The sequence below is a fragment of the Paenibacillus sp. J22R232 genome, assembly GCF_056269165.1.
Genome location: NZ_JBWDNK010000001.1, coordinates 1 through 57,671 on the forward strand (window position 1 = coordinate 1; position 57,671 = coordinate 57,671).

The 57,671-nt window shown below is 48.6% G+C and carries 50 protein-coding genes, 1 pseudogene and 1 riboswitch (1 of these 52 running past the window's edge); of the genes and pseudogenes, 42 read left to right on the forward strand and 9 right to left on the reverse strand.

The features are described from left to right. Positions 1 to 445: 445 nt before the first annotated feature. Complete coding sequence (locus AC0YN3_RS00005; protein ID WP_475773133.1) at positions 446 to 1,024, reverse strand: TetR/AcrR family transcriptional regulator; 579 nt, start codon at positions 1,022 to 1,024, stop codon at positions 446 to 448. A 401-nt stretch (positions 1,025 to 1,425) separates the two neighbouring features. Here AC0YN3_RS00005 and AC0YN3_RS00010 point away from each other — a divergent pair, with 401 nt between their 5' ends. The 6 genes and pseudogenes from AC0YN3_RS00010 to AC0YN3_RS00035 all read left to right on the forward strand — a co-directional run. Beyond that, entirely contained in the window at positions 1,426 to 2,619 is a 1,194-nt protein-coding gene (locus AC0YN3_RS00010; RefSeq protein WP_475773134.1) for an MFS transporter, read from the forward strand. Between the two features lie 124 nt (positions 2,620 to 2,743). Next, the gene (locus tag AC0YN3_RS00015; protein WP_475773135.1) at positions 2,744 to 3,418 is read left to right on the forward strand and encodes a response regulator transcription factor; all 675 of its coding nucleotides are present in this window, start codon (positions 2,744 to 2,746) and stop codon (positions 3,416 to 3,418) included. Next, positions 3,415 to 4,797 (forward strand): sensor histidine kinase, encoded by a 1,383-nt coding sequence (locus AC0YN3_RS00020; protein WP_475773136.1) that lies wholly within the window; start codon positions 3,415 to 3,417, stop codon positions 4,795 to 4,797. The genes AC0YN3_RS00015 and AC0YN3_RS00020 overlap by 4 nt, the downstream gene beginning before the upstream one ends. 260 nt (positions 4,798 to 5,057) lie before the next feature. Further along, entirely contained in the window at positions 5,058 to 6,038 is a 981-nt protein-coding gene (locus AC0YN3_RS00025) for an alpha/beta hydrolase (RefSeq protein ID WP_475774242.1), read from the forward strand. A gap of 398 nt (positions 6,039 to 6,436) precedes the next feature. Then, complete coding sequence (locus tag AC0YN3_RS00030; RefSeq protein WP_441943375.1) at positions 6,437 to 6,727, forward strand: hypothetical protein; 291 nt, start codon at positions 6,437 to 6,439, stop codon at positions 6,725 to 6,727. Between the two features lie 134 nt (positions 6,728 to 6,861). Beyond that, positions 6,862 to 6,981, forward strand: a pseudogene (locus tag AC0YN3_RS00035) (VOC family protein); the annotation flags it as partial. 79 nt (positions 6,982 to 7,060) lie between these two features. On the opposite strand, the gene AC0YN3_RS00040 reads toward AC0YN3_RS00035, so the two are convergent. Next, positions 7,061 to 7,540, reverse strand: a complete 480-nt coding sequence (locus AC0YN3_RS00040) for a GAF domain-containing protein (RefSeq protein WP_475773137.1) — start codon at positions 7,538 to 7,540, stop codon at positions 7,061 to 7,063. Between the two features lie 107 nt (positions 7,541 to 7,647). Next, positions 7,648 to 8,130: a MarR family winged helix-turn-helix transcriptional regulator gene (locus tag AC0YN3_RS00045; RefSeq protein WP_475773138.1), complete on the reverse strand. Its 483-nt coding sequence runs from the start codon at positions 8,128 to 8,130 to the stop codon at positions 7,648 to 7,650. A 211-nt stretch (positions 8,131 to 8,341) separates the two neighbouring features. Here AC0YN3_RS00045 and uvrA point away from each other — a divergent pair, with 211 nt between their 5' ends. Together uvrA and AC0YN3_RS00055 are read left to right on the forward strand one after the other, a co-directional pair. Next, positions 8,342 to 10,846 carry an excinuclease ABC subunit UvrA gene (gene uvrA, locus AC0YN3_RS00050; protein ID WP_475773139.1) on the forward strand — a complete coding sequence of 835 codons (2,505 nt, stop codon included), beginning with the start codon at positions 8,342 to 8,344 and terminating at the stop codon, positions 10,844 to 10,846. A 116-nt stretch (positions 10,847 to 10,962) separates the two neighbouring features. Next, the gene (locus AC0YN3_RS00055; RefSeq protein WP_475773140.1) at positions 10,963 to 12,489 is read left to right on the forward strand and encodes an MDR family MFS transporter; all 1,527 of its coding nucleotides are present in this window, start codon (positions 10,963 to 10,965) and stop codon (positions 12,487 to 12,489) included. Between the two features lie 216 nt (positions 12,490 to 12,705). Here the strand turns inward: AC0YN3_RS00055 and AC0YN3_RS00060 are convergent, their stop codons facing one another. After that, positions 12,706 to 13,806, reverse strand: coding sequence for a GIY-YIG nuclease family protein (locus AC0YN3_RS00060; RefSeq protein ID WP_475773141.1), 1,101 nt, complete (start codon positions 13,804 to 13,806; stop codon positions 12,706 to 12,708). Between the two features lie 214 nt (positions 13,807 to 14,020). On the opposite strand from AC0YN3_RS00060, the gene AC0YN3_RS00065 reads away from it, so the two are divergent. Continuing rightward, a complete protein-coding gene (locus tag AC0YN3_RS00065; RefSeq protein ID WP_475773142.1) occupies positions 14,021 to 14,449 on the forward strand; it encodes a hypothetical protein in 429 nt (142 codons plus the stop codon). A gap of 294 nt (positions 14,450 to 14,743) precedes the next feature. Beyond that, a riboswitch (cyclic di-AMP (ydaO/yuaA leader) is annotated at positions 14,744 to 14,903 on the forward strand. Positions 14,904 to 15,031: 128 nt separating this feature from the next. Next, entirely contained in the window at positions 15,032 to 16,849 is a 1,818-nt protein-coding gene (locus AC0YN3_RS00070; protein ID WP_475773143.1) for an APC family permease, read from the forward strand. Positions 16,850 to 16,899: 50 nt separating this feature from the next. Here AC0YN3_RS00070 and AC0YN3_RS00075 read toward each other — a convergent pair whose 3' ends face one another. Next, the gene (locus tag AC0YN3_RS00075; RefSeq protein ID WP_475773144.1) at positions 16,900 to 17,115 is read right to left on the reverse strand and encodes a small, acid-soluble spore protein, alpha/beta type; all 216 of its coding nucleotides are present in this window, start codon (positions 17,113 to 17,115) and stop codon (positions 16,900 to 16,902) included. 112 nt (positions 17,116 to 17,227) lie between these two features. Between AC0YN3_RS00075 and AC0YN3_RS00080 the strand changes: the two genes are divergently transcribed. The 14 genes from AC0YN3_RS00080 (at position 17,228) to AC0YN3_RS00145 (ending at position 30,506) form a co-directional block, all read left to right on the forward strand. Continuing rightward, the gene (locus tag AC0YN3_RS00080; RefSeq protein WP_475773145.1) at positions 17,228 to 17,776 is read left to right on the forward strand and encodes a GNAT family N-acetyltransferase; all 549 of its coding nucleotides are present in this window, start codon (positions 17,228 to 17,230) and stop codon (positions 17,774 to 17,776) included. A gap of 114 nt (positions 17,777 to 17,890) precedes the next feature. After that, the gene (locus AC0YN3_RS00085; protein WP_475773146.1) at positions 17,891 to 18,613 is read left to right on the forward strand and encodes an MORN repeat-containing protein; all 723 of its coding nucleotides are present in this window, start codon (positions 17,891 to 17,893) and stop codon (positions 18,611 to 18,613) included. Between the two features lie 161 nt (positions 18,614 to 18,774). Beyond that, positions 18,775 to 19,026, forward strand: coding sequence for a hypothetical protein (locus tag AC0YN3_RS00090; protein ID WP_475773147.1), 252 nt, complete (start codon positions 18,775 to 18,777; stop codon positions 19,024 to 19,026). A gap of 206 nt (positions 19,027 to 19,232) precedes the next feature. Then, positions 19,233 to 19,850 (forward strand): cyclase family protein, encoded by a 618-nt coding sequence (locus AC0YN3_RS00095; RefSeq protein ID WP_475773148.1) that lies wholly within the window; start codon positions 19,233 to 19,235, stop codon positions 19,848 to 19,850. A 76-nt stretch (positions 19,851 to 19,926) separates the two neighbouring features. Beyond that, on the forward strand, positions 19,927 to 20,616 hold the full coding sequence (locus AC0YN3_RS00100; RefSeq protein WP_475773149.1) for a metal-dependent hydrolase: 690 nt from the start codon (positions 19,927 to 19,929) through the stop codon (positions 20,614 to 20,616). Positions 20,617 to 20,662: 46 nt separating this feature from the next. Then, complete coding sequence (locus AC0YN3_RS00105; protein ID WP_475773150.1) at positions 20,663 to 21,670, forward strand: TolB family protein; 1,008 nt, start codon at positions 20,663 to 20,665, stop codon at positions 21,668 to 21,670. 255 nt (positions 21,671 to 21,925) lie between these two features. After that, complete coding sequence (locus AC0YN3_RS00110; RefSeq protein WP_475773151.1) at positions 21,926 to 22,186, forward strand: hypothetical protein; 261 nt, start codon at positions 21,926 to 21,928, stop codon at positions 22,184 to 22,186. Positions 22,187 to 22,393: 207 nt separating this feature from the next. Then, positions 22,394 to 22,639 (forward strand): hypothetical protein, encoded by a 246-nt coding sequence (locus AC0YN3_RS00115; protein WP_475773152.1) that lies wholly within the window; start codon positions 22,394 to 22,396, stop codon positions 22,637 to 22,639. Positions 22,640 to 22,852: 213 nt separating this feature from the next. After that, entirely contained in the window at positions 22,853 to 24,631 is a 1,779-nt protein-coding gene (locus AC0YN3_RS00120; RefSeq protein ID WP_475773153.1) for a sensor histidine kinase, read from the forward strand. Next, complete coding sequence (locus tag AC0YN3_RS00125; RefSeq protein WP_475773154.1) at positions 24,624 to 25,706, forward strand: response regulator; 1,083 nt, start codon at positions 24,624 to 24,626, stop codon at positions 25,704 to 25,706. The genes AC0YN3_RS00120 and AC0YN3_RS00125 overlap by 8 nt, the downstream gene beginning before the upstream one ends. Before the next feature lie 111 nt (positions 25,707 to 25,817). Then, positions 25,818 to 27,089: an ABC transporter substrate-binding protein gene (locus AC0YN3_RS00130; protein WP_475773155.1), complete on the forward strand. Its 1,272-nt coding sequence runs from the start codon at positions 25,818 to 25,820 to the stop codon at positions 27,087 to 27,089. 31 nt (positions 27,090 to 27,120) lie between these two features. Then, entirely contained in the window at positions 27,121 to 28,008 is an 888-nt protein-coding gene (locus tag AC0YN3_RS00135) for a carbohydrate ABC transporter permease (RefSeq protein ID WP_475773156.1), read from the forward strand. Further along, the gene (locus AC0YN3_RS00140) at positions 28,005 to 28,862 is read left to right on the forward strand and encodes a carbohydrate ABC transporter permease (protein ID WP_475773157.1); all 858 of its coding nucleotides are present in this window, start codon (positions 28,005 to 28,007) and stop codon (positions 28,860 to 28,862) included. Before AC0YN3_RS00135 ends, AC0YN3_RS00140 begins: the two co-directional genes overlap by 4 nt. A 21-nt stretch (positions 28,863 to 28,883) precedes the next feature. After that, positions 28,884 to 30,506, forward strand: a complete 1,623-nt coding sequence (locus AC0YN3_RS00145; protein ID WP_475773158.1) for a glycoside hydrolase family 5 protein — start codon at positions 28,884 to 28,886, stop codon at positions 30,504 to 30,506. 1,001 nt (positions 30,507 to 31,507) lie between these two features. Here the strand turns inward: AC0YN3_RS00145 and arfA are convergent. Continuing rightward, entirely contained in the window at positions 31,508 to 33,022 is a 1,515-nt protein-coding gene (arfA, locus tag AC0YN3_RS00150; protein ID WP_475773159.1) for an arabinosylfuranosidase ArfA, read from the reverse strand. A 153-nt stretch (positions 33,023 to 33,175) separates the two neighbouring features. Between arfA and AC0YN3_RS00155 the strand changes: the two genes are divergently transcribed. From AC0YN3_RS00155 to lacZ, 7 genes are all read left to right on the forward strand, one after another. Beyond that, complete coding sequence (locus tag AC0YN3_RS00155) at positions 33,176 to 34,078, forward strand: ArsR/SmtB family transcription factor (RefSeq protein WP_475773160.1); 903 nt, start codon at positions 33,176 to 33,178, stop codon at positions 34,076 to 34,078. Between the two features lie 48 nt (positions 34,079 to 34,126). Next, positions 34,127 to 35,704, forward strand: coding sequence for a response regulator transcription factor (locus AC0YN3_RS00160; protein ID WP_475773161.1), 1,578 nt, complete (start codon positions 34,127 to 34,129; stop codon positions 35,702 to 35,704). Between the two features lie 3 nt (positions 35,705 to 35,707). Beyond that, entirely contained in the window at positions 35,708 to 37,483 is a 1,776-nt protein-coding gene (locus AC0YN3_RS00165; protein WP_475773162.1) for a sensor histidine kinase, read from the forward strand. 183 nt (positions 37,484 to 37,666) lie between these two features. Continuing rightward, positions 37,667 to 38,962, forward strand: a complete 1,296-nt coding sequence (locus AC0YN3_RS00170) for an ABC transporter substrate-binding protein (RefSeq protein WP_475773163.1) — start codon at positions 37,667 to 37,669, stop codon at positions 38,960 to 38,962. Positions 38,963 to 39,148: 186 nt separating this feature from the next. Next, a complete protein-coding gene (locus AC0YN3_RS00175; RefSeq protein WP_475774243.1) occupies positions 39,149 to 39,988 on the forward strand; it encodes a carbohydrate ABC transporter permease in 840 nt (279 codons plus the stop codon). Next, the gene (locus AC0YN3_RS00180) at positions 39,981 to 40,805 is read left to right on the forward strand and encodes a carbohydrate ABC transporter permease (protein ID WP_475773164.1); all 825 of its coding nucleotides are present in this window, start codon (positions 39,981 to 39,983) and stop codon (positions 40,803 to 40,805) included. Before AC0YN3_RS00175 ends, AC0YN3_RS00180 begins: the two co-directional genes overlap by 8 nt. Before the next feature lie 75 nt (positions 40,806 to 40,880). Then, positions 40,881 to 43,913 (forward strand): beta-galactosidase, LacZ type, encoded by a 3,033-nt coding sequence (gene lacZ / locus AC0YN3_RS00185; protein WP_475773165.1) that lies wholly within the window; start codon positions 40,881 to 40,883, stop codon positions 43,911 to 43,913. 88 nt (positions 43,914 to 44,001) lie between these two features. Here lacZ and AC0YN3_RS00190 read toward each other — a convergent pair whose 3' ends face one another. Beyond that, a complete protein-coding gene (locus tag AC0YN3_RS00190; RefSeq protein WP_475773166.1) occupies positions 44,002 to 44,136 on the reverse strand; it encodes a hypothetical protein in 135 nt (44 codons plus the stop codon). Positions 44,137 to 44,160: 24 nt separating this feature from the next. Continuing rightward, complete coding sequence (gene pdxR / locus AC0YN3_RS00195) at positions 44,161 to 45,591, reverse strand: MocR-like pyridoxine biosynthesis transcription factor PdxR (protein WP_475773167.1); 1,431 nt, start codon at positions 45,589 to 45,591, stop codon at positions 44,161 to 44,163. A gap of 192 nt (positions 45,592 to 45,783) precedes the next feature. Here pdxR and AC0YN3_RS00200 point away from each other — a divergent pair, with 192 nt between their 5' ends. From AC0YN3_RS00200 to AC0YN3_RS00230, 7 genes are all read left to right on the forward strand, one after another. Next, positions 45,784 to 46,086: a Dabb family protein gene (locus AC0YN3_RS00200; protein ID WP_475773168.1), complete on the forward strand. Its 303-nt coding sequence runs from the start codon at positions 45,784 to 45,786 to the stop codon at positions 46,084 to 46,086. 57 nt (positions 46,087 to 46,143) lie between these two features. Next, positions 46,144 to 46,593 carry a nickel-responsive transcriptional regulator NikR gene (gene nikR, locus AC0YN3_RS00205; protein WP_475773169.1) on the forward strand — a complete coding sequence of 150 codons (450 nt, stop codon included), beginning with the start codon at positions 46,144 to 46,146 and terminating at the stop codon, positions 46,591 to 46,593. Between the two features lie 236 nt (positions 46,594 to 46,829). Further along, positions 46,830 to 48,422 (forward strand): ABC transporter substrate-binding protein, encoded by a 1,593-nt coding sequence (locus AC0YN3_RS00210; RefSeq protein ID WP_475774244.1) that lies wholly within the window; start codon positions 46,830 to 46,832, stop codon positions 48,420 to 48,422. A gap of 23 nt (positions 48,423 to 48,445) precedes the next feature. Beyond that, positions 48,446 to 49,441, forward strand: coding sequence for an ABC transporter permease (locus tag AC0YN3_RS00215; RefSeq protein ID WP_475773170.1), 996 nt, complete (start codon positions 48,446 to 48,448; stop codon positions 49,439 to 49,441). Further along, entirely contained in the window at positions 49,438 to 50,298 is an 861-nt protein-coding gene (locus AC0YN3_RS00220) for an ABC transporter permease (protein WP_475773171.1), read from the forward strand. Before AC0YN3_RS00215 ends, AC0YN3_RS00220 begins: the two co-directional genes overlap by 4 nt. A 48-nt stretch (positions 50,299 to 50,346) precedes the next feature. Then, positions 50,347 to 51,270 (forward strand): oligopeptide/dipeptide ABC transporter ATP-binding protein, encoded by a 924-nt coding sequence (locus AC0YN3_RS00225; protein WP_475773172.1) that lies wholly within the window; start codon positions 50,347 to 50,349, stop codon positions 51,268 to 51,270. After that, positions 51,260 to 51,859: an ABC transporter ATP-binding protein gene (locus tag AC0YN3_RS00230; protein ID WP_475773173.1), complete on the forward strand. Its 600-nt coding sequence runs from the start codon at positions 51,260 to 51,262 to the stop codon at positions 51,857 to 51,859. Before AC0YN3_RS00225 ends, AC0YN3_RS00230 begins: the two co-directional genes overlap by 11 nt. A 34-nt stretch (positions 51,860 to 51,893) precedes the next feature. On the opposite strand, the gene AC0YN3_RS00235 is transcribed toward AC0YN3_RS00230, so the two are convergent. Then, positions 51,894 to 52,736, reverse strand: a complete 843-nt coding sequence (locus tag AC0YN3_RS00235) for a helix-turn-helix transcriptional regulator (protein WP_475774245.1) — start codon at positions 52,734 to 52,736, stop codon at positions 51,894 to 51,896. 126 nt (positions 52,737 to 52,862) lie between these two features. Between AC0YN3_RS00235 and fabF the strand changes: the two genes are divergently transcribed. From fabF to AC0YN3_RS00255, 4 genes are all read left to right on the forward strand, one after another. Next, positions 52,863 to 54,110, forward strand: a complete 1,248-nt coding sequence (gene fabF / locus AC0YN3_RS00240; RefSeq protein ID WP_475773174.1) for a beta-ketoacyl-ACP synthase II — start codon at positions 52,863 to 52,865, stop codon at positions 54,108 to 54,110. Positions 54,111 to 54,201: 91 nt separating this feature from the next. After that, positions 54,202 to 55,815: a helix-turn-helix domain-containing protein gene (locus tag AC0YN3_RS00245; RefSeq protein ID WP_475773175.1), complete on the forward strand. Its 1,614-nt coding sequence runs from the start codon at positions 54,202 to 54,204 to the stop codon at positions 55,813 to 55,815. 145 nt (positions 55,816 to 55,960) lie between these two features. After that, positions 55,961 to 56,965, forward strand: coding sequence for a FecCD family ABC transporter permease (locus tag AC0YN3_RS00250; protein ID WP_475773176.1), 1,005 nt, complete (start codon positions 55,961 to 55,963; stop codon positions 56,963 to 56,965). Position 56,966: 1 nt separating this feature from the next. Beyond that, positions 56,967 to 57,671, forward strand: partial view of a FecCD family ABC transporter permease gene (locus tag AC0YN3_RS00255; RefSeq protein ID WP_475773177.1) — the 5' portion only. The gene runs 333 nt beyond the window's last position; the window shows 705 of its 1,038 coding nt (coding positions 1-705); its start codon is at positions 56,967 to 56,969; the stop codon falls past the right edge of the window.

The following is a 57,671-nucleotide window of genomic DNA, read 5'->3' on the forward strand; positions in this document are numbered from 1 at the left end:
TGGAGGATCAAAGTAAGTTCCATAAAGCCATGTAAATAGACCAAATAACAAGCTTGGCTACGTAATTTGATTATTTGGTTGACAGCACTCCGGAATTAAGGGGTCTAACCGTAAAGTGCAGCAGAATCACGTATATGAGCGAATAACCACCGAACCAGAGGCATTCTGTTGCAGAAACTGCAGCGAAGCAAGAGAGAGGTTACATAAGCGACGAGTAGAGTGTACAAAGTGCAGCGTAGCTTGGTCTCGCGTATGGTGGATAGTCTTGTGGCAGCCGCCGATCGATTAGGGCGTGAAACGTAGCTTTGACCTGTTTGCTGAATGAGGATAATCCTATATGACTGATAGAAACAGCGGTAGGCTTGGACGAGAAATATGTCCCAAGCCGTCGCTGCTTCTCTTTAGTTTGTTAGGCTCGCATGAACTGTTGTCATTGTCCCTGGTTTTACTTTAGCTTGATTCCATCAAATGCATTCTCTACCAGATGCTGCACGTAGGAATCGTCCAATGCCCCGCCTGTCACGAGTAAACGATAGAAGATCGGACCATAAATGAGATCGACGCCTAATTCAAGATCGAGATCTTTTTTCAATTCTCCGCGCTGGACCCCTTGTTCTAGTAGGCTCTTAGCCTCAAGCCGGCGTGGCTGGAAATACCTTGTCCGATAGGCTTCCGCCAATCCGGAATCAAACTGCCCCTCACCTAATAGCTCCCTAATGATCGTACCCTCGCGACTGGTCAAAAACCGAACTAAATTCGTGGCATGATTAACGATATCATTTCCTGCCGAACCTGTGTTAGGCACGGGCAACCTTGCCGCTGCGGCAGCTAGAAAACCGTCCATCACTACGGCAGCCTTATTCGGCCACCATTTATAAATCGTGGCTTTGCTTACCTTTGCGCGATCAGCAATTTTTTCAACGGTGACCGATCCAAAGCCATCTTCCAGCAATAATTCATAAGAAGCGGAAAGGATCGCATGTTGTGTTTCAACATTACGAGGTCGCCCTCTTTTAACCTCCACTTAAATCGCTCCTTTCAAATTCCCTATACATAAACTGTACGTATAGTATATCAAATGTGAAGAAGAACCTAAACCTAAAAACTAAAGCTAAAAACTAAAGCTAAAAGCTAAAAGCTAAAGCTAAAGATAAAAACGCCTATTTACAAAACGATACGTTCAGTATATTATTTAGACATAATTAATAAACGATACGTTTAGTATTTGTGAACGAAGAATGGAATGGACTTTATAGTTTCGTTTTCTTGTTCCCATTTGCGGATACGCCTTTGCTACAGAGCGCCGTCGCCGTCCATTCATCAGATGATTTTAAAAATAAAAGTCGAGGGGATGTTATAAAACAATACGTGACGTACGGACAACCGATTAAGCGTTATGCACTTACAAAACAAGGAGTGATTGTTATGAATGCACCAAACAAACAAACAATCGAAAAGAATATTCCGACATGGTTAACCGTTCTGCTTGCGACTGCATGTGGAATTATCGTAGCTAATCTGTATTATGCACAGCCATTGGTAGGCTTAATTAGCTCTTCAATCGGACTGTCTGCTGGCAGTGCCGGCTTGATCGTGACCTTGACCCAAATTGGATATGTCATTGGCTTGCTCTTTATCGTACCTTTAGGCGATCTTGTTGAAAACCGAAGGCTAGTGGTATTATCCTTACTTCTCACATCAATCGCCTTGGTTGTGACGGCCATGACAAAAAGTCCTGTGCTTTTTTTGGTGGCTTCCCTGTTTATCGGATTGGGTTCGGTCGCGGCACAAGTGCTCGTACCTTTCGCATCATACCTTGCATCAGCTTCCACGCGCGGCCGCGTCGTTGGAAATGTCATGAGCGGCTTGCTGCTTGGCATCATGCTCGCGCGACCGTTGTCTAGTTTGGTGGCTGATTTCTTTAGCTGGCCTATCATATTCGCTATATCAGCTGCAGCTATCATTGTGCTGGCGATCGTCCTTTCAAAAGTGCTGCCAGAAAGAAGGCCAACGTCAAATACAAGCTACGGAGCGCTGCTTAGCTCAATGTGGCATCTTCTGCGAACAACGCCGATCTTGCGTCGTCGTGCCATCTATCATGCTTGCGTGTTTGGAACCTTCAGCTTATTCTGGACAACGGTTCCATTATTATTATCTGGTCCCGTTTTTCATTTTTCTCAAAAAGCGATTGCTTTGTATGCACTTGTTGGAGTCGCGGGCGCGATAGCGGCGCCAGTGGCTGGCCGATTAGCTGACCGCGGCTGGACTAGATCCGCTACGGGAATAGCGCTTGGCATTGTTATCGTTTCCGTTCTGCTCCTGCTGGTCATACAATCAAATTCTCCCGTTGGCATAATCGTTTTAGTGGTATCAGCCATCCTGTTGGACGCGGGTGTATCAGCCAATCTTGTACTCGGACAACGAGCGATTTTTGCTCTCAGTCCGGAGATTCGCAGCAGATTGAACGGGCTATTCATGGCTATTTTCTTTTTTGGCGGCGCATTGGGATCCGCGGTGGGCGGATGGGCTTTCGCATGGGGAGGCTGGAGTGCAGCTTTAGGGATCGGCATCGTATTCCCTGTTATCGCGCTGCTTTATTTCTTTACGGAGAAGAAATGAAGCATTAAATCGTCGTTCTTTTCAGCTTCGGATGAGCTGTGCGGACCTTCCGCAATCATGAATGGGCTTTGTATAGTATAATGGTTATTACGATTTGGGATGGAAACAAGGAGTGAGGGAACGAATGCCTACTGTAATGGTTACCGATGACGACGCGAACATTCGCGAACTTGTCTGTTTGTTTTTACGCAACGACGGATTCGAAACGGTGGAGGCCGCGGATGGAAAGGAAGCACTTGCCATCTATGCCTCGACGCATGTTGATCTTGTCGTTCTGGATATTATGATGCCGATTATGGACGGCTGGACCTTATGCAAGGAACTCAGAAGGAGCAATCCGGATCTTCCGCTGCTCATGCTTACCGCGAGAGGCGAAACATGGGAGAAAGTAAAGGGGTTCCAGCTGGGGACGGATGATTATTTGACAAAGCCATTCGATCCGTTGGAATTGACGGCACGCGTTAGAGCATTGCTAAAACGTTACCGGATTGGCTCCACGCAGACAATTCGGTTAGGCAGCGTCGTTCTTGATCGGCAGGTTTATAAAGTAATGAGAGGGACGGAGTCGCTCACGCTGCCGCTTAAGGAGTTTGAATTGCTTTATAAGCTGGCTGGAACGCCTGGGCAAATCTATACGCGCGAGCAGCTGATCGATCAAATATGGGGGATCGATTACGCAGGCGACGACCGAACGATAGACGTACATATTAAGCGATTGCGAGAGCGGTTTGCGACAACGCCTGATTTTCATATCGAAACGGTTCGTGGGCTAGGCTACCGTCTAGAGGTGCAAGCGTGATCAAATCATTATATACACGTGTAGTCTTTATCTTTCTAGTCTCCGTGATCGGGGGAACGGTTCTCGCGTTTTTTGTGGCTACTTGGATATTTGAAGAAAAATTGAGCGAAAACTCTCAAATAGTGCTGCGTAATTTTGGGCATGATATTGTTCAGATCTACGAGACTCTTCCGCTGCGTGAAGCGGATGCGTTCGTAAGCGAAATGAAGATGCTCAATTCCTATTACATTCGAATTTACGAAGCAGACGGCCAATTCAAGTCTTATGGAGAGGTTAACGGACAGAAAATTGCTGCTATAACGAAGGAACAGATTAGGAAAGTCCTCCAGGGAGAAGTTGTTCAATATAATACGAGCGGTTTTGCTACCGTCCTCGTAGGCCTGCCTTTGAAAACGGAGCTCGGAACTAAAGCGATGTTTCTCGAGCCGCTGGCTCCGCCTTCAGCCTCTTTTGTCATAAAATGGGCATTGTATTTTGTAGGCTTTTCTTTAATTATCGGAAGTATATTTGTTCTGATTGCCTCCGTTTTTCTCGTAAGGCCGATCAAAAAACTGACCATCGCGACAAGACGGATAGCTGCTGGAGATTTCGACGTTAAGCTGAATATTAAGCAATCAGGCGAGCTAGGTACTTTGGCTCGCAGCTTCGAAGAAATGATGCATGATCTTCAGCAGCTGGAGCAAATGCGCAGAGAATTCGTAACGAACGTGTCGCATGAAGTACAGTCGCCGCTCACGTCGATATCCGGATATGCTATCGCGCTTAAGCAAGAGGATATCGCAGCTCAAGTGCGAACCCGTTATCTGGATATCATTATTACGGAAGCAGGTCGGATGTCCAAAATGAGCGATAGCCTGTTAAAGCTAAGCTTGTTAGAATCGCAGTCGCAGCAGATACAGTTAGCATCGCTCAGACTTGACGAGCAGATAAGACGCGTTATTGTGGCAATCCAGCCGCAATGGTCGGCGCGCAGCATCCATTTCGATCTCAAATTGAAGGCAGTTATGTTAACGGCTGATCATGATCAGCTCAATCAGGTATGGACTAACATACTCGGCAACAGCATCAAATTTTCCAAGGATGGCAGCACCATAACTGTCGACATGAAATCGGATACGAAAAACGTGACTGTTCGAATATCCGATACGGGAATTGGTATTTCCTTAGAGGATCAGAAGCGGATATTCGAGCGGTTTTTTAAGGCGGATCGTTCCCACAGCCGCAAATATGAAGGCAGCGGCATGGGACTTGCCATCGTGAAGCAGATCGTATCGCTTCAACAAGGGGATATCCGTGTCGAAAGCGATCCAGGGGTAGGAACAACCTTCATCGTGACGTTGCCGATCAAAACTTCGACAGCGTCATTTATTCTCAATTAGGAATGATAATTAGCTGTTTCTCAATTCCATAAATTTTCTTGGTTCAGTTGTTTCCTATTCTCCATGCTGCGGCAGCATATGCAACTTTCTTGCATATGAAGTCGCAGCATTTTTTTTTTGCCCGTTCATATTCCGTTCATATTGGCGTCACGGAGAGTACATTTTCGTCATGTAAGCTTTTCCTAGCGGCTCATTTTGGGAGCTGAATACAGAGAAGATGACAGGAGAAGATGCGAGTGAAATTACGAGAGGCAATGAAAATGGGGTCGGATGCAGCAACGGCTAGAAAACCAGCTAGCAAAATGAAAAAAATAGGTAAGATTATATTGAAATCGTTAGCCGTACTCGTTATTGTGGTCGTGGTTTTTATAGCTATTGTCTTTATTGTCAATAAGGTCAGCAGCAAATCGGAAAAAGGGAAAATTCAAGCTTATGGTCAGCTCGTACCCGTAGATGGGAAACAGATGAATGTTCTCATTCAAGGAGATGGCGACGAAACAATCGTGCTCCTGCCAGGCTATGGAACGGCAGCGCCTGCACTTGATTTTAAGCCATTAATTGAAGAGCTGTCACCGTATTACAAAGTTGTTGCAATAGAACCGTTTGGATATGGATTAAGTGACGGAACCACGAAAGAACGAACGACTGAAAATATTGTAAGCGAAATTCATGAAGCGCTGCAAAGCCTTCAGATTGACCGTTACATTCTAATGGGTCACTCTATTACTGGCATTTACGGGCTCGATTATGTCAATAAGTATCCGAACGAAGTGAGTGCTTTTGCCGGAATCGACAGCAGCGTTCCAACCCAAGGCGGAATGGATGTTGAATTTCCAACCGGAACGTTTAAACTGCTTAAACAATCCGGCTTCGGCAGATTGATGCTGAAATTCGGAGATGATCCCTATACAGGCCTTCCTTTTGACGAGGAGACTAAAGAACAGATGAGACTGCTCACTCTCAAAAACATGTATGAATCCACCACTTTGAATGAGATGGAACATATTTATTCTAATTTTGTAGCAGCAAGAAGTTTAACATTCCCCAATGAACTTCCGCTTGTCTTCTTTATACAAGAGAACAATACAGGCGTAGAGGGCTGGATACCGCTGCACGAAGAGCAAGTCAAAGATTCTGTGCATGGCAAAGTGATGACCTTTGAAGGAGGGCATTATTTGCATCATACAAGGTCCAAAGAAATCGTTGAAAGCTTTAGAACATTTATGGATGATGTCCGATAGACAAGAAGATGTTCCCAATTATTTTTCTCTATCTTGCTGCGGTATTGGTTTTTCATTTGTGATCGACCATTTCATGACCTCCGTATAAACGGCACCTGTTAGCCTAGCGCTAGCAGGTGCTATTTTAATGCGAACAGCCATCGGCCAAGAGGAAGTGTCACCGGTTGCTGCAGGGATGAAAATGGATAGGGAGCAAGCTGTGCTGTTTACGGCATCTCATGGAGCTAAGATTGACTACTTATGGCCCAATGCGGTTAAAATAGGTACACGGCAAATCCCTCGGTCCGTAATCCGCTCAAACCTTGCAGGCTTTTGCCTTGCGGGTCAAGCGTACAGGTCGTTACTCCTCTTGGTGAATACAATAAGGTGTATTCCAAATCAGGAAGGGGATAATTATTGTGAACCGTAATTATTACAATAATATGGGAAATGTAGGCGGCGTGAATGAAGCTGAATTTTGTCCCGATTGTCCAACGCAGACGATTTATGATCCTCCTATTACGCAATACGAGAATTATTATCACCCACAGCTTGTGAATGTCATTCAAAATATCGAAACGGTGAAGCAGCATCATTGCTGCCCAGTCTATCAGCATCAATATACGCATACGGAGAAAAACGTTATGGTTTCAAGCGCAAAACAAAAGAAACGCGCTAAAGTCTCTTCTAAAAAACGTTCGAATAAGTAGTCTTTCCATCAAGTACGGACCCGTAAGAAAGGATGCTTCGGAATGAAGCATACAACTTACGGGTCTTAAGCTTGCCTTCAAGAAAGTATGTAAGCATGTAACGGAGCAACGTAATGGAGCAGTGGTTAAAACGGTATAAAGACTTATCGCACAAGGGGATTACAGTCGGCGAGCTCGTACATATGCCAACAGGAAGAGTATTTAACTTTGCTGATAACGAAGGCAATTATTCGGCCGTCCTGGAAAAAAAGTAAAGCTAGAAATCTTATGAAAAACAGGCTGCCGGATATTCGGCAGCCTGTACTGTTCCCGTGCAGGACAATTGCCTACAAGCTATAAGTGAGTGCTCAATTGATTGACGAACAGCTCTAAGTAGTGCTGGTCCACTTCGTCAAACCGGTCCAATATCGGACTGTCAATATCGAGAACGCCAAATAACTCGCCGCGTACTATGATAGGTATGACAAGCTCCGATTGCGATGCGGAATCACATGCAATATGGCCTGGGAATAAATGAACATTCCCGACTCTGACGGTGGTTCTATCGCTTGCAGCTTTTCCGCAAACACCTCTCGATAAGGGAATACGGATACAGGCCGGTAATCCTTGGAATGGTCCTAGAACGAGTTCTCCATCGCGATAGAGATAAAAGCCTACCCAATTGATTTGATCCAAAAATTGATTAAGCAAAGCTGATGTATTGGACAGGTTCGCGATGATATCGGACTCGCCGGTTAGCAGTGCGTCCATTTGCTGAATGGCTAATTCGTAATTTTGCTCTCTTGAGCCTTTAACCGGTTTGGATTCAAACATATACAGACTCCTTCACTCATGCTCTAAGATGAAAGACGTTATCCCGAAGTCAATTGACGAGAGAGAGGAGCGTCTTTTTAGGATTTTTACATCGTACCGTGAGAAAGCTAGCTCCGTGTTTTGGTATGGAGTTGTTGGATTTGTTCTTCCAGAACCTCGCTTGCTCTGCCTAAAAACGTCGTGATGAGCTCCAGCTGTTCGTCCGTGTATAAGGCTGCCAGCTTCACCATTGAGGCATGCAGCGGCATATAGGTGTTTGTTATTTCTTCTTTTTGCTCATAAATAGGGACGATAATGACTTTGCGACGATCGCTCGGATCGTTTTGTCTGCGGACAAAGCCATTTTTCTCAAGACGGTCAATCAAAGAGGTGACGCTGCCTGTTGTAAGACCGGTAAGCTTTGATAATTCACCAGCGGTAATGGGCCCTTTCTCACGGAGAATATCCACGGACAAAAAATCATTATTATACAAGCCGATAGAAGCGGCAACGCTTTGCTGGTAAAGCACGGTCCGGCTTCCCAGGCTGCGCATGCCGAGCGTGAAGTTTTCTTGAAGCGCCGTTGGTTGATTCTGTTGCTTGCTTGACAAACGGCAACCCTCCTTTTAAGATTAAAGTATCTTGATAATCAAGATACTTTTTAAATCGAGATACTTGATGAGTGCGTGCAATATTATTTTATTTTAACGAAAATAGAACTTTTTTGCAAAAGGAATCAGGGACGAAGCATTGCAAGGGCAGCGATTGTTTGCGTGATTTCTTTTACCGTATGGATAAATGGGTAATGAGAGGGGATTTTTCGTGAAAGAATCAATCCGTATCAAAGGCGCGAGGGAGAATAATCTGAAGAATGTGTCGCTATCCATTCCGAAGTATAAGCTCGTCGTCCTGACTGGGCCATCAGGCTCAGGCAAATCGACGTTTGCAATGGATACGCTCCAAAGGGAATGCCATAGACAGTTTATGGAATCAATGGGCATGTCTTCGGATTCCATTCGAAAGCCAAAAGTAGAGTCCATCGAGGGGCTGTCACCGTCGATCAGCGTCGGACAGCATGTGACGAACCGCAATCCGCGATCTACGGTCGGGACGGTGACGGATGTTTATACGTATGTTCGTTTTATTTTTTCCAAATTAGGCGTGCGCAAATGTCCGTCCTGCAGCGGGAGCATCCTGCCTGTTTTTGAGCCGGTTGGCCTGCTGGCGGAGGATGACGAGGATATGCACCATCGAACGGTGAACTGCCCGCATTGCAAGAAAGAGCTGGAGCTTCTCGGCATGTCGCATTTTTCTTTCAATAAACCGGAAGGAGCTTGCGAAGCGTGCAGCGGCCTTGGGCATGTGGCAAGCATCAACGAAGCGGCGGTATTCAATCCAGACCTTAGCTTGCGCGATGGAGGAGTTGCTTCGCTAAACGGCGTGCACCGCGATATTCAAATCCGGATTCTGAATGCGGCAGGAAAGCATTACGGATGCGGGTTTGACCCAGACCAGCCCCTGAAGGAATACAGCGAGGTTCAGCGAGATATGCTCTATTACGGTGTTGAGAGCGAGGCATTCAAAGGGCATTACCCAGATGTAAAGCCCGTCCAAGGAACAAAGTTCGAAGGCGTTATTCCCGGTTTATGGCGGCGCTACAAGGAGAAGGAAGGGGAGGCTGGGTCGCAGGAGAAGGATGGCGGCTTCTTTCATGAGCAGCTTTGTCCAGCATGCCTTGGCGCGCGGTTAAAGAAAGAAAGCCGCTTCGTACAGGTGGCAGGCGCATCGATTACGGACGTATCGGAATGGTCACTCGGTGCTGTGCATGAATGGGCAATGGGGCTCGAAGCATCACTTCCTACGGAGGGCTTACATGTGCTCGAACCGATTCTCAATGATATGCCAATACGACTCAAGCGGCTAATAGACGTCGGACTTAGCTATCTGAGCATGAATCGGCAATCGGTAACGCTATCCGGGGGAGAAGCGCAAAGGCTTCGGCTTGCTTCGCTGCTTGGCTCAGGCTTGACCGGCGTATTGTATATTCTGGATGAGCCGACTACCGGACTTCATCCTCGGGATACGGCTGGTCTTATTCAGGTGCTGCAGCAGCTGCGCGATCTAGGCAATACCGTCCTCGTTATCGAGCATGATATCGAAATGATGCGGGCTGCCGACCATATTATCGATATTGGGCCGGGAGCAGGCGTAAACGGCGGAGCTGTCGTTGGAGAAGGCAGCTTGGAGGATTTGCTGTTAAACGAGTTTTCGGTGACGGGGGCGTTCTTGAGAGAAGAAGGAAAGCAGGCACCGCATCGCATCCGAAGGAAGGGCAACGGACAGCACATTGCCATTCGCGGAGCAAATGTTCGCAATGTAACGATTCCTGAAGTTTCATTTCCGCTTGGAGCATTGGTTTCCGTAACGGGAGTATCAGGATCTGGAAAGTCCACCTTGGTCTTCGATATTGTTGCAAAAGGAGGCCCGAGCAAATCCGATGAGCCGGGCTGCACAGCAATGACAGGTTTGGAGCACGTCGGCAATATCGTGATTTTTGACCAGGCACCGATGGGGAGAATGCAGCGCTCGAACGTTGCAACCTACACGGATGTATTTACGCATCTTCGCCAGTTGTTTGCCGGCTTGCCGGAGTCTAAGCAGAGAAAGCTGACCTCAAAGCATTTTTCATTCAATACGCCTGGCGGGCGATGCGAGACCTGTCAAGGATTAGGGGTCCTTTCCGTTGATATGAATTTCTTGCCTGACCTGGAGGTGAAATGCCATGATTGCAAGGGAAGAAGATTTACAGAAGAGGTTCTGCAGGTTAAATATGAAGGCTTCTCTATTTCGGACCTATTGAATCTATCCGTGCAGGAAAGCTTGCCAATCCTGAAGTCGGAGAAGAAGATGGCAACTCTCATTTCGATGTTATGCGAAGTAGGGCTTGGATATTTAAAATGGGGGCAATCTGTCAAAACCTTATCCGGAGGCGAGGGACAGCGGATTAGACTCGCGAAAGAACTGAATAAGACATCCAAGCTCCATACTCTTTATTTGCTGGATGAACCGACAACCGGACTCCACCCATCAGACATCAAACAGCTCCAAGCGCTGCTTGATAAGCTTGTCGACTCGGGAAACACGGTGGTCGTTGTCGAGCATAGCTTGGAAATCATTCGGGAGTCTGACTGGGTCATTGATATTGGGCCCGAAGGAGGAGCGGCTGGCGGTAGACTATTAGCAGCGGGAACGCCTGAGCAAGTCGCAGAGGCGCCCGACTCGTATACGGGCATTTTCTTAAAGCGAATATTGGCGGGAGGTCTTTAACCGTCGCTGATGAAATGAAATGCTGGCAGCATAGGATCGGAGTAGGGCAGAGCAGGTCTGAAGCGGCGTCGTGATCAGGGTAAAGCAAGGCAATGGAACGGCGAAGGAGAATCAGGATGATTGCAAAAAGAAATAATGTCAGCGTGATTATAGCGGCGCTGCTGCTAGCGACGCTTATGGCATCGATGGACAATACGATATTAGCTACAGCAATGGGTACAATCGTAGGGGATTTAGGCGGATTCGATAAACTGATGTGGGTGACCTCAGCATATATGATCGCAGAGATGGCAGGCATGCCGATATTCGGTAAACTATCGGATATGTACGGCCGTAAGCGATTTTTTATTTTCGGTATCCTCGTATTTATGATCGGCTCTGCATTGTGCGGCACGGCGGATTCCATCGTACAGCTGAGCATTTATCGGGCGATTCAGGGGATTGGCGGGGGAGCTCTCGTGCCGATCGCATTTACGATAATGTTCGATGTTGTGGCGCCGGAGAAACGAGGCAAGATTGGTGGATTATTCGGTGCCGCGTATGGAATCTCCAGCATTTTCGGACCGCTTATTGGCGCTTATATGGCGGATTATGTCCATTGGTCATGGATATTTTATATTAACTTGCCTGTAGGTATTATTGCATTCCTTTTAATAGCTGTTTTCTATAAGGAATCGGTGAAGCATGCCAAGCAACAGATTGATTTTCTTGGCGCGTTTGCGCTTGTTTCTTCCATTCTTTGCTTGATGTTCGCGCTTGAGCTTGGCGGCAAGGAATATGCTTGGGACTCTGCGCAGATTATAGGTTTGTTCTTCGCTTTTGCGGTTCTAATTATTGGTTTTGTTTTTATCGAACGCCATGCGAAAGAACCGATCATCACCTTCAGCATGTTTAGAAACCGTCTGTATTCAACGAGTAATATGATGGCTATATTCAGCGGCGCTGCTTTTATAACGGCTTCTGTCTACATTCCAATCTATATTCAAGGAGTTCTTGGCGGTTCAGCAACGAATTCTGGCCTTGTTCTGCTTCCAATGATGGTTGGCTCTGTTATAACGGCGGCGGGAGGCGGTATCCTGCTTTCCAAATTTACTTACCGCTCCATTATGATATCGACGTTAGTGCTGCTCGTTGCAGGAATTGCATGGCTTACTGCGCTAACTCCGAATTCTTCGCGGTTTATGGTTACTGTGTTTATGTTCTTGGTCGGGCTCGGGATAGGTTCTTCCTTCTCGGTGCTAAGCAATGCGGCAATTCACGGATTTACGGCAAGGCAGCGCGGCTCTGCAAGCTCGACGCTTAGCTTTACTCGGGAGCTCGGCATGACACTTGGCATCACGGTGTTCGGTATTATCCAAAGCCATATTTTCATGAAACAGTTGGCTTCTAAATTCAGCAGCGAAGGAACGGCAGGGGGAGTTATTGATTTAAGTGATCCGAGCAAAATCTTGACTCCAGAAACACGGGACAATATTCCAGCGCCTGTGCTAGATCAAATAACAGATGCTTTGTCTTTATCTCTCACTCAAACGTTCGCCTGGGCCATTATACCTTCGGTTATCGCACTCATAGCAGCTTTCGCCATGAGCAAAGAAAAGTTTGATCCAGCAAGCGAGAACGAGGAATATTCTGGCTCACATTAATTCACAATCTAGTTATGCGTGTACACATCTAAAGCAGCCCAATGCGGCTGCTTTTTTTGATGTTTTAACGATTTGGAGATAATCGGTGCAGGAAGGAGAACAGAAGATGAACAAAGCAAAAAGTTTATTTATGCTGTTTTTTATAGCTGCACCTGAGGGTAAATAACCAACAAGCTGTAAACCTCGTCGGAAGCTCTACGGCTGTCGCAAAGGTAGTTACGATAAAACGGCTTGCTTGCTATTCGTTGGCAAATGTTCGATGCGGTATTCATAGTTATGCTTGCATAGCTGCAGCAGATCATGCTTTAATCCTCGTTTGGGCTCGGTGATGAGGAGCGGGGCCCGGCGTTTTGCTTTGAAAAACTGTTGAACCTTCTTCCGGTCGGTCAGCCTGCTCACGATCAGCTCATCTGGCATTCCATTCGCGTATTTGGTCATTAGAAACTGGTCACAGGCATCTTCCGAGCATGGTTCAAGCTTGAACAGCTGGAAATCGGTTAGCATGCCAGCCTGCACCTTCGCGACCATCGCGTGCAAGGGTCCGAAGTAAATGACATCCTGATCAATGAAGGCTTCCCGGTCAACGATTTGCTTATCGGAAGCTTGCTCCAGATTTCTGATGCTGACTAGCATTTGCTGCGCTTTCTCGAATTCCATTCGGGAGGCATATTCGTCCATTTTTTGATATAGCGTTTGAATTAGCGCCTTGCCGCTATGAGCAAGCAGCGTCGAGGCTTGGTCCACATTGCTCATGTATTCCTGCTTTGAAATTTTACCCTCGCATACGCCGCTGCATTTTCCGATATGAAAGAGCAAGCATACTTTTTTGGGCATTGTTTTGCAGGTGCGAAGGCCGTAATGCCCGGTTACGAATTCAAGCAGCGCATCCCGGAATCCCGCATTTTTGAATGGTCCGAGTCGCTGCGGTGCTGCATGCTTAAGGTGATGCACATGGCCGGTACGGTTGCGGTAATAGACGTCTAGCCTTGGAAGCGGATCAGCCGTAAGCTGCAAGTAGGCATAACCGCTATTATCCTTTTTTAATGCTCTATTGAATGGCGGCTTATGCTTTTTAATTAAATTATTTTCTAGCAATAGGCTCTCCGCCTCATTATTGACGAGAACAACCTCGATCGATGCAATCTCCTGTACAAGCTGGACGATTTTTTTATGGGTATGCTTTTTCGAAAAATAAGAGCGAAGCCGGCTTTTCAGGTTTTTGGATTTGCCGATATATATAATCCGGCCATTCTCATTTTTCATGAGATAGCAGCCAGGACCCGAAGGATAATCGGCAGCTTTGAACGGAAAGGACATGCAGCATCCTCCTCCTTATAGATTCTCTTCCGGCATAATTCGACATCATTGCACCGTGTTCCTTGTTTTTAAGAGAGTTGCCAATTGATAGGATATAGCAGGGTTACTCATAATCATAAAAGTATATTGAAAAGTGGATAGAGTCCGTAGACCTGTGCCATTAGTCGTGATAGAATATATTGGAATAACAGAGATAAAAAAGGGGATTACAAAAATGAAGAAACAACTTGCCTCGGTCTTCATCAGCATCATTCTACTCTTTTCTTTATCAACACAGCCGCTGCTTGCCGCAGCCGCCAAGACGATCAAGATAAAGGTAACGTTTGTCAGCGCTGAGCTGATCGAGAAAAACAGTGTCGGAAATGAATGGTGGAGCGGAGCAACGATAAACGGGAAAGAAGTGAAGGAGGGCGAGACGCTGGTCCTCAATCTTAAGGCGTCCGATCTCATTAAGCTGCGGGCAGAAGCACAGGAACAGGATAAATACCCAGACGACGGTGCCACGGACGCAAGCGTTAAAGTATCGGCAATCGGTACAAAAGCGGTGAATAAGACGCTAGAAGTTTCGGTTGTAGAAAACCGGGGAAGATTTTCAGGGAATGTTGCGAAGTGGGAGTTTCATTTTAAAATTCAAAAGGGTTAATGGAAAAGCAGCCTCGATGGCTGCTTTTTTTTTGTAGTGCTCTAAAAGGAACCCGATTTGAAACTATGCAGTCGTTCCATCAGCGGCGCAATGCATAACCCGCGCCGCTTGATTGTCATAAAGCGAAGATAACAAGAGCATAACCGTGATACGGAAAGGTTCATGATGATGTAAGCGGTTAAATGAATGCGCGGTATTCCAATTTAAATTAATTTAGCCATTTATGCTCGTTTACAATGGCTTTCCAGAGGAGTAAGATTCAGAGCGTGATCATTGCAAACGATTGATTGCTACAATCCTTAATCGCTGAATTCTGAAAAAGAATCGGGGGAACCAAAGAGCGGGATCCAATTGGTCCGTGCTCAGGGGTGAATCGGTTGGTGTACTCCAACCGTAGGGCGACTTTTGCGCCCGAATCCGTCAGCTAACCTCGTAAGCGTCCAAGAGAGGAACTTAACGCCAGCCTACCCATTTTTTTTGGAAAGCTGCGGGAGAGTCCTTACTTTCCTGCGGCTTTTTTTTGTTGCCGTTAAACGAGGAAGCAAGCAATTAACACCTAAGGTTAAGGAATGGGGAGTCAACATGGTTAGCAGGTTCAAACGGATTCTGATCGGGCGTCCGATGAAAAGCTCGGAAATCGAAGGGGAGAAGCTTAGCAAGCTGAAGGCGCTCGCGGTCCTTTCTTCCGATGCACTATCATCTGTTGCATATGGAACAGAACAAATATTGTTAGTATTGATGGTTGCCGGATTTGCGGCGGTGTGGTATTCGATTCCCATATCGATAGCAGTATTAGGACTTTTGCTGGTGCTTATTTTATCGTATCGGCAAACGATATTCTCGTACCCGGCCGGCGGAGGGGCATACATCGTAGCGAAGGACAATCTCGGCGTTTCTACGGGCTTGCTGGCAGGGGGCTCGCTCCTCGTGGATTATATCCTGACGGTTGCGGTCAGCACGTCTGCCGGAACGGACGCGATCACTTCAGCTTTTCCGTCGCTGCATGACCACCGGGTTGCCATCGCATTAGTCATGATTGTTTTACTGACGATCATTAACCTCAGGGGAATTACAGAGTCGGCCTCCGTGCTTGCCATGCCGGTATACCTGTTTGTTATTGCCATCTTTATACTTATCATTTCAGGTGTTGTTAAGTTTATGGCTGGCGGCGCGCATGCAGCCGTTCCAGAGCTTGGCGCAACGGTATCGAACATCAGCTTGTTTTTGTTATTGAAGGCTTTCAGCTCCGGCTGTTCTGCTTTAACAGGCGTTGAGGCGATGTCTAATGCGATACCGAATTTCAAGCAACCGGCCGAGCGCAATGCAGCAAAGACGCTGATCATGATGGGAACGATTCTAGGCGCGATGTTTATCGGCATTAGCTTGCTGGCTTATTGGTACGGCATTATGCCCAATGAGAAAGAAACGGTCGTATCGCAAATCGCGAATGCAACATTCGGAAGAGGCGTTATCTACTACGTCATTCAGGGGGTAACCGCACTCATTCTATTTTTGGCTGCGAATACGGCCTATGCGGCTTTCCCGCTGCTTGCCTTCATGCTGGCGAAAGATAAATACATGCCGAACATGTTTATGGCACGGGGCGACCGGCTTGGGTTCTCGAACGGAATCATTATATTGGGCGTATTATCCGCGTTGCTCGTTATTGCCTTCCATGGCAACACAGAAAATTTAATCCCGCTATACGCGGTTGGCGTATTTATTCCTTTTACGCTTTCTCAGCTTGGAATGATGGTGCGTTGGTGGAAGCTGAAACCTTCTGGCTGGAAGATGCGTCTTATCATAAACACGATCGGTATGCTCACCACGCTTGCCATAACGCTTATATTCATATTTACGAAGTTCAGCCATGTATGGATGGTCTTTATTTTCCTTCCGCTGGTTATCATGTTGTTTTATGGCATTCATCGCCATTACATGAATATGGCGAATGAGCTGCGGATCAATATGAGCGAAGATAAGCCTGTCATCAAAGGGAGCACGATTGTTGTGCCAATCGCCGGAATCACGCGCGTCGTCAATCATTCGCTGAGTTATGCGAAGTCATTGACGGACAACGTAGTCGCTGTCTATGTCGGGTTCGACGACGAGGATATTGAGCGGATGGAGAAAAAATGGGAGGAGTGGAATCCTGGAGTACGGCTCATCGTACTCCGTTCGAGCTATCGGAGCATCATTCGTCCGCTCATGAGGTTTATTGATACGATCGAGTGGAAAACGTCCGAAACGGATCATATCACGGTTCTTATCCCGCAGTTTATTACAAAGCATTGGTGGCATTACTTTTTGCACAACCAAACGAGCTTAATGCTGCGTGCCTATCTGTATGCCCAGAAGGATGTCGTTATCGCAACGGTACCGTACCATTTAAGGAAGTAGGCGCAGAAAGAAAAGCCCTCCAGTGCTTGGAGGGCTTTTCGGAGGCTGATTTAGAAGTTGCGTTGGCCCAGTTGCTGCTCCGCAATTTGAACAAGTTTTTTCGTAATGTAACCACCGATTGAACCTGCATCGCGTGTAGACAGATTACCGTTGTAACCGTCTTGCGAGAAAGCTACGCCAAGTTGCTGTGCGGCTTCTGTTTTCAATTGCTCAATCGCGCCTCTTGCTTGCGGTACAACCAATGTATTCGAACTTCTTCTGCTCATTACAATCACTCCTTCATGGGATGTAAGGTTATTATGTGTGAGTTTTGTAAATCTATACAGGAAAGAGGACAGAATTTTCAAAATAATTCAGAAAGCGGAGGAGATCGAGATAATGAACGGGAACCGAGTTAATCTTCGGCTAATGGCCGACAAGGATTCGGAACAATTACATGCAATGAGACAGCGGAATTTTCATTTTTTCAAACCCTTCGAGCCGATCCGGCCGGATGAATATTTCACGCTGGAAGAGCAGCGGCGGATTATCGAAGCAGGCATCAAGGGAGCAGAAGAGGACAGGAATTATGTGTTTGGCGTATATGAAAGGCAGTCAGGCTCGTTAATCGGGCGAATCGAGCTTTCCGGCGTTGCCCGCGGCCCTTTTCAGAATGCCAGTCTAGGTTATTTCATGGACGAAGCACATAACGGCAAGGGATATATGACCGAAGCGGTTCGTTCCGTGTTGCAATATGCATGCTCCGAATTAGCCCTGCACCGTATCCAAGCTGGCGTAATGCCGCGAAATCTGGCGTCTGTCCGCGTTCTGGAGAAAGCTGGCTTCCGGTATGAAGGGCTGGCGAAACGCTACTTAAAGATTAATGGCGAATGGGAAGATCACGCATTGTATGCTATAACGTCAGAGGAAATAGGTCTGCTTCCGTAATAACGAATAAAATAAACCCTAAATATGTTTTAAGGCCTGTTTCGGAATTGCATACCGTGTTTATTATCCTAATAGAATGAAACTATATAACTAGATAAGGGGAAGTGATGGACGATGAAGAAAACGGTCATGATGTTGTTCAGCTTTGCATTGGTATTTGTGTTAACGGCGGGCGGAGGTGCTTCAAAGGCTGAAGCGGGAGCCCAAAAAGAGTTCTTGCAAATTTCCAAATACGAAAATTATTACGGTCAATTAAAAGACGGGAAACCGCATGGGAAGGGTACAATGACATGGTACTCCACCAAATCGTATTCCGGTGATTGGGTTAACGGCAAACGTACCGGCACGGGTACATACGTGAACAAGTACAAGGAAGATAGCAAGGATATTGTTATTACATATAATGGTGAGTGGAAAAACGATATTAAAGTAGGGAATGGCTCTTTAAATACGAAAATTACCGATTATAACGGCGTGGTTGAATATCATAAAATCCAGTTCGGCACGTTTGCCAATGATGTCTTTGCCGCCGGCTATTCCGTTGCGCATACGAAGGCGGATCCTAGCTACAGCTACAACTACAAAGACGCAAAGCTGAACCTGCAAATTACTGGCACGAACGTTAATATGAAGGATGCTTGGAAAACGGGGAAATTCCCTTTAATCCAATACAAAAAGGGCAACGTAATGAAGCATTACTCCGTTGCTTTTAACGAAAATCCTTCATTAATCAAGCAGAACAAAGCAACGCTTGCGTACCTGAAAAATCTTCAAGCGCAGATCAACCCGCACTTAGTGAAATTTGAAGCTTTGTCTAAGCGTGTTCCTTTAGCTTAAACGGCAAGGCAAAACGGCAAGCTTGGACATTCCAATGCTTGCCGTTTTTAATTTCCGTTTGCTGACCGGTACCATAGAAATATGGTACTAGGTGGGAACAATGGTCTTGTGTATAGTTGATCTAAAGAGACGACTATGGGCTGCAGGAGGGACTGAAGACGATGACAAGAAGCGTGATGATGCAGAGGGCTGCGATTTTGAGGCAGCATGAGCACTATGCCTATCAAGCCGCATATTACTTGCTCGAAGACGAGGATCTCGCCTCTGAAGCCGCGTCAGTCGCGCTGGCCGATCTCCTTTATGACGAAGCGTTTTTCGCGAGCGAGTTCGAGCATCGCAAGCAGTTAATGAAACGCAAAGTGATCCAAACCTCGCTTTCCACTAAAGCATCCTTATTGCGGCAAGCGCTCTAAGCCTTAGGTAACTATCTCCGCAGTCTATCCGTTAAACTCCACAATTGCCTCTATCCGCACGTACAGCCTTATGCTGGTAATGTCCGTGTGCTCTTGCGTCACTCCATGTTTTTCTAGGAAGTACAGATATGTTATAGTTTTCAAGAAAGGCCTGAAGGCAACGTTAGCAGTGATGAATGAGCAATTGAGAAAGGAGCTGCGGCAATTTGGTTATTGATTTAACCCATTTGGTGATGACCGGAATGCCTGTATACCCTGGAGATGACGAAACGAGCATCATCCATACGCAGCAATTCGGCGTGGACGGCTTCAACAATCATCAGTTGTCCATCAATATGCATGCGGGTACCCACATCGATGGACCTATGCATTTGCTGGATGTGCAGCAGTACATAAGTGACATTCCGATCACTTCATTCGTTGGGGAAGGTATATTGCTTGATACGAGCGGAACAGACCTTGTCACTTACAAGGAAGAGTACGAAGCTATCATTCAGGAGGGGCAAATCGTGCTTGTGCACACGGGGCATGGCAAGCGATATGGACAGACTGCCTATTTTGAGGACTATCCGACATTGTCCTTGGCGTTTGTTGATCTGCTCATTCGCAAAAAAGTGAAAATGCTCGGTTTGGATACGCCTTCACCAGATAAATTTCCATACGAATGCCATCAGGCTTTGTTCGGCAGTCAAATACCAATCATTGAAAACCTAGCTCATGTAGACCGTTTAATTGGCGTTAAGGCTTTTGAGATCATTGCGCTTCCGCTGCGAATTCAAGCAGATTCTTCCGTAGCCCGCGTTATTGCGATCGTGCGGCCTTAAGTTTCTTTGAACTCCTTTTCGAATCATGCGATTAACGATCAGTTAGACAATTTAACAAGTGGAGGCTGAGTGCGCAATGGAATTGATTTATCATGGACATTCTTGTATTCAAATGGTTGATGGCGACAAATCGCTTGTGATTGATCCCTTTCTGAGAGGCAATCCGCTTGCAGTGACCAAGCCGGAGGAAATTAAGACCGATGCCGTACTTCTGACGCACGCGCATATGGATCATATACTGGATGCTGATCTTATCGCCAAAAGCAATGATGCGCCCGTGGTTGCGATTGCCGAGCTTGCAGCTTACATGTCCTGGAAAGGCGTAAAAACAATCGACATGAATATTGGCGGCACGGTAGATCTTGGATTTGCCAAGGCGAAAATGGTGCAAGCGTTTCATTCCTCCGGGATCGTGTTATCCGAGGAGAAAACGGTTATTTACGGAGGCATGCCTGCGGGCTATATCGTTAATATGGCGGGTTTAACCGTTCTCCACGCAGGTGACACCGCATTGTTCGGCGATATGAAAATGATCGGGGAAAGACATGCGATTGACATCGCTTTTTTGCCTATTGGCGATCACTACACGATGGGGATTGAAGATGCGCTTCTGGCTGCCGAATGGTACAATGCTAAGCTCGTCATCCCCGTGCACTATAACACCTTCCCGGTTATCCAGCAGGAAGCAGAGCATTACGTACAGCTTCTGGAAAGCAAAGGGATTAAGGGATTGGTATTAAAGCCCGGTGAAACGGCAACGGTGTAAGCGCGTACAGAGGATGCGGGGCATAGGGGAGATCGGATGAATAAATATGTCACTTATATTCGGTACGATGTTAATGGGACTTGGCAATCTTCCGGTAGCCATTATGCGTTATAACCAACACAAAAAAAGCAGAGAGCATGAATCGTATAATCTTGGCGGAAAGGAAGATGCTGGAATGAATAAACAAGAAACGGCAGGCCATTCAGAGGAAAAGCAACCCTTGTACAGCGTATTGGAAATCGTAGATACGCAAACAGGCGAGCGTAAAACGCTGGCGGAGTTCGATTTTTTGATCGAAGCGCCGAATTGGACGCCAGACCATAAGTATTTGATATACAACAGCAAAGGACAGCTGTATCGGTTTGAGCTTGAGACGCTGGAGAGTACCCGCATCGAGTCGGGCTATGCCGTCCAGTGCAATAATGATCATGTACTATCTCCGGATGGATCGAGACTGGCGATTAGCCATCATACGCAGGAGGACGGGCGTTCACGCATTTATATCATTCCGATTGAAGGCGGTCATCCTGAATTGGTAACGGCACTTGCGCCTAGCTATCTGCATGGCTGGTCGCCAGATGGAATGACGCTGTCTTATTGCGCGGAACGCAGCGGCGATTATAATATTTATACGATTCCCGCAGCCGGAGGGACAGAGACACGGTTAACGGATACGCTCGGTCTCGATGACGGACCAGAATATTCACCTGATGGCCGCCATATATGGTTCAATTCCACAAGAACCGGCTTCATGCAGGTTTGGCGGATGAACGCGGACGGCAGCGATCAGACGCAAATGACTTTCGATGAGAGCAACAATTGGTTCCCGCATGTTTCGCCTGACGGACTTTCTGTCGCGTTTTTGACCTATCGGAAAGGGGATGTCGCACCGAATGACCATCCCGCTAACAAAGAGGTTGAAATCCGAATCATGCCGGTCAGCGGCGGCGAAGAGAGAACGTTGGTGAAGCTTTTTGGAGGCCAAGGAACCATTAATGTTAACTCCTGGTCGCCAGACAGCCGACACATAGCCTTCGTCAGCTATCGGATTTAATTTTAGCAGCCGTTTTGTCGAAAAAAATGATGAAATGCGAATGATCCGACAGATGTCCTCATCACCTACTGCCGAATTGAAACTATCGACTCAGAATATATGATTGAAGCAGCCTGTTCCATTCCGCAATATGCGTGAAGGAACGGGCTTTTTGTTGGTAAATAAGTGTGTTTCGACTTCGCGCTTCGACAACGTTTTGGCATGGGCAGGGCTATACTAAACAGGTACTATTTCATTGACAGCGGAGGGTTGCTCATGATTAATTCAAATCTTAGAAAAAGAATTGTGTGGTTCATTAACAGCGAGATTGAGCGCGTATTAATGAATCTGAAAACGGGGGCAGTAAACAAAGAAAATGCTTTGGGCAGCTTCAACACCCTATATCAGATCGCCTCGTCGACGAGAGATGCTGACTCGATGGTTAGCTTGTGCGAAATTATCGAGAAGGTTAGAGATTCCAATCATCGAACGGGCTTATTTCATTTTACGGAATACCGGAAGGAATCGTTTTATTGATTAATTTTCATAGGCAGTTTCAAAGAAAGAGACCGAATAGGTCTTTTTTTTTTGCTTTTTGCAGGGGTAAGAACGGATAGGAATAGGCAAAAGCGGCAAATAAAAGAGAGGCACCCTCGAAAAGGCAACCTCTCTATTTGAACGTTCAAAAATCCGTTATTTCATTTTTTTCTTTTTAGCTTTGGAAATATAAGATTTACCGCTTTTATGACGTTTATGGGAACGGTTAGAGTTGTTGCTGTCCTGTTCGGAAGCGACTTCATCCTGATAGCAGTACTGATAAAGGTGTTTCTCGCAAGGTACGCAATGATGGCGTGTTACGACGTTGATTTGATGGACGACCTCTACGATTTGCGGGTGGAAAACGTCATTAACGACGGTGACAGGAGGATCGTACACCCGTACTGTAGGGCAAAAGGGTTGGCAAGACATGTTGTTCAGCTCCTCTTCTAGTAGTCTTCTATACAATATGAAACTTCCTTATATAATGCTTGTGCTAGAGCCTTGCGAGACATATGACGAGTGAGGGCAATGAGGGGGGAACAATGGCGTACATCAATAAAGTACAATGCCGATCGCTAATAAAAGACAATGAAAGCAGGCGTTGATTTGGTACACTTATAGTGGCAAGACATGCGTACAGCTTGCAGCAAGGGGGATTGGAAAATGAAGCGGGCCAGCATACGTTATAGGCTTATGGTGCTGATGATATGCTTGACGACGCTGCCGGTATTGACGGTCACGTGGATCGCCATGAACAATACCCGAAGCTCGGTGGAGAAAGAAATGATTGAGGCTAACCGCTCGCGAATGCTGTCTGCGGATCAATATTTGGATGAGGTGATTCGGCAAATCGACGTATTATTTTATTCCCTGCAAATCAATCAGCCGCTGCTCGATGGCGTGCGTATATGGGACGGCCAAACCGGTTCCGAGCAGTTCCGCACGCAGAAATACATGCAAGACACGCTAATCAAGGCTTATTACGCCAATTCCAAAAAAATCGACGAGCTGGCAATTTACTTGCACGAGAGCCAGAAAGTGTATTCCGTTAATAATGAGAGCAGCGGCCTTAGCTTTTCACTCGATATTCGGACCGGCAGCTGGAGCAGGATGCTGAACGAGCCGATCAATATGTACTTCAAGGAATCAGGTAATGGAATCTATGTTTTCCACAGCATGAACCGTTTCTCTGATCGCCAATTGCTTGGGGGGCTTTCAGTCCGGATCAATGAGGAGGTATGGAAGAGTGTCGGGGCCATTCTGCAATCAGAAACGAACAGCTCGGTATTCCTGGTCAATGACGAAGGGGAACTGCTCAGTGGCACAGCTCCGCTGCAGGGCATGCCATCCTTTGCTGAGCTTATTGGCTTGGAAGGAAAGCTTAATAAGGAATTGGAGATCCAAAAGACGGATAGCCACTATCTCTTTATCAAGCGTGTGGACGACGGAGAGCTTGCTTTGATCAAAGCGCTGCCAATCACGGCAATTACTGAGAGCGCTAACAATACGGTTCGGGCGGGCATCGTTACGGGATTGCTGTTCGCGCTGGCTTCCATCATATTGTCGGTCACGGTTTCGTTGCGAATCACCAGGCCGATCATCCGTTTGGCTAGAACGATGCGAATGGCGCATATCCAGCAGTTCGAGCTAACTTCTGTACAAAGCATCGATGAAATCGGGCTGCTTGAACGAGGCTACAATTCCATGATGCAGCGGATGAAGGAGCTTATTGATAATGAATACCGCAAAGAGATCGAAGTGAAGAATGCGCAGCTAATGGCGCTTCAAGCCCAGATTAATCCCCATTTCTTGAACAATACGCTGAATCTGATCGGCGGTATGGCACTTGTCAAAGGAGCGCCCGAAATATACAGGCTGACGAATGTGATTGGCGACTTGCTCCGTTATGCCATAAGCTCCGGGAATGATGCTGCCCCACTGGATGATGAGCTGAAGCATATACGCAATTATTTGTTCATTCAGGAGCAGCGCTTCATAGGGCGATGCTCCGTCAGCATGGAATATGAAGGTATAGGGGGAGGCATACAGCTGCCGAGGTTTACTCTACAGCCCATAGTGGAAAACGCGTTTGAGCATGGGCTTCAGCCTAAAGAAGGAAAATGGGATATACAAATCCGCGTGAGAGTAAGGCTGGATGCTTGCGTGATTATGATTAAGGATAACGGAGTAGGCATGGATAAAGCGCGTCTAGCATGGCTTAGGGAAAGGCTCGGCGAAAGCATCGCCATGAGAGAGGATGTTCGGGAGGATGTCAAAGGAAAACCGAGGAGCCACAAGGGCATCGGTCTGATGAATGTCAACGCAAGACTGAAGCTGCATTATGGCGAAGGCGCAAGCTTGCGTATGTTCAGCCGCCTTCACGAAGGAACGATCATTGCGATTAAGCTGCCCGTGCAAAGGAGGGAACATGCTCATGCATAAAGTGCTTATTATTGATGACGAGCCTTGGTCGCGGGAGGTAATAAAGGCTCTTGGCCAATGGGACGTTTTGAATATGACGGTTGTTGGCGAGGCTGAGGATGGCAAATCGGGGCTGCGGTCTATCGGGGAGCTTGCTCCGCACATCGTGGTAACGGATATGAGAATGCCTGGTGTTGACGGAGTGGAGCTGCTGCAGCAAATGAATGAGCAATTCCCGCAGGTGAAAATTATCGTGATGAGCGGCTATGATGATTTCGCTTATATGAAGCAAGCGATTCGCTCACGGGCTGTCGAATATTTGCTCAAGCCTGTCGATCCGGATGAGCTGATTGCCGCGCTGCGCAAATGCGCTGCAGAACTGGAAGCAGTAACTGCCGAGGGTGTGAAGGAACGTACCGTTCCATTGCCGTTTCCGAGCAAGGCGCAGTCGGATCGTTATCTTTCGCTGAAACAGCGGACCCTTGCTGCGCTGTTTGAGCTGAACAAGCCGGCAGTCCTGCAGAACCTCGGGAAATTAGAACAATTATTAGCAGAAACATTTCCCGTGGGGCTTAATCACAAGCAGCTTGAGCGGCTTTATGAAGACTATGCAATTTTGCTGGAGCAGTTTTTAGGGGAATACAGCTTGGGTGAACAGATGCTAAGCCCTGATTCTATTCAGCTGCGTGCGAACTTCAGCGATTGGATAGAAGCCATCGGATCCGGGTACAGCGCCGCCATTGAACGAATCGAAGCGACCTTGAAAAAAAGAGGAAATCTCCTTATTGGAGAGGTGAAAGCGTATTTGGACAAACATTTTTTGGACCCGATCTCGCTTGAAAGCGTTGCCCAGCAATTTTATTTCAGCAAAGAACATCTAAGCAGATCCTTTAAAGCTGCACGAGATGAAACGATTACCGAATATATCATTGGCAAACGGATGGATCATGCAAGGAATCTCCTGCTGCTGCCGCATGTCTCGATTAAAGAAGCGGCGCTGCTTAGCGGATATACGGATCTGCCGTATTTCCACCGTGTCTTCAAGAAGCATTTCGGCATTACGCCGGGCGAGGCGAGGAACAGCAAGCTCGAATAAAGCGCTATCAATATTATGCAATAAAAGCTGCTAATCGGCTGTAATGCTTCCAGCCTCACGCCTGCCTATACTGAAGAAGCACTTAACCGAATCAATTAGGGGGATTTGAGAATGAAGAAAAAGCTGGTTGTAGGATTGGCGGCCGCCATTGTCGCAATGTCGCTTTCAGCATGCGGTTCGGAGGAAACGGACGTCGGCAACGGCGGAAAAGCGGCACAGAAGGTTGAATTGAAGGTTCAGATCGGTTCTCCGAGATTCAAGGACCAATTCGAGAAGTATTTCGAGCAATTTAAGGCGAAGGAGCTGGCGGAGAAAAATATAGACGTCACCATTGATTTAGAGATGCCGAATCCCGATCAGGCCAAGCAAGTGCTGCAGGCAAGGTTGGCTTCGAACGATGCGCCCGATATATTCGACATTCATGCCAATGATCTGAACACGTATGACAAAGCGGGATATTTAGAGGATTTAACCGGACAGCCAGCTACCGAGACTTTGTATGAAACGGTAAAGAACACTGTCATGAACGAGGGTCGCATCATTGCGCTTCCGCTTGAGAGCTTGTCATGGGGCTATCTGTACAACAAAGAAATATTTAGCGAGCTTGGTTTGACGCCTCCGCAAACACTTGATGAGATGAAGGAAGTCGTGAAGAAGCTAAACGAAGCCGATAAGAAGCCTTTCCTGCTCGCTTTTCAAGAGTCTTGGGTACCGCAGCTGATGACGGCATTATCCTTAGGCGGACTCGTGTCGTCAGAACATCAGGACTGGATCGAGAAGATGAACAAAGGCGAAGCGTCTTATGCGGACGTTTCGGATATTTTCAACATTATTGACCTTATTATGGAGAACGGGACGGCAAAGCCATTTGAGGTTGGCAACGAGGCAGGATCAACCGAGTTCGCGAACGGAAAAGCAGCGATGTGGGTGCAGGGGCCCTGGAACGCAGAAACGATACTGAAGGTCAATCCCGATATGGAATTTGGCGTTGCTCCGCTGCCAGTCAGCAATAATGCTGCGGGAACGATGATCAATTTATCCACCTCTACTACACTGGCCGTATCCAAAACGAGCAAAAACAAAGAAGTCGCGCTTGATCTGCTGAACTATTTCTATGATGCAAAAGATTCGTCCGCATTGTTCCAGGAATTGAAATTCAATCCGGTATCGAGCGTGCATCAATATGAGGTATTCCCTTGGGTTAACGAAGCGTCGGAATACGTAGCCAAAGGCAAAGCCTATCAAGATTTGAAGCTGCCTAACGGAGTAACGGACGAGCAAGCGAAGCTTCTGCAAAGCTATTTTGCCAAAGAAGTGAATAAGGAGCAGTTTATTAGCAGCATGGACAAAGCATGGGCTACCGCGATCAAAAGCGCGCAGTAATGAAAGCCGAGGACCGATTGGAGTGGCGAGGATGAGTACAGTCAGGAAAAACAAACAAACGGTCATTCTTCTGGCTTTCGTGCTGCCGGCTCTGCTATTCTATGCGGTATTCACGATTGCTCCGGCTTTCGGCGGCGTGTGGTACAGCTTGACGAATTGGAACGGATTGAATCCCAGCTACGAGATGGTGGGATTCGCCAATTATGCCGAAGCGCTGACGAATGATCCGAGCTTCATTAAGTCAGTAGGTTTCACGTTCAAGTACGTGATCTTTATGGTAATCCTACAGAACGCAATCGCTTTAACGCTTGCGGTATTTATCGAATCAAGAAAGCGGAGCAAGGTGCTGTTCCGGACTATTTTTTTCATGCCTAACATGCTAAGCCTCATTATTGGCGGTTTTATGTGGGTGTTTATATTCACGAAGGTGCTTCCGATACTTGCTGAACGAACGGGAATACAGCTGCTGGATCAATCATGGATCGGCGACCCCGCGTACTCCTTCTATGCGATTATTATTTTATCGCTATGGGGCGGCGTCGGCTATCAGATGGTTATTTATATAGCCGCGCTCCAAGGCGTTCCTGCTTCGATACGCGAGGCAGCTGCCATTGACGGGGCGAGCAGCTTGCAAGCCTTCCGCTATGTAACGCTGCCCATGATCTATCCGGCTATTACGATTGGTATTTTTCTGACATTGAGCTCCTCGTTTAAAGTGTTCGACGCCGTATTTGCGCTTACAGGCGGCGGCCCGGGCAGATCTACTCAGGTAATTGCCCTCAATATTGTCGATGAAGCCTTTCGCTTCAACCAGAGATATGGATATGCGAGCGCCAAAGCGATCATATTGTTCGTCATTGTATTGATTCTGACCATCATTCAGCTGTGGGTCATGAAGAAGCGGGAGGTGGAGGCATGAAGGCTCAGCGCAGGTTGATCCGTTCAACGAGGGGAAGCAGCGCAGGCCATGCTTTTATCCTGCTCTTCCTCCTGGCAGCGTCCGTCATTACGTTATTCCCGATTTATATGGCCGCCTTGAATTCATTGAAATCGGATGGCGAAATGCTGAATCAGGTGCTTGCATGGCCGTCATCCGTCACATTCGCCAACTATGCGGATGCTTACGAGAAGATTGATTTCTTGCGCAGCTTCGTTAATACGCTTGTCGTGACGCTGACCGGCGTTACCGGCATTATCGTATTCGCCTCCATGGCTGGTTACAAAATGTCGCGAACGCCTGGCAAGCTCAGCCGCTTTCTATTCAGTCTGTTTGTATTATCATCCTTGATTCCGTTTCACTCGATCCTCATTACGCTTGTGAAGATCGCCAAGGAGCTTAAGGTGCAAGGCACGACCTATGGACTCGGCTTCATCTACATCGGACTTGGCGTTGCGCTTGCGATTTTCCTGTACCATGGCTTCGTCAAATCGATTCCCAGGGATCTGGATGAAGCGGCTGTCATGGACGGCTGCGGAGAGCTGAGGCTGTATGCCATGATTATTTTCCCGTTGCTGCTGCCAATCACGGCGACGGTTGCGATTCTGAATGCGCTGTGGATGTGGAATGACTTCCTCCTACCGCTGCTGATGCTAACGAAATCGGAAGGTTATACCTTGCTGATTTCTACGAATATGCTGTTCGGCGAATACAATAATGATTGGTCAGCGATCTTAGCTTCTTTGGTTCTAACGATGCTGCCGATTATGGCTGTCTATTTGGTGCTCCAGAAGTATATATTGAGCGGCATTGCGGAGGGTGCGATAAAAGGCTAACGCAGAAAGGGTGGACTTAAGTTGAAGAAGCAGCAAGAAGTGAGCGGATTTCTAAGAGCGTCCGGCCCCAAAATCGTCAACGGGGACGGGATGGAAATATTGCTGCGCGGCGTGGGATTAGGGAGCTGGCTGCTGCCAGAGGGGTATATGTGGCGGTTTCCAGATGAAGGTGACCGTCCGAGACGCATCGAGCGGGTAATCGAAGAGCTGATAGGCAGCCGGAAAGCGGATGAATTCTGGGAGCTTTATTACGACCGCTATATTTCGGAAGCAGATATGGCACAAATAGCCGCGGAGGGGTTTAATTCCGTTCGAATCCCGATCAATGCGAGATTTTTGATCGAGGAGGGCGAAGAGCTCCAGCTGAAGCCAGGCCGTTTGGAGCTGCTTGACCGTGCTATCGGTTGGTGCCGAAAGCATTCGTTGTATGCAGTACTGGATCTGCATGGGGCACCTGGCGGACAAACGGGGACGAATATTGATGATTCGGCGAATGACCTGCCTGAACTATTTTTGAATGAGCAGAATAGGCAAATGACGATTCAATTGTGGAGGCTGCTCGCCGAGCGATATAAGGATGAATGGATTGTGGCGGGCTATGATCTGTTAAATGAGCCGCTTCCGAATTGGTTCGCGGAGTATAACGATCGGATCATGCCGCTTTACCGAGATATCGTTCAGGCTATTCGCGAGGTCGATAAGCGGCACATGATCATTCTGGAAGGCGCGCACTGGGCGACAGATTGGTCGATATTCGAAGATCGGTTTGATTCTAACCTTATGCTCCAGTTTCATAAGTATTGGAACAACCCGGATACGGAGAGCATACAGCCCTATTTGGACAAGCAAAAAGAGCTTGACGTGCCTATCTATATGGGTGAAGGCGGCGAGAACAACCGCGATTGGTTTGCCGGTGCATTCCGCTTATACGAGGACCATGATATCTCTTGGAATTTTTGGACGTGGAAGAAGCTGGATTGTACCAATTCGCCATGCTCGGTGAATCTGCCGGATGATTGGCAGTTGATTATCGACTATATGCAGGGAAGCAAGCTGGATGCGCAAACGGCTGAACGGATTTTGTGGTCGTATTTGGATCATTTGCCTATCGAGCGCTGTACTTATCATTCAGAGGTGGTTCATGCATTGTTCCGTAGAGCGCCAGTCAGCATTCCAGCTATATTCTATGGCTATAAAGGCGAGGGAGTAAGCTTCGGGATGAACAAACGTGTGGAGAGCAAGACGGGCTTCCGTCGTATGGACGGGACTGATATCCGCTTCGTAGACAGCGGAAGATCCGAGCCGAATTTCCAGCATATGAAGGGTGAACCATGGCAGCCGGATGAGCTGCTCTACGTAAGGCTAGCTGCTTCCGATTGGGTCGAATACGAATGGTCGGTGCCTGAAGCGAAGCTGGTTTCTCCTGCGTTATTCCGTTTGGAGATTAATGCTCGGGGCGATCATAGCGCAAGGCTATCGATTACACTAAACGGTAACTTCATAGGGTCTCCGCAGCTTGGCGCTGGGGATTGGCAGGTTATTCAGATGCAAGCAGCTGTCCAAACGGAAGGCGCGCAACGATTATTGCTGCGTGCAGAAGGGCAATCAGTCGATCTACTGTGGATTAGCGTTGTTAAGCTTTAGCAGACATAGTAATGGCATGATAAGATACGATAATAGTAATTATTGTAAGAAATGAAAAGGCAGAGAGAGCAGAAAAAGAAAATAAACAAGAATAAGCCGAAAGAGCTGAAAGAACAGAAAGAGTACAGAGAGCACAGAGAGCACAGAGAGCACAGAGAGCAGAAACCGTTAAGGGCCAGACTCAAAAGGGATTCGCTCGCTGACGAAACAGCTTGTACGATTAAAAATAAGAAGAAAACCCCATGAAAAAACGGTGCAGAGGGCAATCCCTGCGCCGTTTTTTTTGACTTGGTATCTTGCTGCTTTCTTCAGCAAATGGTAAGCAAGCGAAAGCTACCCGACCTCAAGGCTAATTTTGTGTAAGCCTCGAGGCAGGAATATGTGGAAAAGGTCTATATTTAATCAGCTTATCCTTTGTTGATGGTTGAACACACTTCCATGCTAATAAGGCCAGGTTTCTTTGTTTGAGTAAGTAATGAACAGGTTAAAGGTTAACGGAGCATTTAAATGATTCTGGAGAAGCGTTAGCGGTCGTTTTTGTGAGGGGATTCCAACCTTTACTCGTTGATTCAAAGGAATCCCCGAGCAATGGCGATCGGAAGAATATTTAAATGTGCAGTTTGCTGTTTACCTAAAAAATAAAGGGGATATTCCATGGTCAAATGACGTCAGCGGTCATTTTTGTGAGGGGATTCCAACCTTTACTCGTTGATTCGAAGGAATCCCTGAGCAATGTCGATCGGAAGAATATTTAAAATTGCAGTTTGCTGTTTAACCTAAATAATAAAGGGGATATTCCAATGCCAAATGACGTCAGCGGTCGTTTTTGTGAGGGGATTCCAACCTTTCCACGTTGATTCAAAGGAATCCCTGAGCAATGGCGACCGGAAGAATATTTAAAATTGCAGTTTGCTGTTTAACCTAAATAATAAAGGGGATATTCCATGGTCAAAAGACTGACTTATGGAACATCCCCTTCTATTTGTAGTATTACTAGTATTCTAACGGGATGCATTCACCTGCAGGCGGATAACATTCCAAGATGATTTGCCCAGCACCGCCGTAACATTGCCTTGATCAGCTTTGGCATTCCCATTGTTATGGGGAACGACAGTGGCAGGAGCCGCTTTCGTATTGCTTGCTTTCAAATCATCATGCTCGAGAACGATATGCTCGATGATGCTGACTTCACCGAAGCTGCGCAAGTCGACGTCAAGGGCAAGTCCTTCTGTCAAATGACGGTTGACCGCAAAGATCGTCACTTCGTTCTTCTCTTCGTTATGGACGCTGATCGCCTCCAGATAAGGCACGTCCGTGAAATCCTTGGCATCGTATTTCGGTGAAGAGATGATTGGCTGAAGCACTGTGCCTCTGCCGTGAACGGAAGCATGCATGTAAGGATAATACGTCGTCTGCAGCCATACCGGCCCGCCATTTTCAGTCATGATTGGGGCAATTACATTTATCAATTGCGCAAGGCAGGCCATTTTGACGCGGTCAGCGTGCTTCAATAAAGTAATGGCAAAGCAGCCTACCGCAAGCGCGTCTTCAAGCGTATAGACATCCTCGAATTCAGGAGGAGCAACCTGCCACAGCTCTTCCGCACGGCTTGTTCCGATCGATTTCCATACATTCCACTCGTCAAGCGACAGCATAAGCTTCTTCTTGCTCCGTTTTTTGGCCTTGACGTAATCGCAAATCGCCGTCACATCGTATATGAATTGATCCATATCCATTGATTTTGCCAGGAAATTAGCGCTATCGCCTTCGTTATTATTATAGTAAGTATGCAGCGATAAAAAATCGACTTGGTCATAGGTAAGGTCGAGAACGGTTGCTTCCCAATCTGCAAAGGTGCTCATTCCGCTGGATGAGCTGCCGCATGCGACTAGCTCAATGGATGGATCTACCCAGCGCATCGCTTTGGCCGTTTCATTCGCGAGCCTGCCATATTCGACAGCCGTCTTCGCACCGATTTGCCAAGGGCCGTCCATTTCATTGCCTAGACACCAGGTTTTGAATTTGTGCGGATCTTTATAGCCGTGCGAGATCCGCAGATCGCTGTAGTAGGAGCCTGAAGGATGATTGCAATATTCTACGAGGTTACGAGCCGCATCAATACCGCGCGTACCTAGATTGACAGCCATCATGACCTCAGTTCCGGCCAGCTTGGCCCAATCGGCGAACTCGTTAGTGCCGACTTCGTTCGTTTCGGTTGTCCACCAAGCAAGCTCAAGCAGACGCTTGCGCTCCGACTTTGGTCCAACGCCATCCTCCCAGTTATAGCCGGATACGAAGTTTCCTCCAGGATAGCGAATGATCGGAACGTTCAACGCACGAATGGCTTCGAGCGCATCCAGTCGAAAGCCGTTGCCATCCGCAGTGGGGTGACCCGGCTCATAGATGCCGCCATATACGGCTCTGCCCAGATGTTCAATAAACGAGCCGTAAAGCCTAGGATCCACCTCGGACACCGTAAAGTTTTTGTCGATAAGCATGGTTGATTTGATAGTCATATGAATAACCTCCTATTTTGAATTAATTAATAAACGAATTCAAACTTGTTGATATTATATTTAATGTTTATCATAATGAGTAAATACAATCAATATGCGTAGGTCCCAGAATCATAGGATTAACTAAATAACTAATTCTAAAGCAGGTGAATCATGTATTTATCCACGGATGCAGCCTCACTCGAGGTGTATGAAGCGCTGGCAAGCGAGGTAAGGTTGCAAATCATCGATCGCTTGCATACGAAAGAGATGCATATTAAGGAGCTTGCAACAGAGCTCTATTTAAGCAGCGCGATCGTAAGCACGCATGTAAGCAAGCTGCAGAAGGCTGGCCTTGTCAGCTATCGCATGCGCAGGATTAATGGAGGTACTTACAAGTACTGTTCCCTTTCAACAGAGTTTCTACAAATCAAGCTGTCCCGCACGGTGCCAATCGAAAGGAAATTTTCCGAAATATCCTTGCCGGTAGGGCATTATACGAATATCGAAGCGGCACCCACATGCGGGCTTGCCACAACCGAAAAAATGATTGGGCATTATGACAACCCCGCCTACTTTCTTGACCCTGAGCGTGTCCATGCAGGCATACTATGGTTCACCCGAGGTTTTGTTGAATATAAAGTTCCTAATTATTTATTTAAGGACCAAGCCGTGCAGGAAATTGAAATTTCACTCGAAATAGGCTCGGAAGCGCCTTATATTAATGACAATTGGCCATCGGATATTCAATTCATCATCAATGGGGTTTCGCTCGGCACTTGGACAAGTCCCGGTGATTTTGGCAAAATGAAAGGACGGTTCTCGCCAGCCTGGTGGCATAGCGATGTGAATCAATATGGTTTAATGAAGGTGCTTCGCATAAACAAACAGGGGAGCTTCATTGACGGCATGCAAATATCCGATAAAACGATTATGGAGCTGCCTTGGGACGGGTCGAATTGGACCTTTCGAATAAGCGCCGACGATACCTCGCAAGGCAGAGGCGGACTTACGCTATACGGGAAAGGCTTTGGCAATTATGACCAAGATATCGTCATCAGAAGCTATTACGAATAAATCGCCTTATTGGCATGGGAATCTATTTATATTTGCGGAGGTTTAACGATGGCGCTAGCATGTCGCGTGTTAATTGTAGACGACGAATTATTGGTGAGACAAGGCATTAAGCATCTATTGAATTGGGAGCAAGAAGGCTTTCAAATTATAGGCGAGGCTTCCAACGGAAAAGAGGCGCTTGAGCTGATTGAACGCGAGGAGCCCCATATTGTCATTACGGATATTGTCATGCCCGTGATGGGCGGCGAGGAGCTGACCCGTGCGATCAAATCAAGATTTCCGCAAATCGAGGTTATCATATTGAGCAGCTTCGGGGAATTCGATTACGTGAGATCGACGTTTCAAAGCGGCGTTGCCGATTATATTCTAAAGCCAAAGCTAGAAGCCTTCCAGCTGTTGGATATCGTGAAGCGAACGGCGCGTAAAATTCCGTCTTTGAAGCTTGAAGAAGGAGAAGTCGAAGGCGGCCAGACGATTCCGTGGATGCTGGATAAGCTGATGTCCGGGTATGAGATTGAGCTTGACGAAAATCGGATAGGTCAATCGTTCCCGCATGACAGCTTTCAATTAATCGGAGCTGACTTGAAGCAAGCGGCTTCAAAGGGTAGCGAGAGGGGGGAGGAGCTGCAGTGGCTGGAGCGCTTATTAGCCGGGCTCAATGAATATTTGCCTCAAGCGGTGCATGCGAAGCTGCCTGCTGACCCGGAAATGCTCGTGCTTCTTGTCAATTTGAACCATGCTGAGAAGGATGGGTTAGCTAGCGTAGGAAAACGGATGGCGGAGTATTCTGCTGCGCATTACCCCGCACGGGTGTGGACGATTAGCGAGCCATTTCTGCACTTAAAGGAGCTTGGCGCGAACTATAAAGAGCAATTTATTAGAATAAACCATTACCAGTTTTTCCTGCCTCTCTCACAGCATTTAATCATATTCGATGAGCTGCCGCCCATCAGAAATGATATACAGCCTTTTAATATGAATCAATTCACCGAGCTGATGAACCGAAGGCAATTCGACACGGCTTTTGGCGAACTGCTTGAGCATGTGAATCGTTTGGCAGCAAACTACAAAACGGATGTTTTTGAATTCAAATCCTTCGTCGGCAACGTTATTTTTAATATTACCATCCTGCTCAGCCGCCTCGACTCCGATATGAAGAAGCTGGAGGAAGCGAAATATTCATATTTCAAACAGATCGGAGAAGCCGGGCATTCGAGCAATGCCATTGCGCTCCTGCATGCGTTTATTGCAGAGGCGAATGACGTGATCGAAAAACGGAGTGTCACGGGCAGCAATTCGAATATGACACAGCTTCTGCTCTTTATTCGCGAGAATTATGCAGAACCGTTAAGCCTTACCGAGCTGGCCAAGCATTTTCATTTCAATCCGTCTTATTTATCGAGCTATTTCACCTCGCATAATAAAGAGGGCTTTAGCGAATATTTGAACAAGATTAGAGTAGAGAAGGCGGCGGAGCTGCTAGAGGATGTCACGGCTTCCATCTCGGAGATTAGCGGCCTTGTCGGTTACTCCGATCATAGTTATTTCACGAAAGTGTTCAAGAAGGTAACGGGACTTTCACCCAGCCATTACAGAAAACAATACGCAGCTAAGAAGAGGGATTAGGCGATGAGAGCTTTTTTGAATAAGTTCAAGTATCACGGTCTGTTTATCAAAATGTTTATGGTTACGCTGGTCAGCATCGTCACGGTCGCGTTGTTAACCTCACTGGTGACGATTCAAATGTCAGAGAAGCTGTTCATGAACACCTTCAGCATAACGAATTCAAAAATCATCAGCCAAATAAAAGCCAATTTCGAATCCTTTAACTATTCCGTTGTAACGGCTTCGAACAATGTGCTCCAGAATGGGACAATTAAAGGGTTCCTCACGAATCCGGATTTGAATTCGACTGCTTCTTTAAAAAGCTACTATCAAGCTAATCAGCAAATGGAGAGGATTCAATCCAACGTTGCGGCATATCCCGTTACGATGACCATAACCGGCGTCAATCGGAAAAGCCATTCGACTGATAGCACTTATTGGCCAAATTCGCTGGATAAGCTGAGAAACAGCATGTTGACGGTAAATACGCTTGTTAAGCCAAAACGATTGCTGTATCAGCTGGATATCGAAAACATTAGCGGATCGTTGGACAAAGACCCGGTTATCGTTGCCTCCAGAGCGCTTATGGAGCGAACGAGCGGCAATCAATACGGCATTTTATATTTTGCGATAAAAGAAAGCGACTTTAAACGCTTTTATGCAAGCTTTACAAGCGGAGGCAACGATGTAGCCATTCTAGATCAGTCGGGCATTGTGGTATCCAGCAACCGCCAAGAGCTTATCGGCAAAGAAAATAAGGAACTGCTTGCGTACGCGCAAGAAATGGAACAGCAAGGGTTAACCTACAAGGACGTAAACGTGCTTGGGGAAAGCAGCCTGGTGTTATCTGAATATTTGCCGGTCTATGATTTTTATTTGGTTAATTTAATCAATAAAAAAGAGGTGCTCAGCGAGATGGTCGATTTCAAGACCGTCGCGCTTATTTGTGTTGGCATCGTTCTCGTTGCACTTATTATAGTTTTTATTATTTCGAGACGGTTGACGAAATCCTTAACGCTGCTCGCTAGGCAAATGCCGAAAATCGCTGAGAATAACTTCGATAATTACATTACCGTGACGGGCAGCTATGAAATCAAGGAGCTGGGCAAATCCTATAATTACATGCTTGATGAGCTGAACGAATATGTGCGCAAGCTCATCCAAACGCAAAAAGATCAACGCAACGCTGAATTATCAGCTTTGCAGATGCAGATCAATCCGCATTTCCTGTACAACACGCTTGCGTCAGTCAAAATATTGGTGCAGCAGGGCAACAAGGAAAAAGCTGCTGCTACGATCAATTCGTTAATCTCGCTGCTGCAAAATACGGTAGGCAACATTAGCGAGACGATCAGCGTAGCCCAGGAGCTGGTCAATTTGAAAAACTACGTATTTATCAATCACGTGCGATACGGTGACCAGATTGCTGTCAATTATTTCATAGCGGATGATTGCTACGGTTACCATATTCCAAAGCTCATCATCCAGCCCTTTATCGAGAATGCTTTTTTCCATGCTTTTCAGGAGCGGAAGGATGGCCATATTTACGTGCTCTTCTCACGCGAAGATGAAACGCTCGTTTGCGAGGTTGTTGATAATGGCGTCGGCATGGAAGGTTATGATCACGAGAATCCCGATCATAGCGCAATCAGCACGAGCCATTTCTTCTCCGGTATCGGCATTCGCAATGTGCACGATAGAATCAGCCTGCTGTACGGTGAGGACTATGGGGTAGAAATTGTCAGCAATATCGGTGAGGGCACCAGGGTGAAAATTAAGCTGCCTCTTCATAAAACCTAAAAATAATACCAAAATGCAAATTTATTTTTAATTACATAATAACGATTGGGAAGGTAACAATAGAATGACAAATCCGCACAAATATTTTGCTAACGAGTCAATTTAATGAATTGTTATACTGATAACCGTTAGCCAGTAATTGCTTAAGAGAAATATCAGTTTAGTTAAAGGGGTTGAATGGAATTGAAAAAACTACTCGCGGTTGTGCTTGCCAGCTTCGTATTGCTGACAGCATGCTCAAGTAAGGAAAACAATGCACCAAACAACGGCGGCACTGCTGCTGAAGGCACGAAAGAAATTACGGTATGGGCATGGGATAAAGCGTTCAACATTGGCGCTATGGAACGTGCAAGCGAAGCTTACAAAGCTAAAAATCCAGACCTTAAGGTTAACATCGTGGAGAACGCACAAGCCGATATCATTCAAAAGCTGAATGCGGGCTTGAACGCTGGTACAACAAAAAGCTTGCCGACAATCGTATTGATTGAAGATTACCGTGCGCAAAGCTTCTTGCAAGCTTACCCTGAAGCATTCTTTGATCTTTCGGAGTTCATCAATGCTGAAGATTTCGCGGATTACAAAATCGGACCTACAAGCCTCGACGGCAAACAATACGGTGTTCCGTTCGACTCTGGCGTAGCCGGCTTATATGTAAGAACAGACTATTTGGAGCAAGCGGGCTACAAAGTCGCTGACCTGCAGGATATCGATTGGAAAAAATTTATCGAAATCGGCAAAGCAGTTAAAGAAAAAACCGGAAAATCATTGCTTACGCAAGATCCTAACGATCTTGGACTTATCCGCATGATGATTCAATCTGCTGGATCATGGTACCTGAAAGAAGATGGTACTACACCAAATCTTGCAGACAATGCAGCCCTTAAAGAAGCTTTCGAAACATACAAAGAAATGATGGATGCAGATATTGTCAAAGCGAATTCTGACTGGAGCCAATTCGTTGGCGCATTCAACGGCGGCGAGGTTGCTTCCATTCCTACAGGAAACTGGATCACGGCATCCGTTAAAGCAGAAGCATCGCAATCAGGCAAATGGGCAGTCGTTCCTTTCCCTAAATTGACGAACGCTGAAGGCGCTGTTCACGCGTCCAACCTTGGCGGCAGCTCATGGTACGTTATGAACGTTGACGGCAAAGAAGCAGCAGCCGAGTTCTTGAAGCAAACGTTCGGTTCTGATGTTGATCTTTACCAGAAGCTTGTTACTGAAATCGGTGCAATCGGTACGCTAAAAGCTGCAGCAGCGGGCGATGCATACAAGCAAGCTGACGAGTTCTTCGGCGGCCAAAAAGTAATCGAGGATTTCGCGAAATGGACAGAACAAATTCCTAACGTGAACTATGGCATGCACACGTATGCGGTAGAAGATATTCTTGTCGTAGAAATGCAAAATTACCTTGGCGGCAAGGCAATCGACGATGTACTGAAAGATGCGCAAGCACAAGCCGAAACACAAGTGAAATAAACTAGACCATACGGCTGAGAAATAAAACCTGAGACTTTTCCTTTTCCGGTGCCAAGCGAATACTGCGGCTGCTGGATCAGGGGAAGTCTCCCCAGGTTTTATAACCGTCAAGAGAGGGGTTAGGCTAACGTGAAAGCAGCGAGGCCTGGCGTGAAAATTCGCACTAGAGCTAATTTGACCGGATGGATGTTTATCATTCTGGCGGTCGTAATGATTGTAGCATTCTATTTCTATCCAATGATTCAAGCGTTGTTGCTATCATTCAAATCGGGTAAAGGCATGAATCTCGATTTCGTCGGATTTGACAACTATGTCCGCTTGTTCACTGACAAAACGTTTTTGACGGCATTAAAGAATACATTTATCTACTTGATCATTCAAGTTCCGGTAATGATCGTGCTTGCTATGTTTATTTCTGTATTGCTTAACGACAGTAAACTGAAGTTTAAAGGATTTTTCCGAACGGCTATTTTCTTGCCGGCCGTTACCTCGCTCGTAGCGTATTCCGTCATCTTTAAATATTTGTTCGCATCTGAAGGACTAGTCAATAAGCTGTTGACCAATCTTCATTTGATCGCTGCGCCGATTCAGTGGATTACGGATCCATTCTGGGCGAAAGTTACCGTTATTATCGCAATCACATGGCGCTGGACGGGCTATAACATGATCTTTTATTTGTCCGCGCTTCAAAATATCGACCATTCCATATATGAGGCTGCAAAAATCGACGGTGCTTCGTCAACACGGCAATTTTTTGGAATTACCGTTCCTTTGCTCAAGCCAATCATATTGTTTACATCCATAACGTCAACCATCGGAACGCTGCAATTGTTTGATGAGGTTGTCAATATTACGAAGGGCGGACCGGGTAATGCTTCCATGTCCATCTCGCAATATATTTATAACCTTTCCTTCAAATACTCAGCCGATTTCGGCTACGCAGCTACAGTATCATACTCCATCGTGATTATGATCATTATCTTGGCATTTATTCAGTTCAAAGCGGCAGGTGATAAAAATGGATAAGCTAAAGCGTGTATTTATCTATATCTTTCTAAGCTTGCTTGCCTTCATATCGATCTTCCCGTTTCTTTGGATGATCATCAGCGCTACCAATAAATCGGCTGACGTAACCCAAGGGAGATTGCTTCCCGGCGGACAGCTTATCGAGAATCTTAAACAGCTATTCGATACCGTTGATATCGTGCCGGCATTGCTGAATTCGGCGAAAATTTCTGTCACGACAACGATTCTGGCGATGGTTATCGCATCTTTAGCCGGTTATGGCTTTGAAATCTACCGCAGTAAAGCAAAGGATGTCGTATTTAGCATCCTGCTGCTTTCGATGATGATTCCTTTCGCGGCTATTATGGTGCCATTGTTCCAAATGTTCGGCAAACTTTCGCAGGTTGTACCGTTTATCGGTTTGGATACGTTGTCTGGAGTCGTTCTGCCGACGTTTACGACTGCGTTTCTTATTTTCTTCTTCCGCCAGAACACGAAAATGTTTCCGCGGGAGCTGCTTGAAGCAGGTCGAATCGACGGACTGAACGAGATCAGTCTCTTCTTCCGAATCTTTATGCCAACGATGAAGACGACATACGCGGCAGCTGGCATTATTACCTTTATGTCAAGCTGGAACAACTACTTGTGGCCGCTAATCGTCTTGCAATCGCCGGAGAAGAAAACGGTGCCGATGCTGATATCTAATTTAGGATCAAGCTATTCGCCTGATTATGGTATTATTATGACAGCTATCGTTATTTCAACGATACCAACGGCGCTTGTGTTCTTCTTAATGCAGAAGCACTTCGTAGCGGGAATGACTGGCTCAGTGAAATAGGTACACGAAAAGTCAGGCGGCCGCGTGCTCGATACGTGCCTCCTGACTTTTACATGACTATAAGGGGAAATCGCAATGACAACAATGAAACCGAATGTGAGCTGGCTCACGGATGTGAGCGTATTTGCGGTGAACCGATTGCCGGCGCACTCTGACCACCGTTATTACGAGACGGTGGAGGAAGCCGAGAAGGAAGCGCCAATGGCACTTCGCCACTCATTGAACGGCAGCTGGAAATTCGCTTATTCCGTTAAACCTGCCGATCGTCCAGCGCTATTTCATGAAGCGGACTATGACTGCAACGGCTGGAGCAGCATTGAAGTTCCTGGCCATATTCAGCTGCAGGGCTTTGGCAAACCTCAATACGTGAATACGATGTATCCGTGGGACGGCCACAATGATATTCGTCCTCCTGCCATTCCCGAGGATCATAATCCGGTTGGCAGCTACGTGAAATATTTTTCGGTGCCGGGCAATATGCAAGGCAAGCCTGTGTATCTTTCGTTTCAAGGGGTAGAGTCCGCCTTCTATTTATGGTTGAACGGGCAATTTGTCGGTTATAGCGAAGACAGCTTCACGCCATCGGCATTCGATTTGACTCCGTTTCTGATTGAAGGCGAGAATAAGCTAGCGGTAGAAGTGTATCAACGGAGCACGGGCAGCTGGCTGGAGGATCAGGATTTTTGGCGTTTTTCAGGCATTTTCCGCGATGTATATTTATATACGGTTCCTAGCATTCACGTTCATGACCTGTTCGTTCATGCAGAGCTTGACCAAGCTTACAAGAACGGTCAATTACGCGTAGATTTGAAGCTGGCAGGCGAGCAGCCGTCCAGCGTGACCTTGACCTTGAAGGATGCAGACGGTCAAATAGTCGCAACAGGCAAAGCCGATTCGTTCGGGGACAGTAAAGCAACCGTGTCGATAGATGCCGGACAAGTAACGCCGTGGAGCGCGGAGAAGCCTTATTTGTATATGCTTTATATATCGGTGTTCGATTCAGAAGGCAAGCTGGTTGAAGCCGTTCCGCAAAGAGTAGGTTTCCGCAACTTCGAAATGATTGACAAGGTTATGCATCTCAACGGGAAACGTATCGTGTTCAAAGGCGTTAACCGCCATGAATTCAACAGCCGCAGAGGCCGTTCCATCACGAAGGAAGACATGCTGTGGGATATTGCTACCCTTAAGCGCAACAATCTAAACGCCGTTCGCACCTCCCATTACCCGAACCAATCGTTATGGTACGAGCTTTGCGATATTTATGGTGTTTATGTAATTGACGAGATGAACCTAGAGACGCATGGCTCATGGCAAAAAATGGGCGCGGTTGAGCCGTCCTGGAACATTCCGGAGAACAAACCGGAATGGCAGCCGATCGTAATGGATCGCGCGATTTCGATGGTGGAACGGGATAAGAATCATCCATCCATTCTGATTTGGTCTGTCGGCAACGAGGCATATGCCGGTGAGGTGCTGCTGAACGTATCCCATTATTTCCGCGAGACGGATCCGAGCAGGCTCGTTCATTACGAGGGCGTATTCCATAACCGGACATACGATGCGACCAGCGACATGGAGAGCCGGATGTATGCGAAACCTGCCGATATCGAGGAATATTTGAACGCTGACCCGCAGAAGCCATACATCAGCTGCGAATATATGCATGCGATGGGCAACTCGGTTGGCGGCATGCACAAATACACGGAGCTTGAGCAGAAATATCCGATGTATCAAGGCGGATTCATTTGGGATTATATCGATCAGGTTATCGTGAAAAAAGACCGTTACGGCAAAGAGTTTTTGGCTTTCGGCGGCGATTTCGACGACCGGGCGACGGATTATAACTTCTGTACGAACGGCATCGTATTCGCGGATCGCAAGGAATCGCCTAAGATGCAGGAAGTGAAGTTCCTGTACCAAAACATCAAGCTCCTTCCTAACCGCAGCGGCGTGAAAATCATCAACGAGAATCTGTTCGAGGGAACGGATGCTTATGAACTGGTGATCGCGCTGCATCTTGAAGGGAAAGAGATATTCCGCAGCGCGCAGAGCATTGCGGTCGATGCGCAATCCGAAGCGTATGTGGAGCTGTCGCTGCCAAACACGGACGAGCCTGGCGAATACGCCATTCATGCTTCGCTTCATTTGAAAGAAGGCAATCTATGGGCAGATGCCGGCCACGAAATTTCGTTCGGTCAACATGTATTCGTTACGGAGAGCAATCACGTTGAAGCGCGGCAGGAAGGATCGCTTAGAGTCGTTCAGGGCGATGTTAATATCGGCGTGCATGGACGCGATTTCAGCATCATGTTCTCGAAGCAAGCCGGCACGCTGATTTCGGTTAATTACGCAGGCAGGGAGATGATTGCAATCCCGCCGGCACCGTTGTTCTGGCGTGCAACGACCGATAATGACAAAGGTTTCGCGCTTGGTTTCGATTCTGGCGCTTGGTTTGCTGCAAGCCTGACGCGCAAGTGCATCAGCGTGCAGCTTGTCGAGGAAGCAGGCAGCGCAACCGTCACCTTTGACTATAAGCTAAGCATTAGCGCAGATGTTCATGTTTTCGTTGCTTATACCGTGAAGCCAGACGGAAGCTTGCATGTGAAATCGCGATATGTAGGCGTCGAGGGCTTGCCGAAGCTGCCGATTTTCGCGCTTTCATTCAAGGTTCCGGCCGATTACTGCCATTTGGATTGGTACGCAATGGGTCCGGAAGAAAACTATATCGACCGGGCGTTCGGGGCCAGATTGGGTGAATTCCAGAACGATGCCGCAGATAACGTATCGGGTTATGTAGTGCCTCAGGAATCAGGCAACCGCACAGGCGTTCGCCGCGTTAGCGTCAGCAATGACTACGGCCAGGGCATTCGGATTACGGCGCCTGCCAAGCAGCCGGTGGAATGCAATATTTCACCATACACTGCATTTGAGCTCGAGAGCGCATATCATCACTATGAGCTGCCAAACGTGCATTATACCGTGATCACGGTAGCAGGCAGACAGATGGGCGTTGGCGGTGACGACAGCTGGGGTGCGCCGGTTCACGGCGAGTATTTGATTCCGGCGAATCAAGAGCTGGCGTTTGAATTTAATATTCAGCGTTTGTAGGCAGGACATATAGAAACGGCTGTACAGGATGTGAAACCTGTACAGCCATTTTTTTGTTCCCATAAGTAACTATAGGAGATAGTTGTTTTTAGTGCCCTTCATTCATTCTCTGCAAGATCTGGTCCTGTATATGGTTGTCGTCACGGACGATGCCGGCACCAGCCAGCAGGATGTAAATAATGCCGCCAAAAAACAAAGCGCTCAAAATAATAATGTAAGTCATCGCAAACATCTCCTCTCATTCCTGTTAGCAGTGCTCCAAGGCTTGCGCGAAGGCCGAGACGCCTGTCGCTATTTCGTCGGGCCCCGGCTTGGCGTAGCTGAGGCGAACATGCCCCGGCTCTGATCCGTATACGCTCCCGGGCACAAACACGACGCCGCGTTTGATCGCTTCCTCAAGCAATTTGCCGTCATCGACGGCTCGATTGATTTTGCACCATACATTCAGGCCGCCAACGGGCGGGACGAAGCTGATTCGATCTTGCAGGGTTTGCGTGAGCGCCTCCACCATAAGAAGCTGCTTCTGCTGCAGCGATTGGCGCAGCTCCTTGATATGCATGCCGAATTCGTCTGAGGCAAGCAGACGCTCCGCAGTCCACTGCGCAAGAATGCTCAAGCCGAAATCCATCTGCTGCCTCGCGTCAGAGAGACGGTCTACGACCGATTGGGGAGCAACCAGCCAGCCAATGCGAAGGCCGGAGGCAGCCGTTTTGGAAAGCGATCCGATATACAGGACGATGCCGTCTTTGTCCAGCGCCTTAAGCGATGTCGGAATGCTGCCGCGGAAGTCGGTCAAGCTGAACGGATCGTCCTCTACGATCGGAATGCGCAGGTCGGCGGCAATGGCAAGCACTCTTCTTTTTTTGGCATCGCTTAAGGTAGTGCCGGTAGGGTTCTGATAATTGGGATTCAAAAAGACCATTCGGATACGGTGGTTCTTATACAGCGTGATAATGTCCTCGGGATTGATGCCATCCGCATGGACGGGAAGCCGGAAAATGCGCAAGCCTGCCGATTGAAACATCGGAAGCGAATAGGTATAGGAGGGATCCTCGATGGCTACCGCATCGCCAGGCGATAACAAGCACTGCGTAATCAAATATAAGGATTGCTGCGACCCGGATGTGACCAACATGGATGATTCTGATGCAACCATGTTCTGATCCTGCAGCAGCTTGCGCGCAATGGCTTGCCGGAGCGGCAAATAGCCCTGCGGGTCGTCGTAGCCCAAATGCTCATCGAACGACTCCTCGCGTAAAATACGGCTCACGATCCGATTCGGGAAAAGATCCGATGCAAGCTCGCCGCTAGCCATGTTAATGACGGATGAGTCATATTGCGTCACTTCCCGTATTCTTCTCATAAATGGCAGGTTGGGAAGGAAGGTGCCGCCCTCCGTATATAAACGCCAATTCGGCGTGTGCATGGGAGAGACGCCCCACTTGGTCAAGCTTACGCGCGTGCCGCTGCCAACGGTGCTTTCCACTAGCCCCGAAGCCCGCAGCTCCTCGTAAGCTTGAACGACGGTGCTGCGGTTGACGCCGAGTTGCCCGGCCAGCTTACGCTCGGAAGGAAGCACGCTGCCAGGGGGGAGCTGCGCATAGGTGATACCGCGCTCGATATGCTCGACAATTTGCCGGTATAACGGCATGGGGTCTGAGCGGTCAGGTTTCCACATGGCGGGTTCATCCTTTAACAATAATAGTAGGTATTTGATGTACAATGATAACGGTAACGGACTGCGCATGGATTGTACAGAACCAATTGGAAGTATTATGCCCCATCCAATTGAAGGTTACCATATAGGCTGGGCTACATGGTATGATAGGTAGAAATTACGCGAAAAGCATGAGAGGGGAATCCGATTAACATGTTCGAGCATTTGGTATCTTTTAAGTTCAAAGAAGCGTTGTCCCCAAGCAAGGAAGCGGAGCTGCTGGAGGCGCTTCATGCGCTTAAGACACAAGTTCCAGGTATCGTCGAGCTGACGGCTGGCCGCAATGAAACGCTGGAAACAGGCAATATTCAAGGTTATATGCTTGGCCTAAGGGTTACCTTCACCGATCGGCAGGCTTTACAAGATTACGGTCCGCATCCTGCCCACCAGAGCTTCGTAGCGATGCTGGATGGCTTGATCGAGAACGTTATTGTCATTGATTACCCGATCGCGTAAAAGCGAGTTTGCATGTTTGAGCACGTTAACAAATTAAAGCAGGCAGGTGTGAAGCACATGGCTGAAAAGGAAGAGCTGGTCCGGTTCGGAGTCTCCTTCCCGGCACCTTTAATCGAGCAGTTTGACCGGTATATTGACGAACAAGGATATACGAACCGCTCGGAAGCGATACGGGATATGGCAAGGCGCTCCTTGCTCGAGCCTTCCCGCATGCATGGGGATGAGTATGTGGCAGGCACAATCGTGCTTGTCTATGACCATCATGTCAGCGATCTTCCGATCGTCTTGATGGAAGTACAGCATCGCTTTCACCATGACATCATCTCGAATATGCATGTTCATTTGAATCATGACCAATGCTTGGAGGTTATCGTCGTAAGAGGCGAGCTCGCACGGCTGCGCTCGCTCCATCAGCAGATTCAAGCGCAGAAGGGCGTTATTTACGCGGAGCTGTCCGTTACCTACGCCGATAAGCATGACGCTACAAAGGAGCATAAGCATACATAGAATTGCTATAATTCCGTTTTGGAGTGGTTAAAATGTACACCGTTCAAAAGTGATTTATGCTTCTTGGTGCTAGAATGGTTCAAATTAAAGGCTATCTCCATGGTCAGCTCGGCCATGCGAGGTTGTCTTTTTTTATGCCATAATCATGGATGATAGAGAGAATATAATGATATTCTGAATAAAACGTGTTACAATATCCCATATTTGTGTTACTTAACTTAACATTGACGGGCGGGATTGTTTTGAAAAAAATAAGATTAACGATCATTTCTTTTTTGGCTATTCTAATCATCGCAAATGGCTGCAGTGCGGCTAAGCCGCCGAGCAGCACGGCTAAATCAGATTCCCTTATCGTGGCAATCGGTGCAGAACCCGATACGGGCTTCGACCCGACAAAAGGCTGGGGACGCTATGGATCTCCGTTATTCCAGAGCACGCTGCTCAAGCGGGATGACGATTTGAAAATCGAAGGCGACTTGGCAACGAGCTACGAAGTAAGCGAGGATGGGTTAACGTGGACAATCCAGCTGCGCGAGGACGTCGTTTTCTCGGATGGGAAGCCGCTGACGTCCGAAGACGTTAAGTTCACGTTCGATACGTCGGCGAGTAACGGCTCGGCGATCGATTTGACGAATCTGGCAGCTGTAACTGCAGGAGAAAATGAAGTCATATTTCAGCTTAAGAAGCCGCAGTCGACCTTTGTCTATTATTTGATTACGACTGGCATCGTGCCAAAGCATGCATACAGCAGCTCGTACGCGGAGCAGCCAATCGGTTCGGGTCCCTTCACGTTCGTGCAATGGGACCGCGGACAGCAGCTCATCGTAGAGGCAAATGAGCATTACTACGGCAAGAAGCCGTCGTTCCATAAGCTGACGTTTTTGTTCTTGAATGAGGATGCTGCCTTCGCTGCTGCAAAAGCAGGAAGCGTGGACGTAGCTTATATCCCTTCCGCGTTCAGCGGCCAAAAGGTCGCGGGCATGCGGCTGGAAGCGGTGAAAACGGTCGATAACCGCGGCATTGCATTTCCTTATGTCAAAGCGGGCGGGAAAACAGACAAGGGATATGCGATTGGCAATGACGTAACGGCTGATAAAGCGATTCGTCTTGCGATAAACACCGTGATCGACCGTGAGCAATTGGTCGAGGGAGTATTGGAGGGCTACGGCTCGCCAGCTTATACCGCAAATGACGGCTTGCCATGGTGGAACGAGGATACGAAGCTAGAATATCACGACGCGGATGCGGCGCTCCGCATTTTGCAGGACGGAGGCTGGTCGGACAGCGATAACGACGGAGTCGCGGAGAAGGACGGGCTAAAGGCGGAATTTACGCTGCTGTATCCGGCAGGCGACGTTACGAGGCAATCGCTGGCGCTTGCGGCCGCAGAGATGGTCAAGGAAGCCGGCATTCGAATCAACGTAGAAGGAAAAAGCTGGGACGAGCTGGAGAAGCTCATGCATGCCAATGCCATTTTGCTTGGATGGGGCAGCCATGATCCGCTCGAAATGTACAATCTTTACAGCAGTGAATTCGGCGGAATCGATTATTACAATACGGGATATTACAGCAATCCGGCCGTAGACAAATGGTTTGAGCAGGCGCTTGAGGCTCGTACCGAGGAGGAATCGATCGAATACTGGAAAAAAGCGCAGTGGGACGGAGAAACGGGCCTAAGCGTCAAAGGAGACGCTCCTTGGGCTTGGCTTGTCAACATTGATCATCTGTATTTAGTGAAGGACGGCTTGGATATCGGGAAACAGCGGATTCAACCGCACGGCCACGGCTGGCCGGTAACGGATAACATTGAAAGCTGGGGCTGGAAATAACGGCAACGGGAAGAGGATTGCACATGCTGCGAGGAATGGCCGTATTCACGGGTAAAAAAATAATTCGTCTTTTTCTGCTGCTGGCTACCGTGAGCATCATTACGTTTGCTCTGGTTGCGATGTCGCCGATTGATCCGGTTCAATCCTATATTGGCGCCGATGTGATGCGTGTCGGCGCGGAGCAGCGGGAAGCCATTGCCGCGTACTGGGGACTCGACAGGCCGTTCGCCGAGCGATTCCTGAAGTGGGCTGGCGCGCTGCTTCGAGGCGATCTAGGAACCTCCATGATTTACCGCGAAGCCGTAACAAAAGTCATTGGAGATCGCTTTATGCATTCGGTATGGCTAATGGCATTCGCATGGACCTTATCCGGTATCATCGGATTCACGGCAGGAGCCGCAGCTGCCCTGCGGAAAGGCACCTGGCTCGACCGCGTCATAACCGGCTATTGCTACACGCTTGCCTCAACGCCGGCCTTCTGGGTCGGGCTTCTGCTTATGATGGTATTTGCCGTATGGCTGGGCTGGCTGCCGGTCGGCCTTGGTGTGCCTGCCGGGATGCTGGCAGGCAGCGTCACAATCTTCGATTACGTCCGGCATATGATATTGCCGGGAATGACGCTTAGCATCGTTGGGATTGCACCGATCGCGCTGCACACGCGCCAGAAGCTTATCGAGGTGATGGACAGCGACTTTATATTATTCGCCAGAGCAAGAGGAGAACGGGGGTCGCGTCTTTTCTTCAATCATGCGCTGCGCAACATTATGCTTCCCGCGATCACGCTTCAATTCGCTTCGTTTGGCGAATTGTTCGGGGGGGCCGTTCTTGCGGAGCAGGTTTTTTCTTATCCAGGCTTAGGGCAAGCGACGGTAGAAGCCGGCCTTCGAGGGGATGTGCCATTGTTGATGGGACTCGTGCTTTGCAGCACGCTGTTTGTATTTACGGGAAATACGCTGGCGGATTACTTTTACCGTATCGTAGACCCAAGGCTTAGGCTGGAGAAGGGGGCTAGGCGATGAAGCAGGCTTCCGCAGTCGTCAAAATAAACGGGGCGAGCCGCTGGAACGAACGGCGCAGAGCCTTCGCTTCTACGGTACTGGCAGCCATTCTTCTTGCTGGAATCGCTGCCGGAAGCTGGCTGCTTGGCACTTCGGGCCTATCCGTCCAGCTTGAGAACCGAAACCTAGCGCCATCGATGACCCATTTATTCGGCACCGATTGGCTTGGGAGGGACATGCTCTCCCGTACCGTTAAGGGCCTTGCCCTAAGCATAAAGGTCGGTTTGCTCGGCGCAGCCTGCAGCGTTGTCATCGCAGCGGCGATGGGCATAATGGCCGCTACGCTTGGGCGCACCGTTGACCGCATCATCAGCTGGCTGATCGACGTATGCTTGAGCGTGCCGCATCTCGTGATGCTCATCCTGATCGCATTCGTATGCGGCGGAGGGGTTAAAGGCATTGCGATCGGCATCATGCTCACTCACTGGCCCAGCTTAGCCAGAATCATTCGAGCGGAAGCCATGCAGCTGATGGCAGCGGAGTATGTACTCGTCGCGAGAAAGCTGGGAAGCTCCCGCTTTAAGGTCGCGACACGTCATTTGGCGCCCCATTTGCTTCCGCAATTGCTGGTCGGGTTTCTTGTCCTATTCCCGCATGCGGTACTGCATGAAGCGGCGATTACCTTTCTAGGCCTCGGCATGTCGCCGCATCAGCCGGCTATCGGCATCATACTATCGGAGTCCATGCGTTATTTGTCTACCGGCATGTGGTGGCTGGCCGTATTCCCCGGCTTAGGCCTGCTGCTGACTGTAAGGGCATTCGATAAGCTCGGCAATCACCTGCGGCAGCTCGTGGACCCGAGGCATACGCATCTTTAGCATTTAGGTTTGGGATCAGTAGCGCCCGCACGGAGAGGAGGAGGCCCGATGGCACTCTTAGAGGTAACGCAATTATCGATATCATTCCGGCAATACGCAAAAGGCAGCAGTCAACAGACAGTTACCGTCATGGAAAATCTGGACTTGGCCGTTAACGAAGGCGAGATCGTTGCTGTGGTAGGTGCAAGCGGCTCGGGGAAAAGCCTGCTCGCGCACGCAATCATGGGCATTCTTCCGGCTAATGCCGTCTATTCCGGAAGCATTCGATATGGCGGAGAGCCGTTGGATGAACACAAGCTCAGGCAATACAGAGGCAATGAGATATCGCTTGTCCCGCAATCGGTGACCTACTTGAATCCGCTTATGCGCGTTGGAAGCCAGCTTCGGACGAAGCTAGACGGCAAGTCACAGGTTAGCGAACGGAAAAGCCTATTCGCGCGATTGGGGCTAGGGGAGCATGTCAATCGGTTGTTTCCTTTCCAGCTCTCTGGCGGCATGGCACGCAAAGTGCTCGTAACAACGGCTGCTCACAGCCGCTCACGGCTGATCATTGCGGATGAGCCTACGCCAGGCATGCATCCCGCGGACGTTGCGGAAGCTTTGAGGCACTTCAAGCAGCTGGCTGAAGAAGGATGCGCGGTACTGTTAATCACGCATGACATCGAAGCGGCCATCCAGATCGCGGATAGAGTTGCGGTTATTTACGCTGGGGCGGTCGTAGAGGTCGCGCCGGCCAGTGATTTCAGTGGCGAAGGCGAGCAGCTGCGCCATCCTTATAGCCAAGCTTTATGGCAGGCTTTGCCTGGCAACGGCTTTATTCCGCTTGCCGGAACGCAGCCTGCCAATAGCATGAACCTGCAAGGCTGCCTATTCGCTGACCGCTGCATTTCGGCCGCTGAGTCCTGCATGTCGAAGCAACCCGAGCCGCGCCTGCTAAGAGGCGGAACGGTGAGGTGCCTCCATGCGACTTGAAGGAAAAGGCATCGGCTGGCGCTATGGGAATGGTCCTTGGTTGTTCAGCGGCTATGACATCGCGGTACAGCCTGGCGAATCGGTCGGATTGATAGGCCCAAGCGGCAGCGGTAAAACGTCACTCGGAAGGCTGCTGGCCGGATATGAGAAGCCGATGACAGGCGAAGTGAGCGTTCCGGGACGCAGCCCGAAGCGAACAGGCTATGACCCGGTCCAGATGATATTCCAGCATCCGGAGCGCGCCGTTAACCCGAGATGGAGCATGGCGAGGACGCTGACGGAGGGCTGGTCGCCGGATGCTCCGCTGCTCGACGCGCTTGGCATTAAAAGCGAATGGCTGCGGCGCTATCCGAACGAATTATCAGGCGGCGAGCTGCAGCGCTGCTGCATAGCAAGAGCGCTTGGCCCGAATACGATGTTTCTAATCGCCGATGAAATGACGACGATGCTCGATGCGGTTACGCAAGCTCAAATTTGGCATACCGTGCTGGAGATTGCAAGCAAACGTCAAATCGGCTTGCTGGTCATCAGTCATGACCATGCGCTGGTGAACCGTATTTGTTCGCGGATTATTCCGTTCGGTCAATGATTCATGCAACGGATCCGCATATCCGAAATGCAAGTTAATCTTGCTTTTCCATCAGCCGGCGCAGCTTCATTTCCGTTGAAGTTTCCGGTGCCGGCGTATATACGCTGCATCGCAAATCCGCGTTTCCCTGTACCTGAAACGAGGTTAGGTGAAACAGCATTTTCCCCGCTTTCGCATGGCGAAATTCGAGCAGCACATCCGGTGCGGAGCTGACCTGGCTTTGTTCCCATAAGTATTGGAATTCCGGATGGCTGCTCTTCATTTCCTCAATAAACCGCTCATACCAATCATCCTGCACATATTGTCCGTAGTAAGCGCGAAAGATAGCTAGAAAGCCTCCGACGAAATGCTCCCAATTCCCGGCCAGCCGGCGCAGTTCTTTCCGCGCGAACAGCAGCCTTATCATATTGCGCTGCTCTGCCGGAATCGTTTCGAAATCCATGAATACATGGGAGGCTGCCGCATTCCAGCCGACAATCTGGCATCGCCGGTCAGAGATTATGGTTGGACAGAAGCGCAGCTCCTGCAAGATATGCCTCAAAGATGGCGTTATTTCCGAATGCTCCTCATTCAAAGGAGGGGCAGCATGGCTTGTCTCCATAGCTAAAGCATATAAATATTTTCGTTCATCGTCGTTCAACTGCAGCGCGGCTGCTACGCATTCAAGAACGGAGCCGGATACTTTAATCGCCCGGCCTTGCTCGAGCCACGTATACCAGGTAGGGCTTACACCGGCCAGCTGCGCAACCTCCTCGCGGCGAAGGCCGGGCGTTCTACGGCGCGTGCCGGTTGGGAATCCGGCAGCCTCAGGCGAAATTTTGGCGCGCTTTGATTTTAAGAATGAAGATAAAGCTTGCAGCCTTGTTTCTTGGTTAATCATATCCGGCAACCCTTCTAACCCGTTATAGTGGTACTCATTATACTATAATAAACGACAACTTGTAATAGGATACCAGCTGTGACAAACTACTAACTATAAGGTAGTAACGAAGGAGGAAATAGCATGGAGCGCGTAGTTATTACAGGAATGGGTATTGTATCTCCCTTAGGGAACACCGTAGAGCAATTCTGGAACGGGCTAGTGAACGGCGTATCCGGAATTTCCCGGATTGATGCCTTTGATACGAGTAAGCATAAATCAAAAATCGGTGGCGTCGTTCGTGATTTTGACGCGGAAGCGCTGTTCGGACGCAAGGATGCACGCCGGATGGACCGCTTCAGCCAGTTCGCCGTCGCGGCGGCAGAGCAAGCATTGGCAGATGCGGCGCTCTCGATGTCGGACACGGACCGCGAGCGCGTAGGGGTTTACGTAGGCTCCGGAATCGGCGGTATCCAGACGCTGCTGGACCAAGCGACGGTATTGCGCGATCGAGGGCCTGACCGGGTTAGTCCTACCCTCGTTCCCATGATGATTGCGAACATGGCTGCGGCGATGATCAGCATCAGATTCGGCACGCAGGGTCCATCCATGGCACCGGTGACCGCTTGTTCGATTGGCAATACGGCCATAGGCGAAGCTTGGAGGCTCATTCGCTCCGGCAGCGCGGACGTCGTTATCGCAGGCGGTTCGGAAGCCGCGATCACGGATATTTCGCTAGCCAGCTTCGGCAACGCGACCTCCGTTTCGACACGGAATGAACAGCCTGCCCAGGCTAGCCGGCCTTTCGACGCCGGGCGCGACGGATTCGTCATGGCGGAGGGCGCCGGCATTCTTATCCTGGAATCTTTAACCCATGCGCAGCGCAGGGGGGGGCGGATACATGCCGAGGTCATCGGTTACGGAGCCAGCTCAGACGCTTATCATATGGTAGCCACGCACCCTGAAGGGATAGGGGCCTACCAAGCCATGAAAACAGCGCTGCGCGAAGCGGGCCTGGAGCCGCATCAGATTGATGTTATCAGCGCGCATGCAACAAGTACGGATATCGGTGACCGTTCCGAAACGGCAGCCATTAAAAAGCTGTTCGGCGAGCTAGCCAGCCGTATTCCGGTTACGGCGAATAAATCGATGACCGGCCATATGCTTGGCGCAGCAGGCGGAGCCGAGGCGATTGCGTTGGTGAAAAGCATGCAGGAGGGCATCATTCCGCCGACGATCAACCAAGAAGAATCCGATCCAACCTGCGATCTCGATTATGTGCCGAATAAGGCGCGCAAGGCGAGCATCGAGATCGGCATGTCCAATTCGTTTGGCTTCGGCGGCCATAATGCCGTTATCATATTGAAGAAATATACAGCTGAAAAAGATTGATTTAAACGGGACAAATGTTTACAATTGATAATGATTTTCAATTATTGCTGCCAAAAGCAGCGATGCAGCAGCTGAGAGGAGCGGTGCTGAAATGAGCACGCTTGATCATCATTATTGGTTGAAAGACGTTATCTTCGAGATTGGACATGCCGGAAAAGGCATTCAAGCACCAAGCTGGGTTGACGGCTCTGCGCCGTTAGCCCGGCATACTTTGCTTTATTTGGCAAAGGGTGCAGGCAGGCTGACGATCGACGGTCAATCATGCAGCTTTGAAAAGGATTTTCTTTTTATATATCCTCCGGGCAAGACGATGACGGTTGAGCTTGCAACGGGGCCGGACAGCGAGCTGTATGCCGTGTCCTTTGATTGGTACCGATTGGCAGAGCAGACGGATGCCGGCAGGTCATACAGGCGAGAGCTCAGCTTCCCGCTTGAAGGCAGGCTGCAGCTGAGCGGAAGCCTGTTTAAGCGGTATTTGTACCTGCTTGCCGCTGGCGAGGATCAAGGAAAAAGCCCGCTGCTCGCCCAGCAGCATTTGTCCGATTTGCTTCAAGCCCTGCTTCGGCATGCCGGGCCTGCCCGGGGGGAGGAGCTGTCTGACCGCCTGAGATCGACGCTTGACTATATGCAAATCCATTATCGAGAGGAGATCCGAGTCGATAAGCTGGCTGAGCTGGCAAGGCTTCACCCCTCGTACTACTCGCAAATTTTCAAAAAAGCCATGGATAAAACGCCTGTTTCCTATCTGACCCATCTGCGAATGAACAAAGCGAAAGAGATGCTTCTCACGACGGACAAGCCTGTCAACGATATAGCAGCTGACGTGGGCTACGTGGATGAGTTTTATTTCAGCCGGCGCTTTAAGGAAACGAACGGATATTCCCCGACTATTTACACGAAAAAACAAGATTTGAACATCATTTCTCTTTCTTCGCCCTACACCGACCATTTGTTTACGCTCGGCCTTGTTCCTTGCGCTGCGCAGGTGCATCGCTTCATGCCGCTCGTGACGAAGGAGCTTACGCTGCCCAAGCATGAATCCGACCCATGGGAAACGAGCCGCCAAGCATTCAGTGATATGAAGCCTGATTTAATCGTGTGCAAGGACAACGTACTCGCCAAAGCGAAAGCCCATATTAACGATATTGCGCCTATTGTTCCCATTCCGTGGGCAAGCAATGACATTTATGCGCACCACTGCGAGATCGCCGAGCTTGTCGATAGACGCCAAGAAGCGCTGCAATGGCTGGATGCCCACAATCGAAACGCTGACCGAATCCGGAAAAAGGTGAAGGCATCGGTCGGTGATGCCTCCGCTGCGATTTGCGTTGTACGCAAAAACGACCTGAGAATGTACGGGACGAGAAATATTGGCCATGTCTTCTATCGGTCTCTAGGGATGGCCATGCCGGATCGCATCGCGAACGCCCAAGCGAAGCACGGGATTGGCACCGGCTTTAACTGGATGTCGATCAAGCCGGATGAAATTGCAGACTTTGAATCGGATTATTTGTTCCTCGTGTGCGAGACAGCTCTTGATCATCAGCGGGTGCTGCGTCTTTTGGCGACTAATCCGAATTGGATGAAGCATCCCGCCGTAAAGGAGCAGAAACTTCGTTTTTTGGAGTGGGAGAAGTGGATCGTGTATGCGCCTCACGGGATTGAGCAACAATTAGAAGAAGCTGAGCGGCTGCTGATCGTCTGACAGCTGCTCGCGGCGGGAATCTTGAAATTGTCCATGAGGGAATCTTGAATTATGTCATGTACGGGCAAAGCGGGAACGCTATAATTAAATAATGATAATGATTATCAGTATTATTGATCGAGGGGAGAGCACGAGAGACCAACAGATGAAGATAAATCATGCACGTATAACAGGACTATGGTTTGCAGCGGCTGCGGCCGTCCTTCTCCTATCGATAGGCATAGCGGTATCCTTCGGGGCGAAGGCGTTTAGCCTAGCTGTCGTATGGGACTCCGTGTTCGCGTATGACCCGGAATTGACCGCGCATCAAATCATGCACGAGTATAGGCTTCCTCGCGTGCTTGGAGCCGCCGTAACTGGGATGGCATTTGCGGCAGCGGGTGCGCTGATGCAAGGCGTCACGCGCAATCCATTGGCGGATACAGGCATTCTTGGCGTAAATGCAGGTGCAGCTTTTGTGGTCGCGCTATGTTTTGCTTTTTTGCCGGGCATCTCCTATGCGGAGCTTATTCTCATGTCCTTCGCGGGTGCTGCGCTTAGCACGCTGCTTATCGTCCTTCTCGGATCAGCCACGCAAGGAGGGCTTCATTCCATCCGCTTAACGATAGCGGGCGCCGTCATTGCAGCTATTCTTCATTCCTTCAGCAGCGGAATCGCGATTTATTATGAGCTGAGCCAGGACCTTGCTTTCTGGTATGCAGGCGGCGTCGCCGGGGTGAAATGGGAGCATCTGAAGCTGCTCGCGCCTATTGTACTGATCGTAATCGCTGGCGCGTCGGCAATGGGCAGATCGATATCATTCCTGTCGCTTGGCGATGAGACGGCAGCAAGTCTCGGCGTACATACGAAAACAGTGAAGGTGCTGGGCATGACGGCGGCGGTTATGCTTGCCGGTTCCTCCGTGGCGGTAGCTGGCTCGATCGGTTTTGTCGGCCTTGTGGTACCCCATATCGCAAGGCGGATTGTAGGCGTGGACTATCGGAAGCTCATTCCATTCTCTGCTTTGTTAGGCGGGATATTGCTCATCTGGGCAGATTACGCCTCCCGCATGGTAAACCCTCCCCGTGAATTTGCGATCGGCGCGATGGTAGCATTGGTAGGCGTCCCGTTTTTCCTTTATTTAGCCCGGCAGGAAAGGCGGGAGCTTTAATATGGCGAGCGTTGAGCAGAAAAGAACAGCCAAGGCCATCGTAGTCGCGGTTGTTCTATTGGCAGCAGCTGCTGCCGTTGTCATCGTAAGCTTAAATACGGGAACGATCCGGCTGCCAGCTGAAGCCATATGGCGGACGCTGCTTGGCGGCGGGACCGCTGACGAGAAGCTTGTTCTATTCGATTACAGGCTTCCCCGTATCGTTGTGACCGTGCTTGCGGGTATCGGACTGGGCATTTCGGGCGCGGTATTGCAGGGGGTGTCTCGCAATTCGCTAGCCGATCCCGGCATTCTCGGCATCAATGCGGGTGCTGCACTGGGATTGATATTGTATGTTTCTTTTTTCAGAAGCATGGAAGGTCCGGCTGCGCTGCTCATTCCGTTGTTTACGTTTGCTGGCGGGATTCTGATCGCGGTATTGATCTTCATGCTTGCCTTTGACCGCATTAAAGGGTTAATACCGATCCGCCTGCTGCTGGTCGGCATCGCAGTTGAAGCTGGCGTCAGCGCCTTTACGTTGTTTCTGTCGCTTCGGCTTGACGAGGACACGTACGCATTTGCGGCAAGATGGCTTGCCGGCAGCGTATGGGGAAGGGAGTGGGTGAACGTGCTGGCGCTGCTCCCTTGGATTGCCTTGCTTGTCCCCCTTGTTTATGTACGCTCCCGCTCGCTCGATTTATTCGCGCTGGGAGATGAGACAGCCATA

Coding starts and splice junctions, on each gene's coding strand:
- AC0YN3_RS00010 (WP_475773134.1), top strand. CDS start 1,426: ATGAATGCACCAAACAAACAAACAATCGAAAAGAATATTCCGACATGG.
- AC0YN3_RS00015 (WP_475773135.1), top strand. CDS start 2,744: ATGCCTACTGTAATGGTTACCGATGACGACGCGAACATTCGCGAACTT.
- AC0YN3_RS00025 (WP_475774242.1), top strand. CDS start 5,058: ATGGGGTCGGATGCAGCAACGGCTAGAAAACCAGCTAGCAAAATGAAA.
- AC0YN3_RS00040 (WP_475773137.1), bottom strand. CDS start 7,540: ATGTTTGAATCCAAACCGGTTAAAGGCTCAAGAGAGCAAAATTACGAA.
- AC0YN3_RS00055 (WP_475773140.1), top strand. CDS start 10,963: ATGATTGCAAAAAGAAATAATGTCAGCGTGATTATAGCGGCGCTGCTG.
- AC0YN3_RS00060 (WP_475773141.1), bottom strand. CDS start 13,806: ATGTCCTTTCCGTTCAAAGCTGCCGATTATCCTTCGGGTCCTGGCTGC.
- AC0YN3_RS00065 (WP_475773142.1), top strand. CDS start 14,021: ATGAAGAAACAACTTGCCTCGGTCTTCATCAGCATCATTCTACTCTTT.
- AC0YN3_RS00070 (WP_475773143.1), top strand. CDS start 15,032: ATGGTTAGCAGGTTCAAACGGATTCTGATCGGGCGTCCGATGAAAAGC.
- AC0YN3_RS00075 (WP_475773144.1), bottom strand. CDS start 17,115: ATGAGCAGAAGAAGTTCGAATACATTGGTTGTACCGCAAGCAAGAGGC.
- AC0YN3_RS00080 (WP_475773145.1), top strand. CDS start 17,228: ATGAACGGGAACCGAGTTAATCTTCGGCTAATGGCCGACAAGGATTCG.
- AC0YN3_RS00085 (WP_475773146.1), top strand. CDS start 17,891: ATGAAGAAAACGGTCATGATGTTGTTCAGCTTTGCATTGGTATTTGTG.
- AC0YN3_RS00090 (WP_475773147.1), top strand. CDS start 18,775: ATGACAAGAAGCGTGATGATGCAGAGGGCTGCGATTTTGAGGCAGCAT.
- AC0YN3_RS00100 (WP_475773149.1), top strand. CDS start 19,927: ATGGAATTGATTTATCATGGACATTCTTGTATTCAAATGGTTGATGGC.
- AC0YN3_RS00105 (WP_475773150.1), top strand. CDS start 20,663: ATGTCACTTATATTCGGTACGATGTTAATGGGACTTGGCAATCTTCCG.
- AC0YN3_RS00110 (WP_475773151.1), top strand. CDS start 21,926: ATGATTAATTCAAATCTTAGAAAAAGAATTGTGTGGTTCATTAACAGC.
- AC0YN3_RS00115 (WP_475773152.1), top strand. CDS start 22,394: ATGACGTTTATGGGAACGGTTAGAGTTGTTGCTGTCCTGTTCGGAAGC.
- AC0YN3_RS00120 (WP_475773153.1), top strand. CDS start 22,853: ATGAAGCGGGCCAGCATACGTTATAGGCTTATGGTGCTGATGATATGC.
- AC0YN3_RS00125 (WP_475773154.1), top strand. CDS start 24,624: ATGCATAAAGTGCTTATTATTGATGACGAGCCTTGGTCGCGGGAGGTA.
- AC0YN3_RS00130 (WP_475773155.1), top strand. CDS start 25,818: ATGAAGAAAAAGCTGGTTGTAGGATTGGCGGCCGCCATTGTCGCAATG.
- AC0YN3_RS00135 (WP_475773156.1), top strand. CDS start 27,121: ATGAGTACAGTCAGGAAAAACAAACAAACGGTCATTCTTCTGGCTTTC.
- AC0YN3_RS00140 (WP_475773157.1), top strand. CDS start 28,005: ATGAAGGCTCAGCGCAGGTTGATCCGTTCAACGAGGGGAAGCAGCGCA.
- arfA (WP_475773159.1), bottom strand. CDS start 33,022: ATGACTATCAAATCAACCATGCTTATCGACAAAAACTTTACGGTGTCC.
- AC0YN3_RS00155 (WP_475773160.1), top strand. CDS start 33,176: ATGTATTTATCCACGGATGCAGCCTCACTCGAGGTGTATGAAGCGCTG.
- AC0YN3_RS00160 (WP_475773161.1), top strand. CDS start 34,127: ATGGCGCTAGCATGTCGCGTGTTAATTGTAGACGACGAATTATTGGTG.
- AC0YN3_RS00165 (WP_475773162.1), top strand. CDS start 35,708: ATGAGAGCTTTTTTGAATAAGTTCAAGTATCACGGTCTGTTTATCAAA.
- AC0YN3_RS00175 (WP_475774243.1), top strand. CDS start 39,149: ATGTTTATCATTCTGGCGGTCGTAATGATTGTAGCATTCTATTTCTAT.
- AC0YN3_RS00180 (WP_475773164.1), top strand. CDS start 39,981: ATGGATAAGCTAAAGCGTGTATTTATCTATATCTTTCTAAGCTTGCTT.
- lacZ (WP_475773165.1), top strand. CDS start 40,881: ATGACAACAATGAAACCGAATGTGAGCTGGCTCACGGATGTGAGCGTA.
- AC0YN3_RS00190 (WP_475773166.1), bottom strand. CDS start 44,136: ATGACTTACATTATTATTTTGAGCGCTTTGTTTTTTGGCGGCATTATT.
- pdxR (WP_475773167.1), bottom strand. CDS start 45,591: ATGTGGAAACCTGACCGCTCAGACCCCATGCCGTTATACCGGCAAATT.
- AC0YN3_RS00200 (WP_475773168.1), top strand. CDS start 45,784: ATGTTCGAGCATTTGGTATCTTTTAAGTTCAAAGAAGCGTTGTCCCCA.
- nikR (WP_475773169.1), top strand. CDS start 46,144: ATGGCTGAAAAGGAAGAGCTGGTCCGGTTCGGAGTCTCCTTCCCGGCA.
- AC0YN3_RS00215 (WP_475773170.1), top strand. CDS start 48,446: ATGCTGCGAGGAATGGCCGTATTCACGGGTAAAAAAATAATTCGTCTT.
- AC0YN3_RS00220 (WP_475773171.1), top strand. CDS start 49,438: ATGAAGCAGGCTTCCGCAGTCGTCAAAATAAACGGGGCGAGCCGCTGG.
- AC0YN3_RS00225 (WP_475773172.1), top strand. CDS start 50,347: ATGGCACTCTTAGAGGTAACGCAATTATCGATATCATTCCGGCAATAC.
- AC0YN3_RS00230 (WP_475773173.1), top strand. CDS start 51,260: ATGCGACTTGAAGGAAAAGGCATCGGCTGGCGCTATGGGAATGGTCCT.
- fabF (WP_475773174.1), top strand. CDS start 52,863: ATGGAGCGCGTAGTTATTACAGGAATGGGTATTGTATCTCCCTTAGGG.
- AC0YN3_RS00245 (WP_475773175.1), top strand. CDS start 54,202: ATGAGCACGCTTGATCATCATTATTGGTTGAAAGACGTTATCTTCGAG.
- AC0YN3_RS00250 (WP_475773176.1), top strand. CDS start 55,961: ATGAAGATAAATCATGCACGTATAACAGGACTATGGTTTGCAGCGGCT.